Origin of the sequence: Streptomyces zingiberis, from assembly GCF_012034935.1 — a bacterium.
Lineage (GTDB): Bacteria > Actinomycetota > Actinomycetes > Streptomycetales > Streptomycetaceae > Streptomyces > Streptomyces zingiberis.
In genome coordinates this window covers 1-47,821 of record NZ_JAATEN010000033.1, presented here as the reverse complement: position 1 = coordinate 47,821, position 47,821 = coordinate 1, and the positions used below count along the sequence as shown (strand labels likewise).

36 protein-coding genes, 2 tRNA genes and 1 pseudogene are annotated in these 47,821 nt (G+C 73.2%); 14 read left to right on the top strand and 25 right to left on the bottom strand.

The features are described from left to right. Positions 1-142: 142 nt before the first annotated feature. Complete coding sequence (tig, locus tag HCK00_RS26165) at positions 143-1,597, bottom strand: trigger factor (protein ID WP_168104517.1); 1,455 nt, start codon at positions 1,595-1,597, stop codon at positions 143-145. Positions 1,598-2,000: 403 nt separating this feature from the next. Then, positions 2,001-2,077, bottom strand: a tRNA-Pro gene (locus HCK00_RS26160). A gap of 267 nt (positions 2,078-2,344) precedes the next feature. On the opposite strand from HCK00_RS26160, the gene HCK00_RS26155 reads away from it, so the two are divergent. Together HCK00_RS26155 and HCK00_RS26150 are read left to right on the top strand one after the other, a co-directional pair. After that, positions 2,345-2,418: transfer RNA gene (locus HCK00_RS26155), tRNA-Gly, on the top strand. Between the two features lie 213 nt (positions 2,419-2,631). Beyond that, positions 2,632-2,997 (top strand): ArsC/Spx/MgsR family protein, encoded by a 366-nt coding sequence (locus HCK00_RS26150; RefSeq protein WP_168104516.1) that lies wholly within the window; start codon positions 2,632-2,634, stop codon positions 2,995-2,997. A 156-nt stretch (positions 2,998-3,153) separates the two neighbouring features. On the opposite strand, the gene HCK00_RS26145 is transcribed toward HCK00_RS26150, so the two are convergent. Next, entirely contained in the window at positions 3,154-3,348 is a 195-nt protein-coding gene (locus HCK00_RS26145; RefSeq protein WP_168104515.1) for a hypothetical protein, read from the bottom strand. A 431-nt stretch (positions 3,349-3,779) separates the two neighbouring features. Between HCK00_RS26145 and HCK00_RS26140 the strand changes: the two genes are divergently transcribed. Further along, complete coding sequence (locus tag HCK00_RS26140) at positions 3,780-5,021, top strand: acyltransferase family protein (protein WP_168104514.1); 1,242 nt, start codon at positions 3,780-3,782, stop codon at positions 5,019-5,021. 212 nt (positions 5,022-5,233) lie between these two features. Here HCK00_RS26140 and HCK00_RS26135 read toward each other — a convergent pair whose 3' ends face one another. From HCK00_RS26135 to HCK00_RS28080, 6 genes are all read right to left on the bottom strand, one after another. After that, positions 5,234-5,755 carry an NUDIX domain-containing protein gene (locus HCK00_RS26135; RefSeq protein ID WP_168104513.1) on the bottom strand — a complete coding sequence of 174 codons (522 nt, stop codon included), beginning with the start codon at positions 5,753-5,755 and terminating at the stop codon, positions 5,234-5,236. A gap of 529 nt (positions 5,756-6,284) precedes the next feature. Beyond that, complete coding sequence (locus HCK00_RS26130) at positions 6,285-7,745, bottom strand: DUF6177 family protein (protein WP_168104512.1); 1,461 nt, start codon at positions 7,743-7,745, stop codon at positions 6,285-6,287. A 191-nt stretch (positions 7,746-7,936) separates the two neighbouring features. Further along, a complete protein-coding gene (gene eccCa, locus HCK00_RS26125) occupies positions 7,937-11,923 on the bottom strand; it encodes a type VII secretion protein EccCa (RefSeq protein WP_168104511.1) in 3,987 nt (1,328 codons plus the stop codon). Then, positions 11,920-13,014, bottom strand: coding sequence for a nucleotide-binding protein (locus tag HCK00_RS26120; protein ID WP_240966212.1), 1,095 nt, complete (start codon positions 13,012-13,014; stop codon positions 11,920-11,922). The genes eccCa and HCK00_RS26120 overlap by 4 nt, the downstream gene beginning before the upstream one ends. A 367-nt stretch (positions 13,015-13,381) precedes the next feature. Beyond that, positions 13,382-14,725: a type VII secretion integral membrane protein EccD gene (gene eccD, locus HCK00_RS26115; RefSeq protein WP_168104524.1), complete on the bottom strand. Its 1,344-nt coding sequence runs from the start codon at positions 14,723-14,725 to the stop codon at positions 13,382-13,384. A 41-nt stretch (positions 14,726-14,766) separates the two neighbouring features. Next, positions 14,767-15,150 (bottom strand): hypothetical protein, encoded by a 384-nt coding sequence (locus tag HCK00_RS28080; RefSeq protein ID WP_240966210.1) that lies wholly within the window; start codon positions 15,148-15,150, stop codon positions 14,767-14,769. Positions 15,151-15,567: 417 nt separating this feature from the next. Between HCK00_RS28080 and HCK00_RS26105 the strand changes: the two are divergent. From HCK00_RS26105 to HCK00_RS26095, 3 genes and pseudogenes are all read left to right on the top strand, one after another. Further along, positions 15,568-16,520: pseudogene (locus HCK00_RS26105) on the top strand (helix-turn-helix domain-containing protein). After that, on the top strand, positions 16,517-16,702 hold the full coding sequence (locus HCK00_RS26100) for a DUF397 domain-containing protein (RefSeq protein ID WP_168104509.1): 186 nt from the start codon (positions 16,517-16,519) through the stop codon (positions 16,700-16,702). Before HCK00_RS26105 ends, HCK00_RS26100 begins: the two are co-directional and overlap by 4 nt. 150 nt (positions 16,703-16,852) lie before the next feature. After that, on the top strand, positions 16,853-17,038 hold the full coding sequence (locus HCK00_RS26095; protein WP_168104508.1) for a DUF397 domain-containing protein: 186 nt from the start codon (positions 16,853-16,855) through the stop codon (positions 17,036-17,038). Between the two features lie 55 nt (positions 17,039-17,093). Here HCK00_RS26095 and HCK00_RS26090 read toward each other — a convergent pair whose 3' ends face one another. Beyond that, a complete protein-coding gene (locus HCK00_RS26090) occupies positions 17,094-17,957 on the bottom strand; it encodes an immunity 49 family protein (protein ID WP_311765502.1) in 864 nt (287 codons plus the stop codon). A gap of 12 nt (positions 17,958-17,969) precedes the next feature. After that, positions 17,970-18,398, bottom strand: coding sequence for a hypothetical protein (locus HCK00_RS26085; protein ID WP_168104507.1), 429 nt, complete (start codon positions 18,396-18,398; stop codon positions 17,970-17,972). 18 nt (positions 18,399-18,416) lie between these two features. Between HCK00_RS26085 and HCK00_RS26080 the strand changes: the two genes are divergently transcribed. After that, positions 18,417-18,650: a DUF397 domain-containing protein gene (locus tag HCK00_RS26080; protein WP_311765501.1), complete on the top strand. Its 234-nt coding sequence runs from the start codon at positions 18,417-18,419 to the stop codon at positions 18,648-18,650. Positions 18,651-18,705: 55 nt separating this feature from the next. On the opposite strand, the gene HCK00_RS26075 is transcribed toward HCK00_RS26080, so the two are convergent. Both HCK00_RS26075 and HCK00_RS28075 read right to left on the bottom strand, forming a co-directional pair. Further along, positions 18,706-19,569 (bottom strand): immunity 49 family protein, encoded by an 864-nt coding sequence (locus HCK00_RS26075; protein WP_311765500.1) that lies wholly within the window; start codon positions 19,567-19,569, stop codon positions 18,706-18,708. Continuing rightward, complete coding sequence (locus HCK00_RS28075) at positions 19,544-20,008, bottom strand: hypothetical protein (RefSeq protein ID WP_168104506.1); 465 nt, start codon at positions 20,006-20,008, stop codon at positions 19,544-19,546. The genes HCK00_RS26075 and HCK00_RS28075 overlap by 26 nt, the downstream gene beginning before the upstream one ends. A gap of 18 nt (positions 20,009-20,026) precedes the next feature. Between HCK00_RS28075 and HCK00_RS28070 the strand changes: the two genes are divergently transcribed. Continuing rightward, positions 20,027-20,260 (top strand): DUF397 domain-containing protein, encoded by a 234-nt coding sequence (locus HCK00_RS28070; RefSeq protein ID WP_311765499.1) that lies wholly within the window; start codon positions 20,027-20,029, stop codon positions 20,258-20,260. A gap of 55 nt (positions 20,261-20,315) precedes the next feature. Here the strand turns inward: HCK00_RS28070 and HCK00_RS26060 are convergent, their stop codons facing one another. From HCK00_RS26060 to HCK00_RS26035, 6 genes are all read right to left on the bottom strand, one after another. Next, positions 20,316-21,179, bottom strand: a complete 864-nt coding sequence (locus tag HCK00_RS26060) for an immunity 49 family protein (protein ID WP_168104505.1) — start codon at positions 21,177-21,179, stop codon at positions 20,316-20,318. An 11-nt stretch (positions 21,180-21,190) separates the two neighbouring features. Beyond that, complete coding sequence (locus tag HCK00_RS28065; RefSeq protein ID WP_240966209.1) at positions 21,191-24,070, bottom strand: hypothetical protein; 2,880 nt, start codon at positions 24,068-24,070, stop codon at positions 21,191-21,193. After that, a complete protein-coding gene (locus HCK00_RS28060; RefSeq protein ID WP_311765498.1) occupies positions 24,067-24,498 on the bottom strand; it encodes a DUF6507 family protein in 432 nt (143 codons plus the stop codon). The genes HCK00_RS28065 and HCK00_RS28060 overlap by 4 nt, the downstream gene beginning before the upstream one ends. A 201-nt stretch (positions 24,499-24,699) precedes the next feature. Further along, entirely contained in the window at positions 24,700-25,008 is a 309-nt protein-coding gene (locus HCK00_RS26045) for a pore-forming ESAT-6 family protein (protein WP_168104504.1), read from the bottom strand. Positions 25,009-25,025: 17 nt separating this feature from the next. After that, positions 25,026-25,358, bottom strand: coding sequence for a hypothetical protein (locus tag HCK00_RS26040; RefSeq protein WP_168104519.1), 333 nt, complete (start codon positions 25,356-25,358; stop codon positions 25,026-25,028). Positions 25,359-25,497: 139 nt separating this feature from the next. Then, positions 25,498-26,637: a PP2C family protein-serine/threonine phosphatase gene (locus HCK00_RS26035; RefSeq protein ID WP_168104503.1), complete on the bottom strand. Its 1,140-nt coding sequence runs from the start codon at positions 26,635-26,637 to the stop codon at positions 25,498-25,500. A 159-nt stretch (positions 26,638-26,796) separates the two neighbouring features. Here HCK00_RS26035 and HCK00_RS26030 point away from each other — a divergent pair, with 159 nt between their 5' ends. Further along, a complete protein-coding gene (locus tag HCK00_RS26030; protein WP_168104502.1) occupies positions 26,797-28,026 on the top strand; it encodes a GNAT family N-acetyltransferase in 1,230 nt (409 codons plus the stop codon). Positions 28,027-28,373: 347 nt separating this feature from the next. Here the strand turns inward: HCK00_RS26030 and HCK00_RS26025 are convergent, their stop codons facing one another. From HCK00_RS26025 to HCK00_RS26015, 3 genes are all read right to left on the bottom strand, one after another. After that, a complete protein-coding gene (locus HCK00_RS26025) occupies positions 28,374-29,183 on the bottom strand; it encodes an Fpg/Nei family DNA glycosylase (protein WP_168104501.1) in 810 nt (269 codons plus the stop codon). Positions 29,184-29,203: 20 nt separating this feature from the next. Then, positions 29,204-29,692 (bottom strand): ribose-5-phosphate isomerase, encoded by a 489-nt coding sequence (locus tag HCK00_RS26020; RefSeq protein WP_168104500.1) that lies wholly within the window; start codon positions 29,690-29,692, stop codon positions 29,204-29,206. Positions 29,693-29,896: 204 nt separating this feature from the next. After that, a complete protein-coding gene (locus HCK00_RS26015; protein ID WP_168104499.1) occupies positions 29,897-30,493 on the bottom strand; it encodes a biotin transporter BioY in 597 nt (198 codons plus the stop codon). 543 nt (positions 30,494-31,036) lie between these two features. Here HCK00_RS26015 and HCK00_RS26010 point away from each other — a divergent pair. After that, complete coding sequence (locus HCK00_RS26010; protein ID WP_206321012.1) at positions 31,037-32,458, top strand: amino acid permease; 1,422 nt, start codon at positions 31,037-31,039, stop codon at positions 32,456-32,458. 126 nt (positions 32,459-32,584) lie between these two features. Here HCK00_RS26010 and HCK00_RS26005 read toward each other — a convergent pair whose 3' ends face one another. Then, the gene (locus tag HCK00_RS26005) at positions 32,585-33,220 is read right to left on the bottom strand and encodes a mycothiol-dependent nitroreductase Rv2466c family protein (protein WP_311765503.1); all 636 of its coding nucleotides are present in this window, start codon (positions 33,218-33,220) and stop codon (positions 32,585-32,587) included. A 326-nt stretch (positions 33,221-33,546) separates the two neighbouring features. Here HCK00_RS26005 and pepN (HCK00_RS26000) point away from each other — a divergent pair, with 326 nt between their 5' ends. After that, on the top strand, positions 33,547-36,162 hold the full coding sequence (gene pepN, locus HCK00_RS26000) for an aminopeptidase N (RefSeq protein WP_168104497.1): 2,616 nt from the start codon (positions 33,547-33,549) through the stop codon (positions 36,160-36,162). A gap of 109 nt (positions 36,163-36,271) precedes the next feature. Here pepN (HCK00_RS26000) and HCK00_RS25995 read toward each other — a convergent pair whose 3' ends face one another. Together HCK00_RS25995 and HCK00_RS25990 are read right to left on the bottom strand one after the other, a co-directional pair. After that, entirely contained in the window at positions 36,272-37,465 is a 1,194-nt protein-coding gene (locus tag HCK00_RS25995) for a serine hydrolase domain-containing protein (protein WP_168104496.1), read from the bottom strand. A 194-nt stretch (positions 37,466-37,659) separates the two neighbouring features. Then, positions 37,660-39,387: a TIGR03767 family metallophosphoesterase gene (locus HCK00_RS25990; protein WP_168104495.1), complete on the bottom strand. Its 1,728-nt coding sequence runs from the start codon at positions 39,385-39,387 to the stop codon at positions 37,660-37,662. 646 nt (positions 39,388-40,033) lie between these two features. Between HCK00_RS25990 and HCK00_RS25985 the strand changes: the two genes are divergently transcribed. The 3 genes from HCK00_RS25985 to pepN (HCK00_RS25975) all read left to right on the top strand — a co-directional run bounded on the left by HCK00_RS25985 (position 40,034) and on the right by pepN (HCK00_RS25975) (position 47,623). Continuing rightward, complete coding sequence (locus HCK00_RS25985; RefSeq protein ID WP_168104494.1) at positions 40,034-43,339, top strand: S8 family serine peptidase; 3,306 nt, start codon at positions 40,034-40,036, stop codon at positions 43,337-43,339. A gap of 462 nt (positions 43,340-43,801) precedes the next feature. After that, positions 43,802-44,827: an aspartate-semialdehyde dehydrogenase gene (locus tag HCK00_RS25980; RefSeq protein ID WP_168104493.1), complete on the top strand. Its 1,026-nt coding sequence runs from the start codon at positions 43,802-43,804 to the stop codon at positions 44,825-44,827. 168 nt (positions 44,828-44,995) lie between these two features. Then, the gene (gene pepN, locus HCK00_RS25975; RefSeq protein WP_168104492.1) at positions 44,996-47,623 is read left to right on the top strand and encodes an aminopeptidase N; all 2,628 of its coding nucleotides are present in this window, start codon (positions 44,996-44,998) and stop codon (positions 47,621-47,623) included. Positions 47,624-47,821 lie beyond the last annotated feature (198 nt).

Genomic DNA, 47,821 nt, shown 5'->3' with positions numbered 1-47,821 from the left:
CCCCCCCCCCCCCCCCCCCCCGCCGCGGGGGCGGCGGCCGGCCCGCGCCGCCCGGCGGGCCCGGACGCGTGCGTGCGTCCGGGCCCGCCGGTGACGGTCGCCGCCCGGCCGGCGGAGGGGTCCGCGGCCGGGAGCGTATGGGTCAGGCGCCGGCCTGGCCGCTCTCCGCCGCCTTCTCGGTGGCCTTCTCCGCGGCGTCGGCGTCGCCCGCGGCAGCCTCACCGGCGGCGGGCCCGTCGGTGCCGGCGGCTTCGGTGGCCTGGCCGTCCTCGGCGTCCTCGGCGTCTTCGTCGTCCATGTCGACGATCTCGCCGTTGGTGTCCTTGACCGTCGCGGCCTCCACCACGAGGGCGAGCGCCTTGCCACGGGCCACCTCACCGACGAGCACCGGCACCTGGCCGCCCTCGACGACGGCCTGGGCGAACTGGTCGGGGCTCATCCCGGAGGACTGCGCACGGCGCATCAGGTGCTCGGTGAGCTCCTCCTGGCCGACGGAGACCTTCTCGCGGTTGACCAGCTCGTCGAGGACGAACTGGGTGCGGATGCCCTTCTCGGCCTGCTCGCGCAGCTCGGCGTCGAACTCCTCGGCGGTCTTGCCCTGGATCTTCAGGTAGCCGTCCAGGTCCATGCCCATCTGGCCGAGCTGGTGGTGCTCCAGGTTGTGCTTGCGGGTGCCGATCTCGTCCTCGAGGAGCTTCTCGGGAACCGGCACCTCGACCAGCTCCAGGAGGGCGTCGAGCACCTTCTCCTGGGCCTGGGTGGCCTGCTCGTACTGGTTCTGCTGCTCCAGGCGCCGGCGGCTGTCCGTGCGCAGCTCCTCCAGGGTGTCGAACTCGCTCGCCATCTGGGCGAAGTCGTCGTCCAGCTCGGGGAGTTCGCGGGCGGCGACGGCGGTGACGTCGGCCTTGACCTCGGCCTCCCGGCCCTCGGCGGAGCCGCCCTTGAGCTCGGAGGTGAAGGTGGCGCTCGAACCGGCCTCCAGGCCGGTGACGGCCTCGTCGATGCCGTCGAGCAGCTCGCCGGAGCCGATGGTGTAGCTGACGCCCTGGGCGACGCCGTCCTCCAGGACCTCGCCGTCGACCTTGGCCTCCAGGTCGATGGTCACCACGTCACCCTCGGCGGCGGCGCGCTCGACCGGGGTGGTGGAGGCGAAGCGGTCCCGGAGCTGCTCGACGGCCTTGTCCACGTCCTCGTCGGTGACCTCGACGGCGTCGACGGTCACCTCGATGCCGGAGAAGTCCGGGATCTCCAGGGCGGGGCGGATGTCCACCTCGGCGGTGAAGGCCAGCACCTCACCGTCCTTGAGCTCCGTGATGTCCACCTCGGGCTGGCCGAGCGGGTTGAGCTCGCCCTCGTTGACCGCGTCGGTGTAGAACTTCGGCAGCGCGTCGTTGACGGCCTCCTCCAGCACCGCGCCGCGGCCGAACCGCTGGTCGATGACGCGGGCGGGGATCTTCCCCTTGCGGAAGCCGGGCACCGACACCTGCTGGTTGATCTTCTTGTACGCCGCGTCGAGGCTGGGCTTGAGCTCCTCGAAGGGCACCTCGACAGTGAGCCGAACCCGGGTCGGGTTCAGGGTCTCCACGGCGCTCTTCACGGTTCGGTCTCCTTGGGGCTGACTTCGGGGATGGGCAGAGGGATCGCGACTCTCTGCGGAGGGCGCCTCATGCGGTGATCGACGGGGTTGATCGACGGTGGGCGATCGACACAGCCGGACACGGGCACGCAGCTTGCATAGTAACCGCAAGCGGTATCCGCCCCTAAACCTGCGGGGCCCGCGGAGCCCCGGAGGAGCCGTGGACCGGCGGCCCGGGAACGGCTCCGGGACCGCTGCCCGGCAGGGGCCCGGCGTCCCGTCCCGGAGGGGCCTCGCGCCGGCGCTCCCGGGGGGGGCCGCGCACCGAGGGCCCGGACGGGCTCCGCAGGGGGGCGCCCCGGGGGCCGGAGGGGCGGAGCGGCCGGAGGCCCGGAGGGCGCTGTGGTGGGGGCCGGCCCGGTGGTGGTCGGGGTGGCCGGATTCGAACCGACGGCCTTCCGCTCCCAAAGCGGACGCGCTACCAAGCTGCGCCACACCCCGCCTGCTTGCGAGACGTAGCGTACATGCCCGCAAACCCCACGAGGGCTGCCAGTGCTGTCGGTGCTGCCGGCGCCGCCATCGCGCGGACGGCACCCGCGCGGGGAGACCCGGAACAGCGGCGGCGCCCGCCTCCGAACCCCGCCCGGACGGCGGCCGGACGCTGGTGTGCGAGCCGGCGGGCGGACCCGCTACGATGCTCAGCGTGCCACGGCACCACCGCGGCGGCCGCCGGTTCTCCGGTGGTGGCGGGCGGTATCCGTGGCACAGGCGGGCGTAGCTCAATGGTAGAGCCCCAGTCTTCCAAACTGGCTACGCGGGTTCGATTCCCGTCGCCCGCTCCATCCCCGTCAGGGCCAGGTCAGAGGGTGTTTCCCCGGCCTGGCCCTGACGCCGTTCCGGGCAGGCGCCCGGCCGGTCGCGCCCCCCGCGTGCGCCAGGGAGTGCGCCCAAGCAGGTACGAACGTTCGTACCCAGGTCCGCCCCCGCGTGCGCCGGCGACGTCCCGCGCGCCCCGCCCGCCGAGTGGTCCCGCCCGGCCGCACTAGGGTGGCCGCATGGAGATCTGGGTGAACCCGGCCTGCTCCAAGTGCCGCTCCGCCGTGCGGCTGCTGGAGGAGACGGGCGCGGAGTACACGGTGCGGCGCTATCTGGAGGACCCGCCCTCCACCGACGAGTTGCGGGACGTCCTCGGCCGGCTCGGCCTGGAGCCCTGGGACATCACGCGCACGCAGGAGACGGTGGCGCGGGAGCTGGGGATCGCGGCGTGGCCGAGGGAGCCCGCCGAGCGGGAGCGCTGGATCGGGGCCCTCGCCGCGCACCCGCGGCTGATCCAGCGTCCGATCATCACCGCCGACGACGGCAGCGCGGCCGTCGCCCGCGACGAGGCCACCGTGCGGGCCGTCGCCGGGCGGGGACGCTGAGGCCGCCCGTGGCCGCCGGACGGCACGGCGGCCACGGCGTAACGGCGGCAGGGACCCGGCCGGGCCGGGGTGCCGCCGGGAGGCGCGGGGCCGCCTCGCGCACACCGCCGGCGCCGCCCCCGGGTGGGCCGCGCCGGAGAACCCCGGCCGGCCGTGTCAGAAGCTGATCTGGTTGAGCGTGTTCGCCAGGGAGTCCAGGAGTCTCTGGATCGTCGGTGCGATGCCCGTCGACGCCAGGAAGAAACCGAACAGGACAGCCACGAGGGCCGGCCCGGCCTTCAGTGACTTCGACCTGATCATCACCAGCATGATGACCAGGAGCACCACCACAGCAGACAGCGAAATGACCACAGCTGATCCCACCCTCGGTCGGAAAAGACGTCACCGGCCCCGGACATGCGGCCCCGCACCCCCAGCCGGAACCATGGTGCCACCAACGCGGTACCGGGTCGTTCCCCGTTGGCATTTCGTCGCCCATCTGTTCACGCCACCCCTATGCCCACGCCCACCCCTCGGGCAAACGATCGAGGCGGAGGGCCGCCGCGCCACGTGATCCGCACCACGGCGGGGGAACCGGCCGGAGGACCGTCAAACGGGCGGATCACCCCCCTTGAGCTGGTCCGCGTGGGGTATCCGAGGGCCAACGAAGAGAGGAGGGGGAAGGTTTTACGGACAATGCCTCCCAACGCTATGGTGCCTCAGATGTTGCACGCTGCCCCGTCCCCCTCGTGCACGGCGACGCCTCGGTCGTCCACTCCCCTGCCTCCGTTCCGGGAGGGTGCATGAGCGACGTACTGCGCTCCCACGGCCACCGGAGGGTCCCCCTCCCCCCAGCCGAGGACACGGCCGCCCCGCACGCCCCGTCGCACAGCCCGGGAACACCACATCCCGGGCGGTCTCCCACGCCGCCGGGCGGAAACGGTTCCCCGAAGAAGCGCGACCCGTTCTTCGACAACGCCAAGTACCTGGCGATCGTCCTCGTCGCCTGCGGGCACGCCTGGCAGCCGCTGATCTCCGACAGCCGGCTCGCCGAAGCGGCGTACATGTTCGTCTACGCCTTCCACATGCCGGCGTTCATCGTCGTCTCGGGCTATTTCTCCCGCAGCTTCGACATGCGGGCGGACCGGCTGCAGCGGCTGATCACCGGCGTGGCCGTGCCGTACGTCATCTTCGAGATCGCGTACACCTACTTCAAGCGCTACGCGGACCCGGACCCCGGCTATCCGATCAGCCTGCTGGACCCCTGGTACCTCACCTGGTTCCTGATCGCCCTCTTCATCTGGCGCCTCACCACCCCGCTGTGGAAGGTGGTGCGCTGGCCCGTCCCGCTGGCGCTGGCCATCGCGGTACTGGCCTCCGTCTCCCCCGACATCGGCGACGACCTGGACCTCCAGCGGGTGCTGCAGTTCCTGCCGTTCTTCGTGGTCGGCCTGGTGCTCAAGCCGGAGCACTTCCAGCTCATGCGCCGCCGTGAGGTGCGCCTGCTGGCGATCCCGGTGCTCGCCGCCGGCCTCGTCTGCGCCTACTGGGCCGCGCCGCGGATGAAGGTGAGCTGGCTCTACCACCGCGACAGCGTCCAGGAGCTGGGCTACGCCGCCTGGACCGGACCCGTGATGACGCTGGCGCTGTTCGGCTGCTCCATGGCGCTCACCATCGCCTTCCTGGCCTGGGTACCGCGGCGGGAGATGTGGTTCACCGCCCTCGGCGCCGGCACCCTCTACGGCTACCTGCTCCACGGCTTCCTGGCCAAGGGCTCCCGTTTCTGGGACTGGTACGACCAGGAGTGGCTGTACACCCCGTGGGGCGCGGCCGTGCTGACCCTGGCCGCCGCGGTGATCGTCACGGTGCTGTGCACCAAGCCGGTGCAGTGGATGTTCCGCTGGGCGATGGAGCCGAAGATGGCGTGGGCGTTCCGCCGGGACGCGGCCGAACTGGGCCGCGGCCGTGGCGCGCGGGCCACACCGCGCGCCGGGGAGGCCGCCGGGGAGAAGCGGGACGGCGGGAAGGCCGCGGAACGCGGCTGAGCGCGCCGCCGCCGCACCCGCCCCTCCCGGCCACCCCGCCTCCGACGGCACCGGCGCCGTCACGGCGACACCGCGCGGGCCGCGGTCCCGGAACTTCTCCGGGGCCGCGGCCCTTCGCCGTGGAAGGGCCGGGAACGGGCGGGGGCAGGCGGGAACGGACCGGAGCGGGCGGCACGCGCCCGGGGGCCGTCAGCCGTCGGGCACGCCCCGGATCAGATGCCGGGGGAGCCCGCGAAGTAGGCCTTCATCACCGAGGTGTGCGTCGGGAACGCGAGGTCGGCCGGCTCGTGGAGCACCAGCCACTCCGTCACCTCTTCGGTGGGCACCGACGGCGGGAGGGTCTCCGCGTCCCGCTCCGGCAGCAGGCCGAAGACCAGCAGGGTCCGGAGGGAGTTCTCGACGGCGAACAGCCGGACGCGTTCGGCGTCGGCGGAGAGCAAGGTCTCCTCGGCCAGTTCCCGTACCGTCGCCTGCTCCCAGGTCTCCCCGACCTCCATGTAGCCGCCGGGCAGGGCCAGTTCGCCGCGGAACGGCTCGATGTCCCGCCGCACCACGACCAGTCCGCGGCGGCCGTCCGCCGCGACGACGGGCTGCAGGGCGACCGCCACCGGCAGCGGGTTCGCCCACTGCGTCTCACCGCAGCCCACACAGTCCCGGGGCCACCCCGCCGCCTCCGGGTACCCGACGCCGCAGTACGGGCAGTGGGTGACGCTGCGACCCGGTGTGAACCCCATGTGTGCCCTCCCTTTCCCACATCCACCCCGGCGCCGTCGAACATCTGGCCGGAGATCAACCCGACCCTACCGCCGCCCGCCGGGGTGCGACGCGACCGGCTTCCGGCCCCTCCTACCCGGAACCGGACGGGAGATCTCCGCCGCGCGGCGCCGGCGCACGTGCGGGGATCGAGCAGGTGGCGGCCGTGGAGGGGACCGGCGGAGCACGGCGGGCGAGCGCGGCGCGTCCCCGGAGCGCGCCTCGGTGACCGCCGGGCCGGCCGGCGCGGCGGTCACGAGGTCACCGAGGCACGGCCGGCCCGGGGGCGTGCCCGCCCGGCGGGGAGCGCGGTGCGGGGAGCTCGGTGCGGGGAGCTCGGTGCGGGGAGCTCGGTGCGGGGAGCGCGGCTCCCTCCCCCGGCTCACCGCTCGCGCCCGCACTCCGTCGGTCCGTGTGCCGGCCGGCTGCCGCGTGCGCGCCCGCCGCGCGGGCTCCGGTTGGGCGGGCGGTCCCCGGTGGGTGGGTCCCCGGGTACCGTCCACGCGGCCGTCAGGCCCGCGGCTCGTGCCCCGGCCCCGGCTCCGGCTCCGGCTCCGGTGAGCGCCGGAGATGCCGCATCAGCAGGTCGAGACGGGTCCAGCCGTCGGCGGTGGAGCCGTCACCGAGCGGGTAGTGGAGGCCGTGCCGGCCGTCCGGCCCCAGCTCGACCGGGCTGAGGGAGAGCGGCGGCCGGCGCGCGTGGCCGGCGCCGATCTCCCGGACCTCGGCCGCGCCCAGGGCGAAGGCGACCGGAACGGGTGGCGCGTGCAGCCGGGCCGGCACGTGCAGGTCCCGTCCGCCCGTCTGCACCTGGGCGAGCAGGGTGACGAGGTGGTGGCGGGCGGCCAGTTCCTCCGCGAGCCCCGCGAGCGCGTCCAGCGGCGGCTCCTCGTCCTCGCCGTAGCCGGCGGTGAACGTGATGTCCTCCTCGACGCCCTCCTCGGTACGCAGGACGCGCAGGGTCGCGGTGGCGGGACGCCCGGGGTCGCCGACCGCGACGGCCCAGGTCGGCTCGGGCGCGCGCTGGTAGGCCAGTTCGGTGAGCCGCCGCCGTGACCAGGGCAGGTTGACCGGCTCCGCGGTGCCCCAGCCCGCCGGCGGTCCGCCCGTCACCGCCTGCCAGACGGCCTCCAGGGCGCCGCCGAGCACGAGGCGGTCGTCGGCGGGGTGCGCGGTGCGGACGGAGATCCCGAGCCGCCGCTCCCCGGTGGGCGCGGTGTCCCGGAAGACCTCCGCGACCGGCGTCTCCCCGCTCTCGGCGGGGGCCGGCCCGAAGGCCCCGTCCCGCCAGCGCAGCACCGCGCCGGACAGCCCGTCGTAGTAACCGCCGCGGCCGTCCTGGACGACCCAGCGCGACGGGGGCGCGAAGAGCAGGGAGCGGGTGGCGAAGGTGAGGCGGCTGGTGTGCGGGGTGACGATCTGGAGCCCGCGGCCGGAGGCGAGGGTGGCCCGGCGGGCGTCGGACAGCCAGGCGGTCATGGCGATCACCGGGCGGTCCTGGATGACCACGGCGGCGTGGCCGGTCAGCACGTCCACGGCCGGTTGCGCGGCGACCGGCGCGGGGGCGGCGGTGACACCGGGCGGCACCGGATCGCCGTCGCCCATGGCCTCGCCCGCGCCGGGCGGCCAGACGGTGCCGTCCAGCATCGCGGCGAGCCGGCCGGCGAACGCCCCGGCGAGCCGCTCCGCCTCGGGCACCGCCGTGGAGGCGCGGGCCTCCACCCACCACACGGGGCCCTCGCCGGGCGGCGCCCCGTCCGGGCCCAGCAGCCGGGCCGTCTCGCCGGCCACCTGCACCAGCACCGGCGACTCGACGGAGACCAGGGGCCGGCCGGCCTCGTCGCAGAGCTGGAGCACCGCCCCGTCACCGGCGGCGCCGAGGCGCAGGTCGGGCCCGCCGGCGAGGAGGCCGGCGACGACGCTCCAGGCGTCCGGCATCTTCCGGGTGAGCGCGATGATGTCCTTGGTCATACGGCGTCCCTGGCTGTCTCGTCGGTCGGCTCGGTGATCGGCCCGGTGATCGGCCCGGTGATCGGCCCGGCGGTCGGCTGCGCCGTGCCGTCCGCGGGCGTCCTGGGTGGCGCTCTTCTCCGGTGGCCCTGGTCCTCGTCGGTGCCGGGGCGGCGGCGCGGACCCCGCCCCGGTGGCCGGTGGCCGCCCCGTCAGCTCCCGGTGCCGTCCACGAGCGCGGTCTGGATCAGCCGGTTCGGCTCACCCCGGCGGACGAGGAGGCCGCGGCCCGCGGGCCGGGCACTCGCGTAGACCCCCGGGAAGAGCTGGCCCTCCGCGCGCTCGCCGGTCATGACGAGCGCCGTCGTGCCGCTCTCGCGCAGCGTGGTGAGGAACGGGTCGTACATGGCGCGGGCGGCGCCCGCGAACCGGCGGGTGACGACGAAGTGCAGCCCGATGTCCGCCGCGGAGGGGATGAAGGGCAGGAACGGCTGGAGGGGCTGCTGCCCGGCGGTGGTGAGGATGTCGTAGTCGTCCACGACGATGACGATGCGCGGGCCGGTGTACCAGGCGCCGTCGGCCAGCGCCTCCTGGTCGGCGAGGTCGTCCGGCATCCGCTTCTCCAGCTCCTTGGCGATGCCGGCGGCCAGCGCCCCGCAGATCTTGGAGTTGTGGGCGTAGCCGCCGCGGTACTCCTCGGGGACCGCGGTGCGCAGGCCCCGCCGCGGGTCCATCACGGCGAAGACGAGATCGTCCGCGGAGTGGCGGGCGCGCAGCCCGTCGGCGACGAGCCGCAGCAGATTGGTCTTGCCGCACTCGCTGTCGCCGAGGACGAGCAGGTGCTGGTCGCGGCGGAAGAGGTCGAGCAGGACGGGCGCCAGCGCCGTCTGGTCCAGGCCGATGGGCACCCGTTCCGGCTCGGCGGTCACCGAGGGCAGGGCGGCGGGCCGCACGCGCGGCGGGAGCACCCGCACCGGCTGCGCGGGTTCGCCCGGCCATGCCGCGCGGATGGAGCGGGCCGCCTGCTCGACGGCGGGCCCGAGTTCGGTGGTGGCGGAGAGGGAGTCGATCCGGGGCAGGGCGACCTGGGCGAAGAGCTTGCCGTCGGTGAGGACGCGGCCCGGCTCGTCCGGGGCGAGGGTGGCGGCGAGCTTGCGGTCGATGCCGCTGTCGCCGGGGTCGTTCAGGCGCAGCTCCACGCGGGTGCCGAAGGTGGACTGGGTGGCGATGCGCACGTCGTTCCAGCGGAGCATGGACGCCACCACGTGGATGCCGTAGCCGCCGCCGCGCTTGAGCAGGTCCACGACGGCGTCGTCCAGTTCCTCGAAGTCGTCGCGGAGCGCGCCGAAGCCGTCGATGAGCAGCACGATGTCGGTGGAGGGGAGCTGCGGCAGCTTCCCCTCGGCGCGCAGCTCGCGCAGCCGTTCGACGGAGTCGATGTTCCGCTCGCGGAACAGTTCCTCGCGCAGGGCGAGCATGCCGCGCACCTCCTCGACCGTGCGCAGGGCGCGTTCGCGGTCCGCGCGGCCGGCCACCCCGCCGACGTGGGGCAGCCCGGCGAGCGCCTGGAGGCCGCCACCGACCAGGTCGAGCCCGTAGATCCCGACGTCCTCGGGGGTGTGGGTGAGCGCGAGCGAGAGGGCGAGGGTGCGCAGCAGCGTCGTCTTGCCGGACTGCGGGCCGCCGATGACCGCCGCGTGGCCGCCGGCCGGCGTCAGGTCCAGCTCCCAGCGGCCCTGCCACTGCTTGGCGGGGTCGTCCAGCAGGCCCAGCGGTACCCGCATGGGGCCGCTCCGCGCGGTGAGCCGCAGCCCCTTCGGTCCGGCCTCCACCGGTCCGGCCGCGGTGTCCAGCGGCAGCGCGGCGGGCAGCGGCGGCAGCCAGATCCGGCGGACGGGGGCGGCCGCCGCCCTGAGCTGGCCGATGACGACGGACAGCACGGTGGGGCCGGGGTCGCGGTGGCGGGAGTACGACTTCTCGGTGGCGGAAGGGTCCTCCTCGCCCCGGTCGATGGTGTTGTACGCCGGGTAGGGCAGCACGGCCGGGCCGGTGTCCTCCTCGGCCTCGCGGCGCACGGGCCCGGTGTACGGGCCGGAGACGTATCCGGCCTTGAACCGCTCGTAGGCCGAGGTGTCCACCTTGAGGTAGCCGAAGCCGGGCAGCGGCGGGAGGTGGAAGGCGTCGGGGGTGTCGAGGACGGTGCGGGACTCGTCGGCGGAAAAGGTCCGCAGGCCGAGCCGGTAGGACAGATAGGTGTCCAGGCCCTTGAGCTTGCCGCCCTCGATGCGCTGGCTGGAGAGGAGCAGATGCACGCCGATGGAGCGGCCGATGCGGCCGATGGAGAGGAAGAGGTCGATGAAGTCCGGCTTGGCGGTGAGGAGTTCGCCGAACTCGTCGATGACGACGAACAGGTGCGGCAGCGGGTCGAGGTCGGGACGGGTCTCGCGCAGCGCGGCGTAGTGCGCGATGTCGGCGACGTGCCCCGCCTCCTTGAGGACCCGCTGGCGGCGCTGCACCTCTCCGGCGAGGCTGGCGTGCACGCGTTCGACGAGACCCGCCTGGTTCTCCAGGTTGGTGATGACGCCGGCGACGTGCGGGAGGTCCGCGAAGGGGGCGAAGGTCGCGCCACCCTTGTAGTCGACGAGGACCAGCGCCAGATCCTCCGGCGGGTGGGTGGCGACCAGGGCGAGCACCAGGGTGCGCAGCAGTTCGCTCTTGCCGGAGCCGGTGGCGCCGACGCACAGGCCGTGCGGCCCCATGCCCAGCTCGGCGGATTCCTTGAGGTCGAGCAGGACCGGCTCGCGCGAGTCGCCCACGCCGATCGGCACCCGCAGGAAGGCCCGTTCGCCGCGCGGCGCCCACAGGGCGTCGAGGTCGAGGGCGGCCGGGTCGTCCATGCCGAGCATGCCGAGGAAGTCGACCGGGCCGGAGAGCGGGGCGTCGGCCAGCGACTCGGCCGAGAGCCGCAAGGGGGCCAGCATCCGCGCCAGGCCCTCGGCGCCGGCCGCGGTGACGTCGTCGACGGTGCCGCGCGCGACCAGGGGCTCCTCACCGCGCAGGTCCTCGACGGTGACCTCGCCGCCGTCGACGGTGATCCGCAGGGAGACCTGGCCGGGCTCGCGCACCCGTTCGGAGAGGAGGTGGAGCACGGTGACGCCCATGTCCCGCAGGGACACCGCCTCGTCGGGGCGGGGCAGCTCCCGCGCCGTGGCGCCGTACTCGTCGCTGACCACCAGCAGCCGGGTGGCCAGGGCGAGCGCGTCCCGGCCGGACAGGCCGCGGCGCAGCTCGGCGGCGTAACCGGCGCGCTGCCGCAGGTCGCGGCCGAGGAGCCGGGCGAGCTGCTGGACGTCGGGGGCGATACGGCGGGCGCCGACCGGCCCGTCGCGCTCGTCGGCGTCGACGACGTGGGGCAGCCACTTGAGCCACTCCCAGTCCGCCAGCCGGTCGCCGGGGCAGCCGAGCGCGACGCGCACGTCGTCGGGGGCGTGGGTGGCGGCGGTCTGCGCCAGCAGCGCCCGGGCCACGCGCAGCACGCCGTCCCGGTCGCCGATGACGCTGACGTTCCCGGCCCGGTCCAGCGGCACGGTCAGCGGCATCTCGCCGGTGGTGCCGAAGCGGCCGACGAGCGCGCTCGCCTCGTTGAGCATGAAGCGGTCGGGCGGGGTGAGCACGGAGCCGCTCTGCTGCCCGACGGTCAGCGGGCGCAGCGGCATCTCGCCGGTGCCGACGCGCACCGCGAGGAAGTCGGCGTCGAGGCGGCGGCGCTCCCAGAGGCGGGACGGGTCGCGCACGATGTCGTAGAGCGCGGCCGGCGGCGGGTTCAGCACCCGGGCCGTGTCGCGCAGCCGGCGCTCCTCGGCGGCCAGCTCCTCGCGCAGCTCCTCCAGGTACTCCAGGTAGCGCTCGCGCTGCCGGCGCCGGGTGCGCTGGGCCTTGCCGCGCTGCGACACCAGCATGCCGACGCCTCCGAGCACGGCGACGACCAGGACGACCGCGCCGATCACCGCGAACTGGCTGTTGCGGACGACCGTCATCATCACCACGGAGCTCATCACCCCGGCCATCGGCAGCAGCGCCATCGCCCCGCTGCCGGTCCTGCCCTCCGGCAGGTTGGGCGGGGCCTCGATGGTGCGGGCGGCGGGGGCCGGGGCGGGGCGGGCGGTGCGCGCGGGGCGGTGGATCAGGCGGGTGGTCATCGGCGGCCGCCCACGGCCCGGTTGAGGGTGGCGGCGGCGAGCCGGGTGGCGGCCTCCCGGGTGCGTTCCCCCAGCAGCCCGGTGCGGATGACGCCGCCCGCGGCGAGGTGCCGGTCGTAGGGCAGGCGCACCACCTCGACGCCGTCCAGCCGCAGATGGGCGGCGGCGGCCTCCTCGTCCATCGTCAGGTGCGGGGCGGCGGAGACGAGGGCGACGACGGTGCCGGGCAGCAGCCGGGGCCGGGCCACGCCCGCCATCCAGTCGAGTATCGCCCGGGTGGAGGTGACGCCCTCCAGGGTGGCGGGGGTGACGAGGACCCGGGCCTGCGCGGCGACGAGCGCGGTGCGGGCCAGCTCGCTGGGCAGCGACTCGCAGTCGACGAGGGTGATGCCGAAGTAGCGGCGCACCGCCACCATCACGTCGCGGTACTGGGCGAGTTCGAGGCGGGCGCCGACGGTGCCCTGGCTGCCGGGCAGCAGCCAGCCCCCGTCGGGGAGCTGCACCAGATAGCCGGTGATGTCGGTGAGCTGCATCGACGGGTCGACGATCTGCGCGAGGTCGGCGCAGGTCCAGCGGACCGTCTCGGCGCCGAGCCGGATGGGCAGGGTGCCGAGCGACGGGTCGGCCTCCACCATCAGCACCGGGTCGTGGCGGTAGTGCTCGAACACGCGCCCGAGGAGCGCGGTCACGGTGGTCTTCCCGGCGCCGCCCCGGATCCCGGTGACGACGATCTGCCGGCCGGTGGTGATCGGCTGCTGGAGATCGCGGGCGACCCCGGTGACGGCCTCGACCTCGGCGGCGGCCGAGGAGGAGACCAGCTCGCGCAGGCGGCGCCCGGCGCGGACGGGCACCGGCTCACCGCTCCGGGGCCTGCCCTGCGCGCGGACGAGTCCCGGGTCGGCCACGCGGACGGAGACGGGGACAGGGCGGGCGGCCGCCTGCTGCGGCCGGGCCCCGGCGCCGTGCGCGGGGGCGGTGCTCGGATCGGTGCGGTGCGGATCGGTGCCGTGCGGATCGGCGGTGTGGGGGTCGGCGGTGTGGGGATCGGCACCGTGCGGCCCGGCGGTGTGCGGCTGTGCGAACTGGCTCATCCCCGGCTGCGGCGGGAGCTGTCCGGCCGGGCCCGGGTGCGCGGTCTGGCCGTCCGCCCCGCGCGGCGGCGCGGCGGGTGGTGCGGACGGCGGCGCGGCGGGGGCCCCCGGCGCGGCAGGCGTCTGACCCGCACCAACACCGGCACCCGCACCCGCACCGGCACCGGCACCGGCACCGGCACCACCGATCTGACGGAGGACGTCCCCCTGCCAATCGTTCCCGGCCATCCGCTTCCCCCTCAGATCCGTTCCGCGGCACGAACCGCCCCGTCGGCGATCCGTTCCCGCCCTGTGGCGACCCGTTCAGCGTTCCGTTCCGTGTCCAGTTCCCGCGTTCCGGTGGTCCGGCGTTCCGCCGTCCGGCACGTCAGAACGCGGCGAGCAGCCGCCCGTACACCCCGAACACGCCCACGGCGAGCGGGAAGAGCGCGATCACGCCGACCGATTCGGCGAAGTCGGCGAGGCGGCGGAGCCGCACCCGCACGTGTTCCGGCGTGCGCACCGCCGGCACCCCGGCCGCCAGCAGCGCCGCCACGGCCAGCAGCCCCAGCGGCCCGTAGGGCGCGCCGTCCGAGGAGTCCGCCCACAGCACCGCCAGCCGCACCAGCAGCACGGCGGCGGCGCCCAGCACCACCACGACCTCGGCCACCAGCGGGAAGGCCCGCGCCCGCGAGGCCAGCACCAGCGCCAGCACCGCGGTGAGCGGCACCGTCCACGGCCCCGGGCCGGTGACCGTCAGCAGCCCGGCGGCGGTCGCCGACACGGCGGTGACGACCGTGGCCAGCGCCAGCCCGCGGTGCGCGGCGGCGAGCGCGGTGCCCACCTGGTGCCGGCTGACCGACGCCCCGGCGGAGCGGCGGTCGTCCAGCGCGGTCAGCCCGGCCGCCATCAGCGCCAGCCGCGGCAGCAGGCCGAGGACGACGACGGAGACCACGGCGAGCACCGCGCCGACGCGGGCCGGGTCGTCCTGGAGCGCACCGGTCAGCAGCCACACGCAGGTGGTGGCGGACGCGGCGCCCGCGCCGATCAGCGCGCCCCGCCCGACCGGCGAGAACAGGCCGAGCAGCAGCAGCGTCAGCACCACGGCCGCGGTGACGCCCGCGAGCCGCGCGTCACCGGACCAGGACCGCGCGTCGGCGGCCGTCCAGGCGCCGAGCACCGCCAGCGCCCCGGCAGTGAGGTGCAGCGTCGTGGCGAGCCCGCGGTTGCCGCCGCCGAGCCGGGCGGCGAGCGCCCCGCCGGCCGCGATCAGCAGGGCGAGCACGACCAGCCCCGCGGCGACCCCGGCCGAGTCGAACGCGTCACGGGCGAGCAGCCCCGCCGTGACGGCGAAACCCACGGTGGCGGCCCCGGCCGTGGCGAGGCGGGCCTCCGGCCGCCACCGCCAGGCCCGCAGGTCCAGATCCTCGGCGACCTCGTCGGTCACGTCGTGCACGACGGGCGCGGCCGGCGCGTCCTGCGCCCGGACCAGCCGGAGCACCGCGCCGTCCCGCACCTCGGCCGCGGAGAGTGTGGCGTCCAGCGGCAGGACGGCACCGGCGGCCGTGACCAGCCGGCGCAGTTCGGGGCGGGCGGCCACGCGGTCGTCGAGCATCTCGATCACATCCGGCAGCAGCCGGCCGACCGGCTCGTCCGCCGGCAGGACCAGATCGACCCGTCGCCGCTCACCGACCAGGGTGACCCTGCTGAGTTCCCCGCTCCGCTCCCCCATGCTCACCACCCGACCGAACTTACCATCGAGGCTTCACCTGGTCAGGAGCCCGGCGGGAAGCCTATGGAGGCCGCTGCGGAATCCCGCGCGCCGGGCGGCGCCTCCGGCGAGCGCGGGGACGAGCCCATCTGATCCGGCAGCCCCGGCAGCCCCGGCAGTCCTCGCGACGGTGGCACGACCGCGGACGAGACGCCCGTCCGCGACCGTTCGGCCTTCTGATCCGCCAGCTTGTCCTGGATGAACGACCAGCCCACACAGCCCGCGCACATCACCGCCGCCACGGCGATCCCCGCGAACAGCTTCCCCAGCCGCTCGTCCGCCGTACGCCGCGCCCGCTCCGGGCCGTAGAGCAGCGCGTCCCGCATCCGTCGACGCCGTACGGAGACGGACTCCAGAAGCTGACTGTCGTAATCCTTACCCGTCATGAGGCCCCCTCCCTCAACTCCCCCGGCCACGCGCGGCGGCCGAGCCATTCACCCGGCCACTGCCCAGCGCGAACAGCACCGGTCACGTGCCAGGGCTCATCCTGACAGAGCCCTCCGACACCGGCGAGCGGAAGCGGCCCCGGCGCGCGACGGCCGGACGGCGGAGCGAGGCCCCGGACCGGCCCGGCACGGGCACGGCACCGGAACTCCACCGCCCCGGCCTGGCGTTGCCTCCCCCGTCCCGCCCCTGGAGCGGCTCCCCGGCCCACCCGGCACCGGCCCACCGGTCTCCACCACCCACCCCGTACGGTGAGTAAGCGTACGGACACCCTCGGTGGACAATCCAACAATCATGCGTCACTCTGAGTGAGTTCACCTGGAGGGCACGGTCCAGGTCAAGCACGAGGGGGATCGCTCATGACCACCGAGAGCGACGAGTTGACCGGCAGCAACGGCCCCATCGCCCCCGGCCACGGCAACCGGGGAAGCGATGCCCACGAGGCGTACGAGGAAATCACCGGAGGGACCGAGAAGGACGGGACCGGCTGCCCACGGGAGCCCGACCCGTCGGACAGCCTGCGCACCTTCGGCGCCGTCGTCCAGGCGCTCCGCGAACACGCCGGCCTCAGCCGCGCCGACTTCGGCGAGCGCGTGCGTTTCTCCAAGCACACGGTGGAATCCGTCGAGCTGGGCCGCCGGATGCCTGACGAGTCCTTCGTCGAACTGGCCGAAGCGGTCCTGGGCGACACGGGCGCCCTCCGCAAGGCGGCCCGCCACCTGACCCGCGGCGAACCGGGCCTCGCGGCCTGGTTCCGCCGCTGGGCCCGCCTCGAACGGACGGCGGTCAGCCTCTGCACCTACGAATGCCGACTGATCCCAGGCCTCCTCCAGTCGGAGGGGTACGCGCGGGCCGTCTTCGAAGCCCGTCTCCCTCTGCTGTCGGAGGAACAGCTGGAGGCCCAGGTCCGGGCGCGACTCGACCGACAACGGATGTTGCATGAACGAACAAGCGTCCCGTCAGCTTCATCGTGGAAGAGGCCGTGCTCCAGCGCCGGTTCGGTGGCGCCGAGGCGATGCGGGAACTGGTGGATCACGTCTTGACATGCGGAGCCATGCGCAACGTGACCTTCCAAGTCATCCCCACGAAGACACGGTTACACGCGTGTCTGGACGGCCCGGTTCGTCTGCTTCAGACCGTCGAAGGACGGCGTTTCGCCTACTCGGAAGGCCAAGAGAACGGGCGTTTGATCGCTGACCTGAAAGAGGTGACTCTCCTCCAGCAGCGCTATGACACACTGCGCTCGCAGGCTCTCACTCCTGAAGACTCGCGGGGCCTGCTGGAGCGACTGCGAGGAGAACTGGAGCTATGAGCGCAACGGAACTCACCTGGTTCAAGTCCAGCTACAGCGGATCGGCAGGCGACGACTGCGTGGAAGTCGCCATTGCCGAGCAGACCGTCCACATACGTGACTCGAAGAGCGCCCCGCTCCCCCACCTGATCGTCGACCGTGACGGGTGGACACGATTTCTGCGTTACGCGGCCGAGCACTGAGCAAGCGCCAGGGTGCGCCGTCGGCCTCGGGCCAACGGCGCGTCGGCCCCTCCCCTTGGGCCACCTCTCCACCGACCCACTCCGCTCGCAACTCCTGAATCGCGAAAACTCCCCGGCTCCGTTGGAGCCACCACAAGGAGAACCGACACCATGAGCGCGACGGAACTCACCTGGTTCAAGTCGAGCCACAGCGGCACCCAAGGCGACGACTGCGTGGAAGTCGCGGTGACCGAGCAGACCGCATACGTGCGCGACTCCAAGAACACCTCACGCCCGGGCCTCGCCATCGGCCGGGACGACTGGTCCCGTTTCGTGCGTTACGCAGGTAACGGCTGAGCCCACAGCGCGGCGTGCCGTCGACTCCAACCACGTGTCGGCGGCACGGGCACCCTCAGGTCTCGAACTCGCCGACCCAGGTGCGCTGCAACAGATGCTTCGGCAGATACTCCGACTCCACCTCGATCGGGAAACCCGAGTCGTAGGCGAGACAGGCGATGGCCAGCGGACCGAGCGCAACCAGGCCCTCGATGCTCGACGCCCGCTCCTCATCGGCCGTCCAGTAATCCTTGTTCCACTCCAGCGCCTTGGCCAGCTCGGCATTGAAGACGTCGTAGTCCTGGCGCAGATAGCGATAGAAGAGATTGATCGGCGGGTAGAGGATCTTGAGCGTCAGCTCACGGTTTCCCACCACCAGTTGTTCAGGATCCGTACCCCGCATCGCGGCAACGAGCTTATCCTGCATTCCGGGCCGCTGAAGCCAACCCGTCTGCAACGTGTCCACCCAGTGGTAGACGTACTCGTCGAACTCGACCTCCGGCCGCCGCAGAAGATCGAGCGGAACGCTGCAGAGAGCCGCCATCCGTTCCTGCTCACGGCACACCACCGCGAGCCAATAGGCCTTGATCCAGTTGCCCGCGTGGGTGTAGTACCGCGGACCCGTCGCCGGAATCACGCGCTCCTTGTGCGCGATACGGCACTCCACCGAAGACCCCTCCGGGGCAACGGCAGCCGCGAACATCGCAGAGCCCACCTGCATGGCCGCGACCCAGGCCTCCCACGACTCCAACTTGGCGACACGGGGATCCACCGCGCTCCGCACCTCAACGGCCGACATCGCCGAACTCAGCACATTGTTGAATGACGTAGGAAATTCCTCGATGCTTCCGATCGCCTCGTCGGCATCTTCAGCCAGCGCCTCGACAGCACCGGCCAGATTCGGGCTGGTGAATTCAGGGCGCGGCACAGTCACAGCCACCGGTCGTGCTCCTCATGGTCGAAGGTCGAAGCGCTTCATCTGGTAACCAGCATATGTACCATCCACGACATTGGCTTTGACGAGCACATAGTCGACCTTGCCCTGGTCGAGAGCCGCACGAAGCTCCTTTGCCAGTGCTCTCTCCTCGGGGAACTTCACGTTCTTGTTCATCTGCCCGAGGATGGTGTCGAAGTAGGCCCGCGTGCCCTGCATCACCCGACCACCGGCGTTACCCCAGCGCGTGCCGAGTTGTGCCGTCAGGCTGCCCTTGGCCTCGACCACGACGAAGCCGCCGTCGGGGCGTCGCCAGATCTGGTGGAAGCGGTTGGCGCCGCCCGGGCCGTCGAGGCCGCCGAACTCCAGCGTGGCGCCGGGGAACCGCTCCGGGATGGCGTGGTTCTGGGCGGCGGCCTCGCCCATGTCCTCGGCGGCCCGCAGCATGTCGCCGTGGAGCGGGCTGTGCGCGTCGTCGCGACCGTGACCCGGTCGCCGCTGATCGGATCACCCAGGTACCTCAGCCGCATCGCCGGCAGCAAGAGCAGTAACGGCAGGGCGCAAGGCGACGATTGCTTGGAAGTCGCGGTGACCGAACAGACGGCCTACGTGCGCGACTCCAAGAACATCTCACGCCCGGGCCTCGCCATCGGCCGGGACCGCCGGGCGCGTTTCGTGCGTTACGCGGGTAACGGCTGAGCCCACAGCACGGCGTGCCGCCGACTCCAACCACGGGTCGGCGGCACGGGCACCCTCAGGTCTCGAACTCGCCGACCCAGGTGCGCTGCAACAGATGCTTCGGCAGATACTCCGACTCCACCTCGATCGGGAAGCCCGAGTCATAGGCGAGACATGCAATCGCCAGCGGACCGAGCGCTACCAGCCCCTCAACACTCGAAGCCCGCTCTTCATCAGCCGTCCAGTAATCCTTGTGCCACTCCAGCGCCTTGGCCAGTTCCACGTTGAAGACATCGTAGTCCTGCCGCAGGTAGCGATAGAAGAGATTGATCGGCGGATAGAGAATCTTGAGCGTCAGCTCACGGTTCCCCACCACCAATTGCTCGGGATCCGTACCCCGCATCGCAGCGACGAGCTTGTCCTGCATGCCGGGGCGCTGGAGCCAACCGGTCTGCAATGTGTCCACCCAGTGGTAGACATATTCATCAAATTCCGCTTCAGACTGGCGGAGCAAATCAAGGGGAACATTGCAGAGCGCCGCCATCCGCTCCTGTTCCCGGCATACCACGGCCAGCCAATAGGCCGTGATCCAGTTACCTGCATGGGCGTAGTTCCGTGGGCCCGTCGTGGCAATCACGCGTTCTTTGTGCGCAATGCGGCACTCCACCGACGAACCCTCCGGGGCCGCAGAGGTCGCGAACATCGCAGATCCCACCTGCATAGCGGCGACCCACGCCTCCCAGGACTCCAGCTTCGCCACGCGCGGATCAACCACACAGCGGGACCTGGCCACCGCCAGGGCAGAACTCAGCGCACTTGGCAATGCATTCGGCGTCCGCTCCAGGGCGGGAATCATCTGATCGGCACCCTGTTGCAGAATCTCCAGAGCACGGTCCGTGTTGTCGCTCGGAAAGTCATGACGCGGCACGTTCACTGCCACCGGGCGCGCTCCTCAAGGCCGTAGATCGAAGTCGCTTCACCTCGTAACCAGCATACTTACCATCAGCGACATCAGCCTTGACCAGAACGTAGTCGACCTTCCCATCAAGGATGGCCAACTCGAGTTGTTGCGCGAGTGATGCCTCTTCCGGGAACTTGTGCGCACAGGATTTCATCTGATCAACAATGGTCGTGAAGTGCGTGTGCGTCCCCTGCATGACCCGTTGACAGACGCCATGGCCCCAGCACGTGCCGAGTTGCGCCGTCAGGCTCCCCTTGGTCTCGACCACGACGAAGCCGCCGTCGGGGCGTCGCCAGATCTGGTCGAAGCGGTTGGCGCCGCCCGGGCCGTCGAACTCCAGCGTGGCGCCGGGGAACCGCTCCGGGATGGCGTGGTTCTGGGCGGCGGCCTCGCCCATGTCCTCGGCGGCCCGCAGCATGTCGCCGCGGAGCGGACTGTGCGCGTCGTCGCGACCGTGACCCGGTCGCCGCTGATCGGATCACCCAGGTACCTCAGCCGCATCGCCGGCAGCAAGAGCAGTAACGGCAGTGCGCAAGACGACGACTGCGGGGAAGTCGCGGTGACCGAACAGACCGCATACGTGCGCGACTCCAAGAACAGCTCACGCCCAGGCCTCGCCATCGGCCGGGACGACTGGTCCCGTTTCGTGCGTTACGCAGGTAACGGCTGAGCCCACAGCGCGGCGTGCCGCCGACTCCAACCACGGGTCGGCGGCACGGGCACCCTCAGGTCTCGAACTCGCCGACCCAGGTGCGCTGCAACAAATGCTTCGGCAGATACTCCGACTCCACCTCGATCGGGAAGCCCGAGTCGTAGGCGAGGCACGCGATCGCCAGCGGACCGAGCGCTACCAGCCCCTCAATACTCGAAGCCCGCTCTTCATCAGCCGTCCAGTAATCCTTGTGCCACTCCAGCGCCTTGGCCAGTTCCGCGTTGAAGACATCGTAGTCCTGCCGCAGGTAGCGATAGAAGAGATTGATCGGCGGATAGAGGGTTTTGAGCGTCAGCTCACGGTTTCCCACGACCAGTTGCTCGGGATCCGTACCCCGCATCGCAGCGACGAGCTTGTCCTGCATGCCGGGTCGCTGGAGCCAACCGGTCTGCAACGTGTCCACCCAGTGGTAGACATACTCGTCGAACTCCACTCTAGGCTGCCGCAGCAATTCCAAGGGAACGTTGCAAAGTTCCTCCATCCTGCTTGTGTCACGCCCAACGATAGCCAGCCAGTAGGAATTGATCCAGTTACCCGGATTTGTATAGTACCGCGGCCCGGTAGCCGGGACCGTGCGCAGCTTATGGGCGATGCGGCACTCCACCGATGCATCCGCCGGAGCAGTGGCCGCAGCAAACATCGCGGAACCTACCTGCATCGCCGCGACCCATGCCTCCCACGTCTCCAGCTTGGCGGCGCGTGGATCAAGCAGGCAACGCACTTGCGCAGCGGCCATAGCCGAGTTCAACGCGTTGTTGAACTCACCGGGAGACTCCTCCAAGTCTGCGATCGTTTCATCCGCCTCCGCACTCAATATCTCTACGGCGCGGGCAGTATTGGCCGTGGAGAACTCATGGCGCGGCACCGCAATAGCCACCTTCGTGCTCCTCACGATCGCACGTCAAAGTGTTTCATTTGGTAGCCAGCATACCTACCGTCGACGACGTTGGCCTTCACCAGGACGTAGTCGACGTTCCCTTCCTTCAGCGCCTTACGTAGCTCTCGTCCGAGCGCTGCCTCTTCGGGGAAGTCGTTGGCACGAAGCTTCATCTGGTTGAGGATCGTTTCAAAGTATTCGCGCGTACCCTGCATGACCCGGCCGCCGCCATGGCCCCACCGCGTGCCGAGCTGCGCCGTCAGGCTGCCCTTGGCCTCGACCACGACAAAGCCGCCGTCGGGGCGTCGCCAGATCTGGTCGAAGCGGTTGGCGCCGCCCGGGCCGTCGAGGCCGCCGAACTCCAGCGTGGCGCCGGGGAACCGCTCCGGGATGGCGTGGTTCTGGGCGGCGGCCTCGCCCATGTCCTCGGCGGCCCGCAGCATGTCGCCGTGGAGCGGACTGTGCGCGTCGTCGGCGGCCTGGACGGCCTGCTGGGTCTCCGGCGTGGAACCCTGCCGGTTCGCTTCCTTGGCCTGCTCGAGGGCCTTTTCCGCGGTCTGGTCCCTGGCGACGGCGTCGTCGCGGGTCCGGGCCATGTCGTCGAGCTGGGTGATCTTCTCGGGGGCGACCGTGGCCCGGTCGCCGCTGATCGGATCGCCCAGGTACTTCGGCGGCATCGCCGGCGGGACGTCGTCGGCCGCGATCCACTTGGGGTTGGCCGGGTCGCTGAGGTCCCGGCGGAGCTTGGGGACGGGCTGGCCGTCCACCAGGCGCTCGACGTCCTGGCGGTGGCCGTTGGACTTGTAGTGGTCCTTGAAGAACGAGTCGTCGGGGTCGTTGACCCGGTCGACGTGCTCCCGCATGATCTCCCGCGGAGTCCGGGGAGGAGGCGTGCCGTCCGGGGTACCGCCACCGGGGGCGCCCCCGTGATCCGGTATCGCGTTGCCCGGCGGGAGGTCGCGGGCGGGACCGGGGCCCCCGGGGTGGGGCGTGGGCGAGTCGCCGAGCTGAGGGCCCGGACCGGTGCCGTCGGGCAGGTCCCGGCCGCCGGGAGGCAGGGTGTCCGTGCCGCCCGGGACGTTGTCGGCGTGGGACATGGACGGGCCCTCGTACGGGCCGCCGCGGCCCCCGCCGCCCAGGTGGTCGCCCGCGCGGCCCGTGGCGCCGGGCAGGTTGTCGCCCAGGCCGCCGGGACCACCGGGGCCACCCGGTCCGGCGGGCCCTCCAGGGCCGCCCGGACCACCGGGACCACCGGGACCACCGGGCCCGCCCGGGCCCCCCGGACCACCGTGAACAGGGCCCCCCGGGTCCGCTGTGGAGCCCGGCAGGTTGTCGCCGGAACGGGCGCCGCCGACGACGGCGTTGTCCGCGAGGGAGCCAGGGTTGCCGGCGTCGCCGACGTGCGCGGCGTTACCCGGGGGCGCGTTGCGGGCGCCTGCGCCGACGAGTTCGGGCTCGGGGGCGCGGACGGCCGCCCGCTCCGGGTCGGTGGCGCCGGCCAGGTCGGCCTTGTGCGGTTCGGCCGGGGCGTCCACGCGGCTCATGCTGCCGTCGGGGAGCTGAAGGCGGCCGTCGGCGTGGATGACCGAGCCGTCCGGCATCAGGACGGAGCCGCCGGGCAGCTCGGACGGCACCCGCGGGGCGGTGCCCTCGGGGACGTGGACGGTGCCGTCCGCGAGCTGGAGCGGGGTGTCGGGGACGCGTACCGTGCCGTCGGGCAGTTCCAGCCGCCCGTCCGGCAGCAGCGCGGCGCCCTCGGGGATGGTGGGGATGTCCAGCTTGCCGAGCGAGCCGAAGTTGAGGTTCTTCAGCCCGGCCAGCACGTCGCCCATCTTCAGGGCGCCGCCGGCCTTGCCCACCACCGCCGAGATGTGGGTCATCGGGTCCAGGAACTTACCGGCCTTGCCCGCGGCGGAGGCCACCTTGGCGACCGTGCCGCCCTTGGCGATGTTGCCCGCGCCGGTGATGGACGTCAGCACGTTGAAGGTCACCGCGCCGGCCGCGCGGGCCGGGTTCTCACCCCAGGTGTCCCAGGCCAGCAGGGCCTTGCCGGTCTCCTTGGCGACCTCCTTGGAGTCCTTCATCCACTGCGGCAGCGCCGAGTCGGGGATCGCGTAGGCCAGCGGCGAGGTGTAGAGGGCGGTGCCGACGACCAGCATGCCCAGGCCCTTCCAGGCGTCCTTCATCGCGTCCCAGCCGTCGAAGCCGACCAGGGTGCCCAGGCCCTTGATCGTGCCCCACACGCCGTCGACGATCAGGCCGTCCCAGACGAAGCTCTTGAGGTGCTGGTGGACCTCGTACCAGTGGTACTTCTCGTTCTCCGCCGTGCCCCAGGGGACCTTGGCGTCCTTCATGTCGTCGGCGGAGAAGCCGTACATGTTCTCCCCGCCGGAGCCGTCGTCGGCCCGGTAGCGCGTGCCGCCCGGGACCAGCCCGGTGATCTTGTTGGCGGCGGTGCGCTCGGCGGCCCAGAACGCGGCGACGGTCGCCGTCACGTCCGACTGGAGCGCGTTGTGCTCCTCGATCTTGTCGCCGTCGTAGCGCCAGTCGTCGTCGTCCTTGACGTCGGCGACGAACGCCTCGGCCTCGGCCTTGAGCCGCTTCAGCTTGGCGACGAGCGGGCGCACCTCGGACGCGTACTCGTTCAGCGCGGACTTGACCTTCTCCAGGTTGTCCGCGAACGCGTCCGCCCGGTCCTGCACGGGCTTGGTCGAGGCGAAGAGCGCCTCCGCCTCCGGCGCGGTGTAGAACGCCGACAACCCCTGGAACTGGGTGTGCACGCTCTTGCCCGTGCCCCGGATCGCCGCCGCGTCCTTGCCCAGCCCGGTGGCGTCCGTCTCCAGCTGCTCCAGATCACCCGTGAACTGCGGTATCGCCCCTGGCTCGATCATGCCGGCGCCTGCCCCCCGTGTTCACCGCCACCGCCGCCGCCTCCGTCACCGGAGGCGTTCTTCGCCTGCGCCTTCAGCGCGGCCAGATCGGGGGCCTTCAGGGCCTCCCTCTGCGCGGCCGCGGCCATGTCGAAGTCGCCCTGGTTGTACGCCTTGACGGCCTCCACCGCGCCGGTCAGCGACTTGCCCGCGCGGGCGCCGACGAACATCAGGTCGTCCTGCGTCTTCGTCGCGAACTCCGCCAGCGCGGCGCCCACCAGCCCCATGGCCGGGGCCTCACCGCCGCCGGCGATCGTCCCGGCGGAGGCCGCGGCGCTCTCCATGTTCTCCGAGTAGGTGGCGGCCTGCTTCTCCAGCTTTCCCGCGACCTCACCCACCTGGGTGAGTACGCCCTGGACCCCGCCGACGTCGATGTCCCAGCCCGGCACCGTGACCCCCGTCCCCCGTCATCCCCGTGTGTGCGAACGCTTGCTCAGGCCGTTCACGGCCGCCGGCCCGGCACGGGAGTCCCGGGCCGGACCGGCCACGGCCTGCCTGCCTGCCTGGCTTCCTGGCTTCCTGGCTTCCTGGCTTCCTGCGCCTGGCTGCCCGGCTGCCTGCGCCTGCCTGCCGACCGGCCGCCGCGACCGTCAGCCGATGTTGTCGACCGCGGACTTGGCCTTCGCCAGTGTGGCCTGCGCGGTGCTGTCGTTCTGCTCCAGCGTGGACCGGACGAGCTGGATGATCGACCGCACCTCACCGGCCGCCTGGTTCCAGCGCATCTCCTTCTCGTGGTACAGATCCGAGACGCCGTCGGCCTGGAAGTCGGCCATCGCGGCCTTCACCGCGCGGTCCCGCTCCCCCAGCACCCGCTCCAGCTGTCCCACGATCGAGGACAGCGAGCCCTGCACCTCCGTGGAGGCGCCGACGTCGTACGACCGGCGGTCCTGATTCCCCACAGCCAACCCCCGTCTGCTCAGCGCCCGCCGAAGCGGGCCGCGTCGAAATTCGCCGCCGACATCTGCTGCCGCGCGTTGTCCGCGGCCTCCTGGTCACCCGTGCCGAAGGACTGGTCCATGCCGCGCTGGCCGCCCAGGATCCCCTGGAGCGCGGAGTTCAGCGCCGCCGTCACCTCGTCCGAGTTGGCCTTGAACTGGTCGAACGCGGCCTTGCCGGAGCCGTTGAACTTGCCCTCCAGCGGCTCCGCGGCGGCGATCAACTGGCGGATCAGGCCGCCCAGATCGTCCGACGAGCCCTGCGTGTTCGACGCCAGGCTCGACAGCGCCGTATTGCCCATGTCGAACTTCACCAGCACACCCCCGTGGGTCAGAGTTCCCGACACGACCGCTTCTACATGTACTAGTACGCCTGTGCGCGCACAACTGGTTCCCACGGCGACATGACTGACGCCACATCGGAACCTGCGAGGGGGCCGCCCGGCCGACCCGTCAGTCGCGGCAGATCAGCAGCAGCGCGCGGTCGTCGTTGACGTCCTTCGCCACCGCCTCGATGAGGTGCCAGGCGGCGCCGTGGAAGCCGGAGGCGACATAGCGGTCGGCCTCGCCCGTCAGGCGGTCGATGCCCTCGGTGAGTTCCCGCTCCGCGGACTCCACCAGGCCGTCCGTGAAGAGCATCAGCACGTCGCCGGGGTTCAGGGTGCCCTTCACCGGCTCGAACTCGGCCCCGTCGTAGACCCCGAGCAGCGGGCCCTCGGAGCCCTTCTGCTCCCAGCGGCCGGTGCCCGCGACGAGCTGGAGCCCCGGCGGGTGCCCGGCGGAGATCAGCTCGTAGTCGCCGCTGTCGAGGTCGAGGACGAGGTGGATGGAGGTGGCGAACCCCTCGTCCCAGTCCTGGCGGAGCAGATAGGCGTTGGCGGCGGGGAGGAACTGGTGCGGCGGGAGGGAGCCGAGCAGGCCGCCGAAGGCGCCGGAGAGCAGCAGGGCGCGGGAGGCCGCGTCCATCCCCTTGCCGGACACGTCGGTGAGGACGACTTCCAGGGTGCGGCCGTCGTTCGTCCGGGCGGCGACGACGAAGTCCCCGGAGAAGGACTGGCCGCCGGCCGGGCGGAGCGCCATCTCCCGGTGCCAGCCGCGCGGCAGGGCGGGCAGCTTGCTCTGCACGCGGATCCGCTCCCGCAGGTCGAAGAGCATCGTGCCGCCCCGCCGCCAGGGCACCCCGACGCGGCTGCGGAACTGCGCGATGACCAGCCCGCTGAGGCCGACCGCGCCGACGACGAGGATGTCCCCGGGGGTGACGGCGGCGAGATCCTCGTACTCGTCGATCACGGAGGCCTCGACGATGAGCGCGACGGCCGCCGCCCCGTACATCAGCAGGACGCTGGCGGGCCGGAGCAGCAGCCCGGCGGCCACGATCGGCAGCACGAGCGCGGCGGGCGGGCACCACAGGGGCGCCGCCATCGTGCCGGCGGCGATGGTGGGGACGGTGAGCAGGAGGGCGACGAGCGCGATCCAGTCGGAGCCGTCGCCCCGGAAGTAGTCCACGGCGGATTTACGCAGCCCGTTCCGGACCCGGTGCGTCTTGCGGCGCATACGGGCCGTGAACGTCTCCACTCTCACCTCTTGTGCCATTGCACCGGGACCCTATCCACCCGTTCGGCGGCGCGTCGATTCACGGCGCGTCGGAAAAAGAGTTCGGCTGTGCGCATCCGCCCCCGGCCCGCCCCGTGCGCTCCCGGCGCCGCTCAAATCCGTTCGCCTGTTCGGGACACTGCTGGTAGGGATGGGCCCATGAGCACTGAGACCCGCGTGTTGCAACCTGCCGAATGGGACGAGTGGTACGGCCGCCTCGAACTTGCTTTCGGTGGCGTGGCCGAGGCCCCGCAGGAGCGGAAGCTCTGGCACGACCTCACCGAGTTCGACCGTTCGATCGGCGTCTGGGAGGGCTCCACCTGCGTCGGCACGGCGGGCTCCTTCAGCTTCCGGCTCACCGTCCCGGGCGGCGCGCCCGTGCCCGCGGCCGGGGTGACGATGGTGAGCGTGCTCTCCACCCACCGCCGCCGCGGCGTGCTGACGGGCATGATGCGCCGGCTGCTGGACGGCGTACGGGAACTGGGCGAGCCGCTCGCCGTCCTCACCGCCTCCGAGCCGGGCATCTACGGCCGGTTCGGCTACGGCGCCGCCACCCAGGAACTGTCGCTGGACATCGACACCGGACGGGCCGGTCTGACCGTCCCGGATCACCCGGACGGCGTAACGCTGCGGATGGTCGCGCCGGACGACGTCCAGGACGCGTGCGAGCGGATCTACGCGCGGCGGGTGACGGAGCGGCCGGGGATGCTGGCCCGGCGGCCGGGGTGGGAGCGGCTGCCGCTGCTCGACCCGGTGGCGAGCCGGGCGGGCGCCTCGCCGCTGCAGTGCGTGGTGGCCGAGCGGGGCGGAGAAGTGATCGGGTACGCGCGGTACGCGATCAAGCCGGAGTGGACCCCGGAGGGCCCGGAGGGCGTCGTCGTCCTGCGGGACCTGGAGGCGCCGGAGCCGGCGGTGACGGCGGCGCTGTGGCGCTTCCTCTTCGACCTGGACCTCACCTCCCGGCTGCGGGCGCGCACCCGGCCGGTGGACGACCCGCTGCTCCACCTCGTCTCCGACGTGCGGCGCTGCTCCCCGCGGCTCCGGGACGGGCTGCACCTGCGTCCCGTGGACGTGGGCGCGGCGCTGGCGGCGCGGGCCTACTCCGCCCCGGTGGACGTGGTGCTGGAGGTCACCGACACCTTCTGCCCCTGGAACGAGGGGCGCTGGCGGCTGACCGGCGACACCGGCGGAGCGCAGTGCGCCCGCACCTCGGACCCGGCCGAACTGTCGCTCTCCGTACGGGAGCTGGGCGAGGCCTACCTGGGCGGGACCTCGCTGGCCGCGCTCGCGGGCGCCGGACGGGTGCGTGAGGTACGCAAGGGGGCGCTCGCGCAGACCGCGCGCGCCTTCCTCGGCGAGGTCGCGCCCTGGCTGCCGCACGGCTTCTGACCGGGCGGGGGCCCGCCGGACCCGGGGCGGGGCATGCGGCACGAGCCGGGGCGGGGGAGGTGATGCGGCGCGGGGCGCGGCGGCGCGCGGGGCGGCGGTGCACGGGGCGGCGCGCCCTCCCGGTGACGTCCCGCGCGGCCGCTCACCGATCGCCCCGGCCGCCTTGGCCGCCTTGTCCGCCCCGGCCGCACAGGCCCTGCCGGTCCCGTCGGCCCCGACCGCTGACCGGACCCTGTCCGGGGCGGCGTTCAGGCCGGTGAGCGAGCCGGTCAGCGGCCCGGTGCGGCCGGCGGCCGGGCCGGTGGAGAGGCCGGCGCGGCCGGTGAGCGGCCCGGCGGGGCCGCCGTTCAGGACCGCTGGCACCGGGGGCACCAGAAGAGGTTGCGGGCCGCCAGGCCGGCCGTCCGGACCTCGCCGCCGCAGACATGGCAGGCCAGCCCGGCCCGGCGGTACACGTAGACCTCACCACCGTGGTCGTCGACCCGGGGCGGGCGGCCCATGGCCTCGGGGGTGTGCTCGGGGCGCACGGTGTCGATGCGGTTGTTCCGCACGCCCTCGCGCATCAGCTCCGCCAGGTCGGCCCAGAGTGCGTCCCACTCGGCCCGGGTGAGGTCGCGGCCGGCCCGGTACGGGTCGACGCCGTGCCGGAAGAGGACCTCGGCGCGGTACACGTTGCCGACGCCCGCGACCACCTTCTGGTCCATCAGCAGCGCGGCCACACTGCTGCGGCTGCGGCTGATCCGCCGCCAGGCGCGCTCCCCGTCGTCGCCGGGGCGCAGCGGGTCGGGGCCGAGCCGGTCGTGCACCGCCCGCTTGTCGCCGGCGGTGAGCAGCGCGCAGACGGTGGGGCCGCGCAGGTCCGCGTACGCCCCGGACCCGGCCAGCCGCAGCCGTACCGTCGGCGCGGGCGGCGGGGCGGGGGCGGGCCCGAAGCCGAGCTTGCCGAAGAGACCGAGGTGGACGTGGATCCACCGGTCGCCGGGGAAGCCGAGGAAGAGGTGTTTGCCGTGCGCCTCGGCGGACTCCAGCACCTGCCCGTCGACGAGCGCGGCCCCCTCGGCGAAGGGGCCCTGCGGGCTGGAGGCGCGCACGGCCCGGCCGCCGAACCGGTCGAGATGGTCGGCGGCGAGCCGGTGGACGGTGTGCCCTTCGGGCATGGGCGGCCGGCTCCCGCCGCTCAGTCCTGCCGCGGGTGGTGCGCCGGGATCTCCGGCAGGGTGCCGGTGCGCTCGTAGACGGTGAGCATGTCGATGCGGCGGGTGTGCCGCTCGTCGCCGGAGTACGGGGTGTCCAGGAAGGTGGCGACGAACCTCTCGGCCTCCTCTTCGCTGTGCATCCGCGCGCCGATGGAGAGGACGTTGGCGTTGTTGTGCTCGCGGGCCAGCGCGGCGGTCCGCTCGCTCCAGGCGAGCGCGGCGCGGACGCCCTTCACCTTGTTCGCTGCCATCTGCTCGCCGTTGCCGGAGCCGCCGATGACGATGCCGAGGCTCGCGTCGTCGGCGGCGGTGCGCTCGGCGGCGCGCAGGCAGAAGGGCGGGTAGTCGTCCTGGGCGTCATAGATGTGCGGGCCGCAGTCGACGGGGTCGTGGCCCTGGGCGGTGAGCCACTCCACGAGGTGGTTCTTGAGTTCGTAACCGGCATGATCGGAGCCGAGGTACACGCGCATGGGGAGCAGTGTGGCACGGCTGCCGGGGGTGGCCGCCGAGGGGTCACGGGCCCGGCACCGGGAGCGGTGACGGGAGCGCTGACGGGAGGCGCTGACGACCGCGGGGACGGCGCGGGCCGGGCCCGGCCGCGGGTGGCGACGCGGGCCCGGCCCGGTATGTGCGGAGTGCGGTGGGCCGAGCGGCGGGAGGACCGGCCGGGAGGGTCAGCCGCGGCGGCCGGCGAGGCGCCAGGCGGCGGGCAGGGCGCCCATGGCGAGCGCGGCCTTGAGGGCGTCCCCGATGAGGAACGGCACCATGCCGACGGCCAGGGCCTCGCCGAGGGAGAGGTCCGCCACCACGGCCAGGTACGGCACGCCGACCGCGTAGATGATCAGTGAGCCGACGGCCATCGTGCCCGCCGTGCGCAGCGCCCCGCGGTCACCGCCGCGCCGGGCCAGGGAGCCGACGACGGTCGCGGCCAGCAGCATCCCGAGGACGTACCCGAAGGTCGCGGTGGAGGCCCCGCCCGCGAACAGCGGCATCCCGGCCATGCCCAGCAGGGTGTAGAGCATCAGCGAGAGGAAGCCGCGCCCGGCGCCGAGGGAGGCGCCGACGAGCAGCGCCGCGAAGGTCTGGCCGGTGACGGGCACCGGGGAGCCGGGCACGGGGACCACGAGCTGGGCCGCGGCGCCGGTGAGCGCGGCACCGCCCACGACGAGGGCCACGTCCCGCAGCCGGGCGCGGGTGGCGGTCGCCGCGGGCAGCAGGTCGGCGAGGACCGCGCCGGGGCGGTGGGTGCGGGTGACGGCGGCAGTACTCATGAGGGCTCCGCGGGTCGGGACGGCGAACGGACACGGTGACGCTAGCCGACGCGTCAACGATCGTTCACCATGAGCCGCCGACAAAGCCGGACTCGGCGGCTTGGTGGGGTCCCTCCAAGACCCCTGCCCCGCCCGGCCGGCCGGGCCACGGCGCGACCGGCGTCCCGGCACCCGCGGGCCGTGATGCTCGTCACCTTCACCACGCGGCGCGACGGCGGGGGGAGCGGCCACGGGGCGGGCGGGCGGCCCCGGAGGTGGCCCGCGGACGACTGTGGGGTCCCACCAAAGACGGTCCGGCCGCCGGACACCGGTGCGGCCGGAGGCCCGAGCGCGGCGGCGCGGGAACGGCCGGGGCGGAGGGGCGGTGAGCCGGCCCTCCACAGCGGGCCCGCCGTGCCGGGCGGGCACGGCCGGATCACCGAGGGTCATCCATCCGTCCGCATAGCGGACGATCGCTGGCCGATCTTGTTCGTGGCGGCTCAATCTCCGCACACTGGGGCGGTTTGCTCCCCCACGCCCCCTCACCACCTGGACACACGCCCCATGAACCGGACAACCGACACCCCCGCACCCGTCGGCGCCGGGCCGGAGGAGGCCCCGGAGGGCGGCAGCCCGCTCTCCCACGGCCTCAAACAGCGCCATCTGTCGATGATCGCCCTCGGCGGCGTGATCGGCGCCGGCCTCTTCGTCGGCTCCGGCGCCGGCATAGCCGCCGCGGGCCCCTCGATCGTGCTCGCCTACGCGTTCTCCGGCGCACTGGTGCTGCTGGTGATGCGGATGCTGGGCGAGATGTCCGCCGCCCACCCCTCCTCCGGTTCCTTCTCCGTCCACGCCGAGCGGGCCGTCGGGCCCTGGGCGGGCTTCACCGCCGGCTGGATGTTCTGGGCGCTGCTGTGCGTGGCGATCGCGGCCGAGGCCATCGGCGCGGCGGCCATCATGACGACCTGGCTGCCCGGCACCGCCTCCTGGATGTGGGTCGCCCTGTTCATGGCGGTGTTCTGCGGCACCAACCTGGCCGCCGTCGGCAACTTCGGCGAGACGGAGTTCTGGTTCGCGGCGCTGAAGGTGGCCGCCATCACCGCGTTCCTGGTGCTCGGCGCGCTGGCGGTGCTGGGCTTCCTCCCCGGCTCCCCCTCCCCCGGCACCGGCAACCTCACCGGCAACGGCGGCTGGCTGCCCAACGGGGTGGACGGCTTCCTCATCGGCCTGCTCGCCTCCGTCTTCGCCTACGGCGGCCTGGAGACGGTGACCATCGCGGCGGCCGAGTCGGAGAAGCCCCGGCAGGGGGTCGCCCGCGCGGTGCGCACCGCGATGTGGCGGATCTCGCTGTTCTACGTGGGATCCATGGCGGTGATCGTCACGCTGATCCCCTGGGACGACCCGGCGGTCGTCAAGCCCGGCCCGTACGTCGCCGTGCTGGATGTCCTGGAGGTGCCGGCCGCGGCGCAGATCATGAACGCCGTCGTGCTGGCCGCGCTGCTCTCCGCGATGAACGCCAACATCTACGGGGCCTCCCGGATGGCGTACTCGCTGATCGAACGGGGCAACGGGCCCGCGGGCCTGGCCCGGGTCTCCCGGAGCGGGGTGCCGCGCCGCGCGGTGCTGGCCTCCTCCGCCTTCGGCTTCCTGGCGGTGCTGTTCAGCTTCTGGTGGCCGGAGACGGTCTTCGCCTGGCTGCTCAACATGGTGGGCGCGGCGGTGCTCGTGGTGTGGGGCTTCATCGCGGTGGCCCAGCTCCGCTCCCGGCGGCGGCTGGAGCGGGAGTCGCCGGAGCGGCTGACGGTGCGGATGTGGCTGTTCCCCTACCTGACCTGGGTGGCGCTGGCGGGCGTCGCGGTCATCCTGCTGCTGATGCTGCGCGACGGCGACACCCGCACCCAGCTGTACTTCACCGGCGGGCTGGCGCTCACGCTCTCCGCCGTGGGCCTGCTGCGGCAGCGGCGGACGCGGCGCGCCGGGGGCTGACCCGCCGGCCGGGGGCTGACCGGCCGACGGGTGCGCGACGCGGCGGGCCGCGGAACCGGTGCGCCGCCCGGCGGCCGGAGGACCCCGGCCGCCGGGCGGGCAGTCGATCGGCCGGCCGGAGCGACGTCAGTCGAAGATCGGCCGCTCGGTCCGGGTCCGCTTGATCTCGTAGAAGCCGGGCGTGGAGGCGACCAGCAGGGTGCCGTCCCAGAGCTTCGCCGCCGCCTCGCCCTTGGGCGAGGGGGTCACGACCGGGCCGAAGAAGGCGCAGGGCTCGCCGTCCGGGCCGGGCACGGCGATCACCGGGGTGCCCACCTCCTGGCCGACCAGCTCGATGCCCTGCTTGTGCGAGGCGCGCAGCTCCGTGTCGTAGGTGTCGGAGCCGGCGGCGTCCACCAGTTCGGCCGGGAGGCCGGCGTCGCGGAGGGCGGCGGCCATCGAGTCGCGCGAGACGCCCTCGCCCTGGACGTGGAAACGGGTCCCGAGCGCGGTGTAGAGCGGGCCCAGCACCGCGGAGCCGTGCTCCCGTTCGGCGGCGATGGCCACCCGCACCGGGCCCCAGGCCGTCTTCTCCAGCATCTCGCGGTACTCGTCCGGCAGTTCGTCCAGCCGCGGCTCGTTGAGCACGGCGAGGCTCATCACGTGCCAGTGCACCTCCACCGGGCGCACCTTCTCCACCTCCAGCATCCAGCGGGAGGTCAGCCACGCCCAGGGGCAGACCGGGTCGAACCAGAAGTCGGCGCGGACCTTCTCCCCCGCCACCTCTCCCGTCGGGGCCCCGGCCGTGCCCGCCGTGGTGCTCTCCGTGGTGCTCTCCGGTGCATTGTCGGCGACGCTCACAGCACTTCTCTCCTCATCCGGCGGACCGTTCCGCCACCCGTGTTCCCGGACTCCCGGGCCCATCGTCTTCCCGTCTCCCGGGACAGCCGTTCCCCGGCGGCCTCCCGGGCCCCCATGGCCAACGGTCACCCGGCGAAACGCATTCCCCGCCGCCGGTGAGCGCATGACACCATGGCGACTGCCCGCACTGTGAGACGCACCGCGCGCGGGAGATCAGATGAGCGAGAAGACGAGGCAAAGGAGCCGTCGTGCCCGGTGAGAACCTGACCCGCGAGGAGGCCCGCGAGCGGGCCGGGCTGCTGACCACCGACGGCTACGAGGTGACGCTCGACCTGCGGTCCGCCACCGAGCCGCCCGCCACCGGGCCGCACACCTTCCGCTCGCTCACCACCCTCCGCTTCCGCTGCGCCCGCCCCGGCACGTCGACCTTCGCGGACCTGCTGGCGCCGTCCGTCACCTCCGTCGTCCTCAACGGCCGCGAGCTGGACCCGGCCGAGGTCTTCGACGGCACCCGGATCACCCTGGACGACCTGCGGGAGGAGAACGTCCTCACCGTGGACGCGCGGTGCGCCTACAGCCGCACCGGCGAGGGGATGCACCGCTTCGAGGACCCGGAGGACGGCGAGGTCTATCTCTACACGCAGTACGAGCCGGCCGACGCGCGCCGCGTCTTCACCACCTTCGAGCAGCCCGACCTGAAGGCCCCCTACACCTTCACCGTCACCGCCCCCGAGGGCTGGACGGTGCTGGGCAACGGGGCGGTGGAGGGCGAGCCCGTTCCCGCCGAGGGCTCCGGCACCACCTGGCGGTTCGCCCGGACGCAGCCGATCTCGACGTACATCACGGCCGTCCTCGCCGGCCCGTACCACCGGGTGACCGACGTCTACCGGCGCACGCTGGAGGACGGCACCGAGCTGGAGATCCCGCTGGGCGCGCTCTGCCGCAAGGGCCTCGCCCGCCACTTCGACGCGGACGACATCTTCACCGTCACCAAGCAGGGCCTGGACTTCTTCCACGAGCACTTCGGCTACCCGTACCCGTTCGGCAAGTACGACCAGGCGTTCGTCCCCGAGTACAACCTCGGCGCCATGGAGAACCCGGGCCTGGTCACCTTCCGCGAGGAGTACGTCTTCCGCGGGAAGGTCACCCAGGCGAGCTACGAGCACCGGGCCAACGTCATCCTGCACGAGATGGCGCACATGTGGTTCGGCGACCTCGTCACCATGGAGTGGTGGGACGACCTGTGGCTGAAGGAGTCCTTCGCGGACTTCATGGGCACCTTCTCGCAGGTCGAGGCGACCCGCTTCACCGGCGCCTGGATCACCTTCGCCAACCGCCGCAAGGCCTGGGCCTACCGGGCCGACCAGCTCCCCTCCACCCATCCGATCACCGCGGACATCCGGGACCTGGAGGACGCCAAGCTCAACTTCGACGGCATCACCTACGCCAAGGGCGCCTCCGTCCTCAAGCAGCTCGTCGCCTACGCCGGGCGGGAGGCCTTCCTGGAGGGCGCGCGCCGCTACTTCCGCCGCCACGCCTGGGGCAACACCCGGCTGGAGCATCTGCTGGCCGTGCTGGAGGAGACCTCCGGCCGGGACATGGCCGACTGGTCCCGCGCCTGGCTGGGCACCGCGGGCGTCAACTCCCTCACCCCCGAGGTCGTGTACGACGCGGAGGGGCGGATCGCCGAGCTCGCCGTGGTGCAGGAGGCCGCGCCCGCGTACCCCGAGCTGCGCCCGCACCGCGTCGCCATCGGGCTGTACCACCGTGAGGCGGGCGGCCTGGTGCGCCACCGCCGGGTGGAGACGGACGTCGCCGGGGCGCGCACGGTCGTCACCGAGCTGGCCGGGGCCGGGCGGCCCGATCTGATCCTCGTCAACGACGACGACCTGACCTACGCCAAGACCCGCTTCGACGAGCGCTCCCTCCAGACCCTCCACGGCCATCTGGGGGACCTCACCGACCCGCTGGCCCGCGCGCTGTGCTGGTCGGCGCTGTGGGGCCTCACCCGGGACGGGCTGCTGCCCGCCCGGGACTTCCTCGGCCTGGTGCTCCGCTTCGCCGGCCGGGAGAGCGAGATCGGCGTGGTGCAGATGCTGCACGCCTGGGCGCACTCCGCGCTGGTCCACTACACCGCGCCGGACCGCCGCGAGCAGCGCGGACGGGAGCTGGCCGAGGGAGCGCTCGGCGCGCTGCGCCGGGCCGAGCCGGGCAGTGGCCACCAGCTCGCCTGGGCGCGGTTCTTCGCGCAGACCGCGGGCAGCGCCGCCGACCTGCAACTGCTCCAGGGTTTGCTGGCGGGTACCGCGCGGATCGACGGCCTGGAGGTCGACCAGGAGCTGCGCTGGGCGTTCCTGGAGCCGCTCGCCTCGCACGGCGCGGCCGGGGCCGCGGAGATCGAGGCCGAGCTGGCCCGCGACGCGACCGCCTCCGGCCGGCGCCACGCGACCCGCTGCCTCGCGGCCCGCCCCGCGCCGGAGGTGAAGGAGCGGGCCTGGGCCGACGTGGTGGAGTCCGACGCCCTCTCCAACGCCCTGGTGGAGGCCACCATCGCGGGCTTCGACCAGCCCTCGCAGCGGGAACTCCTCGCGCCGTACGTGGAGCGCTACTTCGCGGCGATCGGGGAGGTGTGGGAGAAGCGGTCCATCGAGATCGCCATGTCGGTCGTGCGCGGCCTCTTCCCCGCGCTCCAGGGCAACCAGGAGACGCTCGACGCGACGCAGACCTGGCTGGACGGGCACCGGGACGCGCCGCCCGCGCTGCGCCGGCTCGTCCTGGAGGCGCACTCCGACCTGGCGCGCGCCCTGCGCGGGCAGGACTGCGACCGGAACGCCGGCTTCACCGGGAGCGCGCTCGGCGGCTGAGGCCCGCCGCGGGACGCAACCGCCCGCTCCCGGCCGCCCGCGCCCGGCCGCCCGTCCCTCCCGGGGTGCGGACGGCCGGGCGCGGCCCGGAGGGTGAGCGCGTACGCGCTCAGGTCCTGCCGCAGTACTCCGCCTCCAGCAGGATCCGGCTGTCACCGGCCCAGTCGCCGTTGACGTTGAAGGCCGCCGCGTGGTCCCCGGAGCGGGTGACCGTCGCGAGGGACGAGGAGCCGTGGATGCCGCCGCCGTGTCCCCAGACCGTCACACCGCAGGAGGTGGTCTGCGGCGCGATGCCGAGACCGTAGCGCTCCGTACCTTCCTGTCCCGTCTCCACGGTGGTCAGCATGGCGGTCAACTGCCGGCGGGGAAGGACCTGCCCGCGCAGCAGCGCCCGGTAGAAGCGGTTGAGGTCGCCGGTGGTGGAGACCATCTCGCCGGCGGCTCCGGCCACCGAGGGGTTGATCTCGGTGACGTCGTGGATCTCCGTCTCGGGATCGGCGCCGAACGTCGAGTACGCCCGTCCGTGCGGACCGGGCATCCGCGGGTCCGTGCCGGGGAGCGACGTGGCGCGGAGTCCGAGCGGGCGGAGGATGCGACGTTCGATCTCCTTGCCGTACCTCTCACCGGTCACCCTCTCGATGACCAGGCCCGCCAGGACGTAGTTGGTGTTGGAGTAGTTCCAGTCGGTGCCCGGCGCGAAGTCCGGGGCGTGCTCCATGGCCACCGCCACGAGTTGCTCCTGCGTCCAGCTGTCGTAGCGGTGTTCCGGGAAACCCGGGCCGAAGACCTTCTCGGCGAATCCGGGGTCCTGGGTGTAGTTGAAGACCCCACTGGTGTGGTTGAGGAGCTGCCGGACGGTGATCTTCCGGCCGTCGTGGCCGTGGCCCCGGACCACCCCGGGCAGCCAGGTCTCCACGTTGTCGTCGAGGTCGAGCTTCTTCTCCTCCTCCAGCTGGAGGAGGACGGTCGCCACGAAGGTCTTGGTGATGCTACCGACGCGGAAGCGGTCCTGCGGCAGCCGGGGCCGCTCGGTGCGCAGGTCGGCGACGCCCGCGGAGCCGTTCCAGACGCCGTGGCGGTCCACCGCCTGCCCCAGCGCCCCGGGGAGCCCGGCCGCCACCTGCGCGTCCAGGGCCTGCTGCGTGGCGGGGTGCCCGCGGTCGCCGGCGCGGACCGCGCCCCGGTCCGCCGCGAGCGCGGCGGGGGCGCTCAGCGCGCCGCCGGCCAGCACGGCCGCCGCCACCAGCGCGGTGAGCGCCCGGCGGCGCCCTCCGCCGTGTCCGAGTCCCGTTCTGTGCGCCATGTGTGCCATCCCCTCTGTCGCGGATTCCCCGGTGGCCCGCCGCGGATCGGCCGCGGATCTCCGGTGGTCCGTGTGGCGCGGGTGGGGACCACCGGAGCGGGGCGGGGGTTGAGCCGGTGGGGGCGGCGGGGCGGGAACGGCCGGTTCCGGGCCGGTGAACGGCGTGTTCCGGGCGGGCCGGGCGGGTCCCCCGGTCACCCCCGGGTGAGCAGCAGTTCGGTGTTCCGGTCGCCGGGCTCGCCCTCCAGGCCGGGGCGCGCGCCCGGGGCGTTGAGGGACAGCTCCCGGTAGAGCGCGGCCAGGCCCGGCGCGGAGAGGTCGGCGGGGTCGGCGCGGTAGGGGGCGGCCGCCTCCAGGCAGGTGGTGAAGAGGGAGAGGGTGCCGTCCTGGTTGTCGACGAGTTCGATCACCCGGGCGAGCTGGGGGAAGTCGACGTGAGAGGCGGTGGAGACCTCCCAGAAGCCGCCGCGCGGAGTGATGTCGTTCTTGTGGCTGTGGCCGTTGATCCAGGCGCGGACGTTCGGGTGGCGGCTGAGGACGGCGAGCAGTTCCTCGCCGCCGTGGCGCTTCTCGTCCGGCCGGGCGGGGTCGGGCCGCAGGTTGCGCATGGTGGCACCGGTGTGGTGGCTGAAGACCAGGACGTGGTCGTCCCGGTGGCCCTTCAGGGTGCGCTCCAGCCAGCGGAGCTGGGCGGTGCCGAGGGACCCCTCGTAGTGGCCGCCGTCGTCGGTGGTGTCGAGGCTGATGCCGAGGACCCCGTCGGCGATCCGGAAGGAGTAGTACAGCCGTTCCTCGGCGAGGTTGGCGGCGGTGTAGCCGTGGCCGCGCGGGCCGGCACCGGTGTGCCAGGGGTCGAGGTGCGCGGCCACGTACTCCTGCGGGGTGAACGGGGCCCGGCGCTCGTCGGGGGTGACCCGGCGCATCGCGCGGGTACGCGAACGCAGCAGCGCGGCGAGGTCCCGGCCGAGCGGGTCGCCGGCCTGCCGCAGCGCGGTACGCAGGGCGGTCGCCTCGGCCGGCGGCAGCGACTCCAGCTTGCGGTCACCGGCGGCGAACTCGGCGAAGTAGCCGCCGCGGGCGTAGGCGCCGCCGGGCAGGGTGTCGTGGTTGCCGACCGTGGAGTACCAGGGCATCCGCAGGCCGGGGCTGCGGAGTTCGCGGATCGCGGCGGTGAGGAAGCCGTCGATCCGGGGGAGGCCGGCCCGCTTGTCCCCGTCGCGCAGCCCGTCCTCGGGGTGCCAGTACAGCGGCAGACCGCTGTTCTGCACCCCTTCGTACCGCTGTCCGTCCCCGGTGTTGGGCTCGATCCGGCCGCCGCTGAGGGCGGTGAGGAACCACTGAAGTTCGGCGCGGGAGTTGTTGTCGGTGTTGTCCCCGGTGGTCATGGCGAAGGCGATGGGGCTGCCGGTGGCGGGGCCCCCGGACAGGGCGTTGACGCGTTCGACGAGCGAGACGGCCCCGGCCACGGAGAGGGCCTCCTGCGGGCGCCACGCCTGGGCCGCGGCGGCGCGCAGGTACTCGAAGCGCAGCGGGTGCTGCACGTCCGTCAGGTGCAGATCGGTGAGGTGGACGAAGCAGGCGAGCACCGTCCGGCGGTCCTCCCGGCCGCGCCGGGCGGGCGCCTGCTCGGTGCGGACCACCCGGGGCCAGCCGGGGCCGTCGCCCAGCCGCCGGTAACCGCCGGTGCCCCGTGGGGTGGCGACGGCGTCGAGGGTGGTGGCCCGGCGGGCGGAGGCGCCCCGGACGGGGAGCGGCGCGGTGGAGGGGATGCCGGCGGAGGGCGGGGCCGCGGCCGACGCCTCCGCGGCGCCACCGCGGGAGCCGAGCGTGAGGCCGATTCCGGCGGAGGCGGTCACGGCGCCCGCGGCGGCCAGCAGCGCGCGGCGGCGGAGGGCGGGGTCGGTCGTTCCGGTGGGGGGCATGGCGGCTCCCGGGTGCGCGAGCACGGGGGTGGCGGGGGGTTCCCCGTCCCTTCCGGATGCTCGGCAGCGGGGGTGGCCCACGGCTGAACGAGGCCGTAACGTCCGGCGCCCATCGCTCCACATGGATCTCGGTCCGGGCCCTGGTCACCCGTCCCTGGCCTGCTGGTTCTGCGCCGCTCACCGCGCGTTCACGGAAGACGGGCCACGGACGACCGGCGACCGGCGACCGGCGACCGGCGACGGAAGGGGGCCGGGCCGGCGGCCGGCGGGACGGGGCTGCGGCCGGACAGGGCCGGAGCCGGGACAGGGCCGAGCCGCGGCGCCCGTCGAGCGGGCGTACCGGCCGGACGGGCGACGTGACGGCCGGGACGGACGCGCCCGGACGGGCGACCTCCCGGGCCGGCCCGCGGGCCGCGGCCGGAGTGTGCCGTTCCGCCCTGTCGCCTCCGCGGCATTCACCACGCTTTCAACGGGCTTCCCCACCGGCGGAATTGACCCTGCCGCACCTTTGGTCCGGGAATGAGGGGAGCCGGCAAGTGGCGGGAATACGCCACCGGGTGCGTACCGGGCGCCCGCCCCTCCCCAAACTCTCCGCACTTACATATAAGTGCGGTCAACCGGATCCGAATTCCGAACAAGGGTGGCCATGCCTTCTTCTCCCATAACCGAGCCGCCGTCCGGCCCGAGACGCGCGGCCCGCGCCGCGATCGCCGCGGGGCTGGTGGCCGCGCTCGCGGCGACCGGCGCCGTCCCGGCCTTCGCGGCGGACGACGCGCCGGGCTCCGCCCCGGCCCGGACGAAGTCCGCCCAGGACAAGCTCGGCTCGGCCGACGCGGAACTGCTCGCGCAGGCCAAGTCGGACGGCGACAAGCACGTCACCATGATGCTCGCCACCGCCCCCGGTGCCACCGGACGGGCCGTGGCGGAGCTGGAGTCCGTCAAGGGCGCGTCGGTCGGGCGCACCTACGACAAGCTCGGCTACGTCCGCGCGACCGTGCCCACCGCCCGGGCCGAGGCCGCCATCGACAAGGCGGCGAAGCTCTCCTCCGTGCACGCCATCGACCTCCGCCAGGAGATCGAGCTGCCCGACCCGACGCCCGCGGCCGACCGCGCCAAGGGCGCCACGTCCGGCCCGAAGGGCTCCTACCCCGGTCCGGACCGGAAAACCCCGGCGAAGAACCCGTACCAGCCGTCGCACGAGACCGGCGCCGTCGACTTCGTGAAGAAGAACCCGAAGGCGGACGGGCGCGGCATCACCATCGGCATCCTCGACTCCGGCGTCGACCTCGCCCACCCCGCCCTGCAGAAGACGACCACCGGCGAGCGGAAGATCACCGACTGGGTGACGGCGACCGACCCGATCGTCGACTCCGACGGCACCTGGCGCCCGATGGTCTCGGCCGTCTCCGGCCCGACCTTCACCTACCAGAACCGCACCTGGACGGCGCCCGCCGGCGAGTACCTGGTCAGCACCTTCGCCGAGGCGGCCACCACCGGCGGCGACATGGCCGGGGACCTCAACCGGGACGGCGACACCACCGACCGCTGGGGCGTGCTCTACGACCCGGCCACCGGCACCGTCCGCGTGGACCTCGACGACGACGGCGACTTCGGCGACGAGGAGCCGATGAAGCCGTACAAGGAGGACCACCAGGTCCGCTACTTCGGCACCGACGACCCGAACACGGCCATCGCCGAGCGGATCCCCTTCGTGGTGGAGATCCGCAAGGACGTGCCGATGGACCCGTACGGCGGTGACTGGGTCGGCAAGACGGCCGACTTCGTCAACATCGGCGTGGTCGAGGGCTCGCACGGCAGCCACGTCGCGGGCATCACCGCGGCCAACGGCCTCTTCGGCGGGAAGATGAACGGCGCGGCGCCCGGCGCCAAGCTGGTCTCCTCCCGCGCCTGCACCTGGAGCGGCGGCTGCACCAACGTCGCGCTCACCGAGGGCATGATCGACCTCGTCGTCAACCGCGGTGTGGACATCGTCAACATGTCCATCGGCGGGCTGCCCCCGCTGAACGACGGCAACAACGCGCGCGCCCAGCTCTACACCCGGCTCATCGACACCTACGGCGTGCAGCTCGTCATCTCCGCCGGCAACAGCGGGCCGGGCGCCAACACCATCGGTGACCCCTCGCTCGCCGACAAGGTGATCAGCGTGGGCGCCTCCGCCTCCCGGGAGACCTGGGAGGCCAACTACGGCTCCGTCATGCGGACGAAGTACTCGATGATGCCGTTCTCCTCCCGCGGACCGCGTGAGGACGGCGGCTTCACCCCGACGCTGGCCGCCCCGGGCGCCTCCGTCAACACCGTGCCGACCTGGCAGCCCGGCCAGCCGGTCGCCGAGGCGGGCTACTCCCTGCCGCCCGGGTACGGGATGCTCCAGGGCACGTCGATGGCGTCCCCGCAGGCCGCCGGCGCCTCCGCGCTGCTGCTGTCCGCGGCGAAGCAGAAGCGGATCGACCTCACCCCGGCGGCCCTGCGCACCGCGCTGACCAGCACGGCGAAGGAGATCAAGGGCTTCCAGGCCTACGAGCAGGGCGCCGGTCTCATGGACGTCGAGAAGGCCTGGAAGGCGATCAGCCGCAAGGCCACGGCGCACGAGTACACGGTCGAGGCCCCGGTGAACACCGCGCTCTCCGGCTACCTCAAGACCCCGCACCGCGGCACCGGCGTCTACGACCGCGAGGGCGGTCTGAAGGCCGGGCAGTCCCGCGACTACGCGGTGAAGATCACCCGCACCACCGGCCCGGACCGCTCCGTCCGGCACGAACTCGGGTGGGCTCGGAACGACGGCACCTTCTCCCTGGTGGGCTCCCCCAAGGTGGACCTGCCGCTGAACAAGCCGGTCACCGTGAAGGTCCGCGCCAAGGCCCGCACCGCCGGGTTCCACAGCGCCGCCCTGCGGGTGAACGACCGCGCCACCGAGGGCACGGACAAGCTGGTCATGACCAGTGTCGTGGTCTCCGAACCGCTGGCCACGCCGTCCTACGCGGTGAAGAAGTCCGGCACGGCCGAGCGCAACCGCTCCACCTCGTACTTCGTCACGGTGCCGGAGGGCGCCAAGACGCTGGAGGTACGGATGGACGGCCTCACGGCGGGCAGCCAGACCCGCTGGATCGCCATCAACCCGTACGGTGTGCCGGCCGACCCGACGTCCACGATCTTCTGCTACCCGAACTACACCAGCCCCACCAACACCTGCGAACCGGGCCGGCGTGGCTACACCGACCCGATGCCGGGGGTCTGGGAGATCGAGGTCGAGTCGCGGCGCACCTCGCCGCTGCTGGACAACCCCTACCAGGTGACGGCGACCGTCCTGGGCGCCGACTTCGACCCGGCGGTCCAGGTGATCGACGAGGCCGAGGCCGGCACGCCGGCCCCGGTGGAGTGGAAGGTCACGAACGGGTTCGCGCCGATCGAGGGCAAGCTCACCGGCGGTGAGCTGGGCTCCGCGCACTCCGAGCGGCCGTCCATCGGCGAGGGTGAGTCCCGGGAGACCACCGTCGAGGTGCCCGCGGGCGTCTCGCGCCTGGACGTGTCGATCGGCTCCACCTCGGACACCGGCGCGGACCTGGACCTCAGCGTCTACAAGGACGGCGTGCTGGTGGGCTACGACGCCGACGGCGACTCCGAGGAGTCCGTCTCGCTGAGCAAGCCCGCGGCCGGGACGTACACCGTCGTGGTCGACGGCTACGCGGTGCCCGCCGGCACCACGGAGTACGACTACCTCGACGTCTTCTACTCCTCCTCGCTCGGCGAGGTGCGGGTGGACGACTCGGCCGTGAAGCTCGGCACCGGGCAGTCCGCGCAGGTCGGCGCGGAGGTCCTGGTGAGCGGCGAGGCTCCGGCCGGCCGTGAGTTCTTCGGCGAGGTCGGCCTGGTCAACGCGCACGGCACGGTGGCCGGCACCGGCAGCGTGAAGATCGAGAAGGTACGGCCCTGACGGATCCGCCGGTCACCTCCCGCGAGGGCGGTGACCGGCGGGCGTGACGGCGGACGAGGGGGCGGGCGCCCGGCGGGTGCCCGCCCCTCATCCGTGCCCGGCCCGTTCGCCCGTGCCCTGCCCACGCTGCTCACCCGGCCCACCCTGCCCACCCGGCCTGCCCTGCCCACCCGGCCGGCACCGGCACGGGACGGAGCGGGCGGGACGGGCGGGACAGACGGGGCGGACCGGGGGCACGAAGGGGCGCGGGCCACCCCGGAGGCCCGGCCGCGCACGGGCCGGGAGGGCCGGATCCGGCGTCCCGGGCGGCCCGGCCGGGCCCGCTGTCACCGGATGCCACCGGGGGTGCCATCGGTCACTCCCGGCGGGGAAGGATTGGACAGAACGGCCGGTCAGCGGCGCATGATGGGGTCGCTCGCCCGCTCGTACGCCCGCCCCGGGCCAGTCCAGAGGAGAGTCACCGTGAGAATCGGAATCGTCGGAGCCACCGGTCAGGTCGGCGCTGTGATGCGCGCCATCCTCGCCGAACGGGCGTTCCCGGTGGAGCGGCTGCGGCTGTTCGCCTCGGCCCGCTCGGCCGGCAAGACCCTGGACTGGCGGGGCGAGGCGATCACCGTCGAGGACGCCACCACGGCCGACTACTCGGGTCTGGACGTGGTCCTCTTCTCGGCGGGCGGCGCCACCTCGCGCGCACTGGCCGAGAAGGTCGCCGCCGCCGGCCCCGTCGTGATCGACAACTCCTCGGCCTGGCGGCTGGACCCCGAGGTGCCGCTGGTCGTGGCCGAGGTCAACCCGCACGCGGCGCTGCGCCGCCCCAAGGGGATCATCGCCAACCCCAACTGCACCACCATGGCGGCCATGCCCGTGCTCCGCCCGCTGCACGCCGAGGCGGGGCTGACGGCGCTGGTCGTCTCCACCTACCAGGCGGTCTCCGGCAGCGGCCTGGGCGGCGTGGAGGAGCTGGACCGGCAGATCCGCGCGGCGGGCGGGCAGGCGACCGCGCTGACCCACGACGGCTCCGCCGTGGACTTCCCCGAGCCGGAGAAGTACGTCCGGCCGATCGCGTTCAACGTGCTGCCGATGGCCGGTTCGGTCGTCGACGACGGCTCCGCCGAGACCGACGAGGAGCAGAAGCTCCGCAACGAGAGCCGGAAGATCCTGGAGATCCCGGAGCTGAAGGTCTCCGGCACCTGCGTCCGGGTCCCCGTCTTCACCGGGCACTCGCTCCAGATCAACGCCCGCTTCGAGCGGCCGCTGAGCCCCGCGCGGGCGCGGGAGCTGCTCGCCGGTGCCCCCGGGGTCGCCCTCTCCGAGGTCCCCACCCCGCTCCAGGCCGCCGGCCAGGACCCGACGTTCGTCGGCCGGCTCCGCGCCGACGACACGGTGGAGCACGGCCTGTCGTTGTTCTGCTCCGGGGACAACCTCCGCAAGGGCGCCGCGCTCAACGCCGTGCAGATCGCCGAGCTGGTCGCGGCCGAGACCGGCTGACCTGGCGCGAGCCGCCCGCCCCCGCGCCGGGGCCGCACTCCCCCGGCGTGGGGAAGGCGGCCCCGGCGCCGTGGTGCGCGGGCCCGCCGCGCCCCGTCAATTCCCTGCGGGGAACCCACTCCCACGTGCGAGGATGGCCGTCCCTCCGACGAATGGGAGATACCTACCGTGCCTGGCACGAACCTCACCCGGGACGAGGCGCAGCAGCGGGCGCGCCTCCTCGCCACCCATGCCTACGAGATCGAACTGGACCTGAGCGGCGCGCCGGAGCCGGAGACGGGCACCTTCCGTTCGGTGACCACCGTCCGCTTCGACGCCGCCGAGGCCGGCGCGGCCACCTTCATCGACCTGGTGGCGCCCACGGTGCACGAGGTGGTGCTGAACGGGACCGCCCTGGACCCGGCGGAGGTCTTCGCCGACTCCCGGATCGCGCTGCCCTCCCTGGCCGCGGGCGCGAACGAGCTGCGGGTGGTCGCCGACTGCGCGTACACCAACACCGGTGAGGGGCTGCACCGGTTCACCGACCCGGTGGACCGGCAGACGTACCTCTACACCCAGTTCGAGGTGCCGGACGCCCGGCGGGTCTTCGCCTGCTTCGAGCAGCCGGACCTGAAGGCCACGTTCCGCTTCACCGTGACGGCCCCGCAGGGCTGGACGGTGATCTCGAACGCGCCGCTCGCCGACGGGGCGGAGAAGCCCACGGGCACACTCTGGGAGTTCGCCACCACCCAGCCGCTCTCCACCTACGTCACGGCGCTGATCGCCGGCCCGTACCACAGCGTGCACAGCAGCTGGGACGGCGACGGCCGGTCGGTGCCGCTGGGCCTGTACTGCCGTCCCTCGCTGGCCGAGCACCTGGACGCGGAGGCGATCTTCGCGGTCACCCGGCAGGGCTTCGACTGGTTCCAGGAGAAGTTCGACCACCCGTACCCGTTCGAGAAGTACGACCAGCTCTTCGTCCCGGAGTTCAACGCCGGGGCGATGGAGAACGCGGGCGCCGTCACCATCCGCGACCAGTACGTCTTCCGCTCCAAGGTGACCGACGCGGCCTACGAGACGCGTGCCGAGACGATCCTCCACGAGCTGGCCCACATGTGGTTCGGCGACCTGGTGACCATGGAGTGGTGGAACGACCTCTGGCTGAACGAGTCGTTCGCCACCTACACCTCCATCGCCTGCCAGGCGCACGCCCCCGGCTCGCGCTGGCCGCACGCCTGGACCACGTTCGCCAACTCCATGAAGACCTGGGCGTACCGGCAGGACCAGCTCCCGTCCACGCACCCGGTCATGGCCGAGATCCGCGACCTGGACGACGTCCTGGTCAACTTCGACGGCATCACCTACGCCAAGGGCGCCTCGGTACTCAAGCAGCTCGTCGCCTATGTCGGCCAGGACGAGTTCTTCCGCGGCGTGCAGACGTACTTCAAGCGCCACGCCTGGGGCAACACCCGCCTGTCCGACCTGCTGACCGCGCTGGAGGAGACCTCCGGCCGCGATCTGCGCGCCTGGTCGGCGGCGTGGCTGGAGACGGCCGGCATCAACGTCCTCCGCCCGGAGATCGAGACCGGGGCGGACTCCACGATCACCTCCTTCGCCGTCCGGCAGGAGGCGCCCACGCTGCCCCCCGGCGCCACCACCTCCGTCTCCGGCGAGCAGGGCACCCGGCTGGGCACGCTGCGCCCGCACCGCATCGCGATCGGCTGCTACACGCTGGAGGACGGCCGGCTGGTCCGCACCGACCGGATCGAGCTGGACGTGGACGGCGAGCGGACCGAGGTGGCGGAGCTGGCGGGACGGGCCCGCCCGGACGTCATCCTGCTCAACGACGACGACCTCAGCTACGCCAAGGTGCGGCTGGACCCGGAGTCGCTGGCCCAGGTCACCCGCCACCTGGGCGACTTCGCCGAGTCGCTGCCGCGCGCCCTGTGCTGGGCGTCGGCCTGGGACATGACGCGCGACGGCGAGCTGGCCACCCGCGACTACCTGGAGCTGGTGCTCTCCGGCATCGGCAAGGAGTCCGACATCGGCGTCGTCCAGTCCCTCCAGCGGCAGGTGAAGCTGGCGCTGGAGCTGTACGCCGCGCCGGACTGGCGCGAGAAGGGGCTGGCCCGCTGGACGGAGGCCGCGCTGGAGCAGCTGCGCGCCGCCGCGCCGGGCGGTGACCACCAGCTCGCCTGGGCCCGGGCCTTCGCCGCGACGGCCCGCACGGAGAGCCAGCTCGACCTGGTCCAGGGGCTGCTGGACGCCACCGAGACCATCGAGGGGCTGACCATCGACACCGAGCTGCGGTGGGCGCTGCTGGAGCGGCTGGCGGCCACCGGCCGGGCCGGCGAGGAGGAGATCGAGGCCGAACTGGCGCGCGACCGCACCTCGGCGGGCGAGCGGCACGCGGCCACCGCCCGCGCCGCGCGCCCGACGGCGGAGGCCAAGGCCGCCGCCTGGGCCTCGGTGGTGGAGTCGGACACGCTGCCGAACGCGGCGCAGGAGGCCGTCATCGGCGGTTTCGTCCAGACCGGCCAGCGCGAGCTGCTCGCCCCGTACACGGAGCGGTACTTCGCGGCCCTCAAGGACGTCTGGGAGTCCCGCAGCCACGAGATGGCCCAGCAGATCGCGATCGGCCTCTACCCGGCGCTCCAGGTCTCCCCGGAGACGCTGGAGGCGACGGACGCCTGGCTGGCCTCGGCGGAGCCGACGGCGGCGCTGCGCCGGCTGGTCACCGAGTCCCGCGCCGGCGTCGAGCGCGCGCTGCGGGCCCAGAAGGCGGACGCTGCGGCCGGCCGCGGAGAGCGCCGCTGAGCGGCGGGGCCGCCCCGTGAACACCGGGGACGCCCGGTGAGCGGTGGGGGGGGGGGGGGGGGGGCGGGGCCCCCCCCCCCCCCCCCCCCCCCCCGGGGGGGGGGGCGGGGGGGGGGGGGGGGGGGGGGGGGGGGGGAGAGGGGGGGGGGGGGCGGGGCGGGGGGGGGGCGGCGGGGAGAAAAAAACAAAGGAGGAGGG

Coding starts and splice junctions, on each gene's coding strand:
- HCK00_RS28080 (WP_240966210.1), bottom strand. CDS start 15,150: ATGACGGGTAAGGATTACGACAGTCAGCTTCTGGAGTCCGTCTCCGTA.
- HCK00_RS26035 (WP_168104503.1), bottom strand. CDS start 26,637: ATGGCACAAGAGGTGAGAGTGGAGACGTTCACGGCCCGTATGCGCCGC.
- HCK00_RS26150 (WP_168104516.1), top strand. CDS start 2,632: ATGGAGATCTGGGTGAACCCGGCCTGCTCCAAGTGCCGCTCCGCCGTG.
- HCK00_RS26100 (WP_168104509.1), top strand. CDS start 16,517: ATGAGCGCAACGGAACTCACCTGGTTCAAGTCCAGCTACAGCGGATCG.
- HCK00_RS26095 (WP_168104508.1), top strand. CDS start 16,853: ATGAGCGCGACGGAACTCACCTGGTTCAAGTCGAGCCACAGCGGCACC.
- HCK00_RS25985 (WP_168104494.1), top strand. CDS start 40,034: ATGCCTTCTTCTCCCATAACCGAGCCGCCGTCCGGCCCGAGACGCGCG.
- HCK00_RS26020 (WP_168104500.1), bottom strand. CDS start 29,692: ATGCGCGTGTACCTCGGCTCCGATCATGCCGGTTACGAACTCAAGAAC.
- HCK00_RS25990 (WP_168104495.1), bottom strand. CDS start 39,387: ATGCCCCCCACCGGAACGACCGACCCCGCCCTCCGCCGCCGCGCGCTG.
- eccD (WP_168104524.1), bottom strand. CDS start 14,725: ATGGGGGAGCGGAGCGGGGAACTCAGCAGGGTCACCCTGGTCGGTGAG.
- HCK00_RS26140 (WP_168104514.1), top strand. CDS start 3,780: ATGAGCGACGTACTGCGCTCCCACGGCCACCGGAGGGTCCCCCTCCCC.
- eccCa (WP_168104511.1), bottom strand. CDS start 11,923: ATGACCACCCGCCTGATCCACCGCCCCGCGCGCACCGCCCGCCCCGCC.
- HCK00_RS28075 (WP_168104506.1), bottom strand. CDS start 20,008: ATGCTGCGGGCCGCCGAGGACATGGGCGAGGCCGCCGCCCAGAACCAC.
- HCK00_RS26010 (WP_206321012.1), top strand. CDS start 31,037: ATGAACCGGACAACCGACACCCCCGCACCCGTCGGCGCCGGGCCGGAG.
- HCK00_RS26120 (WP_240966212.1), bottom strand. CDS start 13,014: ATGAGCCAGTTCGCACAGCCGCACACCGCCGGGCCGCACGGTGCCGAT.
- HCK00_RS26130 (WP_168104512.1), bottom strand. CDS start 7,745: ATGACCAAGGACATCATCGCGCTCACCCGGAAGATGCCGGACGCCTGG.
- HCK00_RS26085 (WP_168104507.1), bottom strand. CDS start 18,398: ATGCTGCGGGCCGCCGAGGACATGGGCGAGGCCGCCGCCCAGAACCAC.
- HCK00_RS26015 (WP_168104499.1), bottom strand. CDS start 30,493: ATGAGTACTGCCGCCGTCACCCGCACCCACCGCCCCGGCGCGGTCCTC.
- HCK00_RS28065 (WP_240966209.1), bottom strand. CDS start 24,070: ATGATCGAGCCAGGGGCGATACCGCAGTTCACGGGTGATCTGGAGCAG.
- HCK00_RS25995 (WP_168104496.1), bottom strand. CDS start 37,465: ATGGCGCACAGAACGGGACTCGGACACGGCGGAGGGCGCCGCCGGGCG.
- HCK00_RS26030 (WP_168104502.1), top strand. CDS start 26,797: ATGAGCACTGAGACCCGCGTGTTGCAACCTGCCGAATGGGACGAGTGG.
- HCK00_RS26135 (WP_168104513.1), bottom strand. CDS start 5,755: ATGGGGTTCACACCGGGTCGCAGCGTCACCCACTGCCCGTACTGCGGC.
- HCK00_RS26025 (WP_168104501.1), bottom strand. CDS start 29,183: ATGCCCGAAGGGCACACCGTCCACCGGCTCGCCGCCGACCATCTCGAC.